The 55,547-nt window shown below is 67.5% G+C and carries 50 protein-coding genes and 7 pseudogenes; 26 read left to right on the top strand and 31 right to left on the bottom strand.

Annotation, left to right across the window (positions count from 1 at the left end):
* Positions 1-80: 80 nt before the first annotated feature.
* Positions 81-1,377 (bottom strand): annotated as a pseudogene (locus CG747_RS43915) (IS256 family transposase).
* Between the two features lie 92 nt (positions 1,378-1,469).
* Between CG747_RS43915 and CG747_RS43910 the strand changes: the two are divergent.
* Both CG747_RS43910 and CG747_RS43905 read left to right on the top strand, forming a co-directional pair.
* Positions 1,470-2,319: pseudogene (locus tag CG747_RS43910) on the top strand (transposase family protein).
* A gap of 84 nt (positions 2,320-2,403) precedes the next feature.
* The gene (locus tag CG747_RS43905) at positions 2,404-5,151 is read left to right on the top strand and encodes a DUF4157 domain-containing protein (protein WP_308303856.1); all 2,748 of its coding nucleotides are present in this window, start codon (positions 2,404-2,406) and stop codon (positions 5,149-5,151) included.
* A gap of 290 nt (positions 5,152-5,441) precedes the next feature.
* Here the strand turns inward: CG747_RS43905 and CG747_RS50470 are convergent, their stop codons facing one another.
* Both CG747_RS50470 and CG747_RS51230 read right to left on the bottom strand, forming a co-directional pair.
* Entirely contained in the window at positions 5,442-5,564 is a 123-nt protein-coding gene (locus tag CG747_RS50470; RefSeq protein ID WP_257981162.1) for a hypothetical protein, read from the bottom strand.
* Positions 5,565-5,735: 171 nt separating this feature from the next.
* Positions 5,736-5,813 (bottom strand): annotated as a pseudogene (locus tag CG747_RS51230) (winged helix-turn-helix domain-containing protein); the annotation flags it as partial.
* Positions 5,814-6,229: 416 nt separating this feature from the next.
* On the opposite strand from CG747_RS51230, the gene CG747_RS43895 reads away from it, so the two are divergent.
* Positions 6,230-6,604: a hypothetical protein gene (locus CG747_RS43895; RefSeq protein ID WP_100607478.1), complete on the top strand. Its 375-nt coding sequence runs from the start codon at positions 6,230-6,232 to the stop codon at positions 6,602-6,604.
* Between the two features lie 309 nt (positions 6,605-6,913).
* Positions 6,914-7,072 (top strand): annotated as a pseudogene (locus CG747_RS43890) (transposase family protein); the annotation flags it as partial.
* Here the strand turns inward: CG747_RS43890 and CG747_RS43885 are convergent.
* The 13 genes and pseudogenes from CG747_RS43885 to CG747_RS43835 all read right to left on the bottom strand — a co-directional run.
* A complete protein-coding gene (locus tag CG747_RS43885) occupies positions 7,060-7,467 on the bottom strand; it encodes a hypothetical protein (protein ID WP_257981161.1) in 408 nt (135 codons plus the stop codon). The pseudogene CG747_RS43890 and the gene CG747_RS43885 sit on opposite strands and share 13 nt — an antisense overlap.
* Positions 7,451-8,203, bottom strand: coding sequence for a transposase (locus CG747_RS43880; protein ID WP_257981160.1), 753 nt, complete (start codon positions 8,201-8,203; stop codon positions 7,451-7,453). Before CG747_RS43880 ends, CG747_RS43885 begins: the two co-directional genes overlap by 17 nt.
* 342 nt (positions 8,204-8,545) lie before the next feature.
* Positions 8,546-10,198, bottom strand: coding sequence for a B12-binding domain-containing radical SAM protein (locus tag CG747_RS43875; RefSeq protein WP_100607476.1), 1,653 nt, complete (start codon positions 10,196-10,198; stop codon positions 8,546-8,548).
* A gap of 51 nt (positions 10,199-10,249) precedes the next feature.
* Positions 10,250-11,344, bottom strand: a complete 1,095-nt coding sequence (locus tag CG747_RS43870; protein ID WP_100607475.1) for a TIGR03857 family LLM class F420-dependent oxidoreductase — start codon at positions 11,342-11,344, stop codon at positions 10,250-10,252.
* Positions 11,341-12,366, bottom strand: coding sequence for a hypothetical protein (locus CG747_RS43865; RefSeq protein ID WP_100607474.1), 1,026 nt, complete (start codon positions 12,364-12,366; stop codon positions 11,341-11,343). The genes CG747_RS43870 and CG747_RS43865 overlap by 4 nt, the downstream gene beginning before the upstream one ends.
* Positions 12,363-13,703 carry a cytochrome P450 gene (locus tag CG747_RS43860; RefSeq protein ID WP_180985994.1) on the bottom strand — a complete coding sequence of 447 codons (1,341 nt, stop codon included), beginning with the start codon at positions 13,701-13,703 and terminating at the stop codon, positions 12,363-12,365. Before CG747_RS43860 ends, CG747_RS43865 begins: the two co-directional genes overlap by 4 nt.
* 68 nt (positions 13,704-13,771) lie before the next feature.
* Complete coding sequence (locus CG747_RS51225; protein WP_107490352.1) at positions 13,772-14,110, bottom strand: hypothetical protein; 339 nt, start codon at positions 14,108-14,110, stop codon at positions 13,772-13,774.
* The gene (locus CG747_RS43855; RefSeq protein WP_100607472.1) at positions 14,107-15,192 is read right to left on the bottom strand and encodes a polyprenyl synthetase family protein; all 1,086 of its coding nucleotides are present in this window, start codon (positions 15,190-15,192) and stop codon (positions 14,107-14,109) included. The genes CG747_RS51225 and CG747_RS43855 overlap by 4 nt, the downstream gene beginning before the upstream one ends.
* Positions 15,189-16,325, bottom strand: a complete 1,137-nt coding sequence (ispG, locus tag CG747_RS43850) for a flavodoxin-dependent (E)-4-hydroxy-3-methylbut-2-enyl-diphosphate synthase (RefSeq protein WP_100607471.1) — start codon at positions 16,323-16,325, stop codon at positions 15,189-15,191. Before ispG (CG747_RS43850) ends, CG747_RS43855 begins: the two co-directional genes overlap by 4 nt.
* A 231-nt stretch (positions 16,326-16,556) precedes the next feature.
* A pseudogene (locus CG747_RS43845) lies at positions 16,557-17,963 on the bottom strand (1-deoxy-D-xylulose-5-phosphate synthase N-terminal domain-containing protein); the annotation flags it as partial.
* Positions 17,948-18,229, bottom strand: coding sequence for a 1-deoxy-D-xylulose-5-phosphate synthase N-terminal domain-containing protein (locus CG747_RS50465; RefSeq protein WP_257981159.1), 282 nt, complete (start codon positions 18,227-18,229; stop codon positions 17,948-17,950). The gene CG747_RS50465 and the pseudogene CG747_RS43845, both read right to left, overlap by 16 nt.
* A gap of 585 nt (positions 18,230-18,814) precedes the next feature.
* Entirely contained in the window at positions 18,815-18,997 is a 183-nt protein-coding gene (locus CG747_RS43840) for a hypothetical protein (RefSeq protein ID WP_180985998.1), read from the bottom strand.
* Positions 18,991-19,289: pseudogene (locus CG747_RS43835) on the bottom strand (transposase); the annotation flags it as partial. The gene CG747_RS43840 and the pseudogene CG747_RS43835, both read right to left, overlap by 7 nt.
* Positions 19,290-19,756: 467 nt before the next feature.
* Between CG747_RS43835 and CG747_RS50460 the strand changes: the two are divergent.
* Positions 19,757-20,146, top strand: coding sequence for a hypothetical protein (locus tag CG747_RS50460; protein ID WP_257981158.1), 390 nt, complete (start codon positions 19,757-19,759; stop codon positions 20,144-20,146).
* 98 nt (positions 20,147-20,244) lie between these two features.
* Here CG747_RS50460 and CG747_RS43825 read toward each other — a convergent pair whose 3' ends face one another.
* The 3 genes from CG747_RS43825 to CG747_RS43810 all read right to left on the bottom strand — a co-directional run bounded on the left by CG747_RS43825 (position 20,245) and on the right by CG747_RS43810 (position 24,682).
* Positions 20,245-20,952 (bottom strand): ABC transporter, encoded by a 708-nt coding sequence (locus tag CG747_RS43825; protein ID WP_100607470.1) that lies wholly within the window; start codon positions 20,950-20,952, stop codon positions 20,245-20,247.
* A 43-nt stretch (positions 20,953-20,995) separates the two neighbouring features.
* Positions 20,996-24,058: a Tn3 family transposase gene (locus CG747_RS43820; protein WP_100607469.1), complete on the bottom strand. Its 3,063-nt coding sequence runs from the start codon at positions 24,056-24,058 to the stop codon at positions 20,996-20,998.
* A 378-nt stretch (positions 24,059-24,436) separates the two neighbouring features.
* Positions 24,437-24,682, bottom strand: coding sequence for a hypothetical protein (locus CG747_RS43810; protein WP_146022275.1), 246 nt, complete (start codon positions 24,680-24,682; stop codon positions 24,437-24,439).
* 104 nt (positions 24,683-24,786) lie between these two features.
* On the opposite strand from CG747_RS43810, the pseudogene CG747_RS51220 reads away from it, so the two are divergent.
* Positions 24,787-25,755, top strand: a pseudogene (locus CG747_RS51220) (Tn3 family transposase); the annotation flags it as partial.
* A gap of 75 nt (positions 25,756-25,830) precedes the next feature.
* On the opposite strand, the gene CG747_RS51215 reads toward CG747_RS51220, so the two are convergent.
* The 8 genes from CG747_RS51215 to CG747_RS48650 all read right to left on the bottom strand — a co-directional run bounded on the left by CG747_RS51215 (position 25,831) and on the right by CG747_RS48650 (position 34,071).
* Positions 25,831-26,616: a terpene synthase family protein gene (locus CG747_RS51215; RefSeq protein ID WP_374701898.1), complete on the bottom strand. Its 786-nt coding sequence runs from the start codon at positions 26,614-26,616 to the stop codon at positions 25,831-25,833.
* Between the two features lie 182 nt (positions 26,617-26,798).
* Positions 26,799-27,524, bottom strand: a complete 726-nt coding sequence (locus CG747_RS43795; protein ID WP_146022274.1) for a hypothetical protein — start codon at positions 27,522-27,524, stop codon at positions 26,799-26,801.
* A gap of 58 nt (positions 27,525-27,582) precedes the next feature.
* On the bottom strand, positions 27,583-28,641 hold the full coding sequence (locus tag CG747_RS43790) for a polyprenyl synthetase family protein (protein WP_100607463.1): 1,059 nt from the start codon (positions 28,639-28,641) through the stop codon (positions 27,583-27,585).
* Entirely contained in the window at positions 28,638-29,390 is a 753-nt protein-coding gene (locus CG747_RS43785; RefSeq protein WP_100607462.1) for a squalene/phytoene synthase family protein, read from the bottom strand. Before CG747_RS43785 ends, CG747_RS43790 begins: the two co-directional genes overlap by 4 nt.
* 4 nt (positions 29,391-29,394) lie before the next feature.
* Positions 29,395-30,417 carry a 4-hydroxy-3-methylbut-2-enyl diphosphate reductase gene (locus CG747_RS43780; protein ID WP_100607461.1) on the bottom strand — a complete coding sequence of 341 codons (1,023 nt, stop codon included), beginning with the start codon at positions 30,415-30,417 and terminating at the stop codon, positions 29,395-29,397.
* On the bottom strand, positions 30,414-31,535 hold the full coding sequence (ispG, locus tag CG747_RS43775; RefSeq protein WP_257981163.1) for a flavodoxin-dependent (E)-4-hydroxy-3-methylbut-2-enyl-diphosphate synthase: 1,122 nt from the start codon (positions 31,533-31,535) through the stop codon (positions 30,414-30,416). The genes CG747_RS43780 and ispG (CG747_RS43775) overlap by 4 nt, the downstream gene beginning before the upstream one ends.
* 107 nt (positions 31,536-31,642) lie before the next feature.
* Complete coding sequence (locus CG747_RS43770) at positions 31,643-33,496, bottom strand: 1-deoxy-D-xylulose-5-phosphate synthase (RefSeq protein ID WP_100607483.1); 1,854 nt, start codon at positions 33,494-33,496, stop codon at positions 31,643-31,645.
* Positions 33,497-33,555: 59 nt separating this feature from the next.
* Positions 33,556-34,071, bottom strand: a complete 516-nt coding sequence (locus CG747_RS48650) for a hypothetical protein (RefSeq protein WP_180985993.1) — start codon at positions 34,069-34,071, stop codon at positions 33,556-33,558.
* 909 nt (positions 34,072-34,980) lie between these two features.
* Here CG747_RS48650 and CG747_RS43760 point away from each other — a divergent pair.
* From CG747_RS43760 to CG747_RS43750, 3 genes are all read left to right on the top strand, one after another.
* Positions 34,981-35,235 (top strand): hypothetical protein, encoded by a 255-nt coding sequence (locus tag CG747_RS43760; protein ID WP_146022273.1) that lies wholly within the window; start codon positions 34,981-34,983, stop codon positions 35,233-35,235.
* Positions 35,232-36,764 (top strand): AarF/ABC1/UbiB kinase family protein, encoded by a 1,533-nt coding sequence (locus CG747_RS43755; protein WP_100607458.1) that lies wholly within the window; start codon positions 35,232-35,234, stop codon positions 36,762-36,764. Before CG747_RS43760 ends, CG747_RS43755 begins: the two co-directional genes overlap by 4 nt.
* 126 nt (positions 36,765-36,890) lie before the next feature.
* Positions 36,891-37,907, top strand: a complete 1,017-nt coding sequence (locus CG747_RS43750; protein WP_100607457.1) for an NAD-dependent epimerase/dehydratase family protein — start codon at positions 36,891-36,893, stop codon at positions 37,905-37,907.
* Between the two features lies 1 nt (position 37,908).
* On the opposite strand, the gene CG747_RS43745 is transcribed toward CG747_RS43750, so the two are convergent.
* A complete protein-coding gene (locus CG747_RS43745; RefSeq protein WP_257981156.1) occupies positions 37,909-39,234 on the bottom strand; it encodes a DNA-binding protein in 1,326 nt (441 codons plus the stop codon).
* A 264-nt stretch (positions 39,235-39,498) separates the two neighbouring features.
* Between CG747_RS43745 and CG747_RS43740 the strand changes: the two genes are divergently transcribed.
* Positions 39,499-39,678, top strand: a complete 180-nt coding sequence (locus tag CG747_RS43740; protein ID WP_100607456.1) for a hypothetical protein — start codon at positions 39,499-39,501, stop codon at positions 39,676-39,678.
* A gap of 50 nt (positions 39,679-39,728) precedes the next feature.
* Positions 39,729-40,292 (top strand): hypothetical protein, encoded by a 564-nt coding sequence (locus CG747_RS43735; RefSeq protein WP_100607455.1) that lies wholly within the window; start codon positions 39,729-39,731, stop codon positions 40,290-40,292.
* Positions 40,293-40,338: 46 nt separating this feature from the next.
* On the opposite strand, the gene CG747_RS48645 is transcribed toward CG747_RS43735, so the two are convergent.
* Together CG747_RS48645 and CG747_RS43725 are read right to left on the bottom strand one after the other, a co-directional pair.
* Positions 40,339-41,505 carry a helix-turn-helix domain-containing protein gene (locus CG747_RS48645; RefSeq protein WP_180985992.1) on the bottom strand — a complete coding sequence of 389 codons (1,167 nt, stop codon included), beginning with the start codon at positions 41,503-41,505 and terminating at the stop codon, positions 40,339-40,341.
* A gap of 6 nt (positions 41,506-41,511) precedes the next feature.
* Positions 41,512-41,946: an NUDIX domain-containing protein gene (locus CG747_RS43725; protein WP_100607454.1), complete on the bottom strand. Its 435-nt coding sequence runs from the start codon at positions 41,944-41,946 to the stop codon at positions 41,512-41,514.
* An 81-nt stretch (positions 41,947-42,027) separates the two neighbouring features.
* Here CG747_RS43725 and CG747_RS43720 point away from each other — a divergent pair, with 81 nt between their 5' ends.
* The 15 genes from CG747_RS43720 (at position 42,028) to CG747_RS43660 (ending at position 54,553) form a co-directional block, all read left to right on the top strand.
* Positions 42,028-42,903: a TauD/TfdA family dioxygenase gene (locus CG747_RS43720; protein ID WP_100607453.1), complete on the top strand. Its 876-nt coding sequence runs from the start codon at positions 42,028-42,030 to the stop codon at positions 42,901-42,903.
* On the top strand, positions 42,903-43,028 hold the full coding sequence (locus CG747_RS50450) for a hypothetical protein (RefSeq protein ID WP_257981155.1): 126 nt from the start codon (positions 42,903-42,905) through the stop codon (positions 43,026-43,028). Before CG747_RS43720 ends, CG747_RS50450 begins: the two co-directional genes overlap by 1 nt.
* A gap of 2 nt (positions 43,029-43,030) precedes the next feature.
* Complete coding sequence (locus CG747_RS48640) at positions 43,031-43,495, top strand: ATP-binding protein (protein ID WP_100607452.1); 465 nt, start codon at positions 43,031-43,033, stop codon at positions 43,493-43,495.
* A gap of 8 nt (positions 43,496-43,503) precedes the next feature.
* Positions 43,504-43,854, top strand: a complete 351-nt coding sequence (locus CG747_RS43710) for a hypothetical protein (RefSeq protein ID WP_257981154.1) — start codon at positions 43,504-43,506, stop codon at positions 43,852-43,854.
* Positions 43,842-44,258: a DUF6415 family natural product biosynthesis protein gene (locus CG747_RS43705; RefSeq protein ID WP_100607450.1), complete on the top strand. Its 417-nt coding sequence runs from the start codon at positions 43,842-43,844 to the stop codon at positions 44,256-44,258. Before CG747_RS43710 ends, CG747_RS43705 begins: the two co-directional genes overlap by 13 nt.
* A gap of 233 nt (positions 44,259-44,491) precedes the next feature.
* Positions 44,492-45,175 (top strand): hypothetical protein, encoded by a 684-nt coding sequence (locus CG747_RS47675; protein WP_180985991.1) that lies wholly within the window; start codon positions 44,492-44,494, stop codon positions 45,173-45,175.
* Between the two features lie 57 nt (positions 45,176-45,232).
* The gene (locus tag CG747_RS43695; RefSeq protein ID WP_100607448.1) at positions 45,233-46,129 is read left to right on the top strand and encodes a serine/threonine-protein kinase; all 897 of its coding nucleotides are present in this window, start codon (positions 45,233-45,235) and stop codon (positions 46,127-46,129) included.
* Positions 46,130-46,300: 171 nt separating this feature from the next.
* The gene (locus CG747_RS43690; protein WP_100607447.1) at positions 46,301-46,744 is read left to right on the top strand and encodes a DUF6082 family protein; all 444 of its coding nucleotides are present in this window, start codon (positions 46,301-46,303) and stop codon (positions 46,742-46,744) included.
* 80 nt (positions 46,745-46,824) lie between these two features.
* Complete coding sequence (locus tag CG747_RS48635; RefSeq protein ID WP_180985990.1) at positions 46,825-46,995, top strand: hypothetical protein; 171 nt, start codon at positions 46,825-46,827, stop codon at positions 46,993-46,995.
* Positions 46,996-47,294: 299 nt separating this feature from the next.
* Positions 47,295-48,509, top strand: a complete 1,215-nt coding sequence (fxlM, locus tag CG747_RS43685) for a methyltransferase, FxLD system (protein ID WP_100607446.1) — start codon at positions 47,295-47,297, stop codon at positions 48,507-48,509.
* Between the two features lie 50 nt (positions 48,510-48,559).
* The gene (locus CG747_RS43680) at positions 48,560-48,748 is read left to right on the top strand and encodes an FxLD family lanthipeptide (RefSeq protein ID WP_100607445.1); all 189 of its coding nucleotides are present in this window, start codon (positions 48,560-48,562) and stop codon (positions 48,746-48,748) included.
* Positions 48,749-48,832: 84 nt separating this feature from the next.
* Positions 48,833-51,895, top strand: coding sequence for a lantibiotic dehydratase (locus tag CG747_RS43675; RefSeq protein ID WP_257981153.1), 3,063 nt, complete (start codon positions 48,833-48,835; stop codon positions 51,893-51,895).
* Complete coding sequence (locus tag CG747_RS43670) at positions 51,892-53,121, top strand: lanthionine synthetase C family protein (protein WP_100607444.1); 1,230 nt, start codon at positions 51,892-51,894, stop codon at positions 53,119-53,121. Before CG747_RS43675 ends, CG747_RS43670 begins: the two co-directional genes overlap by 4 nt.
* Positions 53,103-54,077, top strand: a complete 975-nt coding sequence (locus tag CG747_RS43665) for a thiopeptide-type bacteriocin biosynthesis protein (protein ID WP_100607443.1) — start codon at positions 53,103-53,105, stop codon at positions 54,075-54,077. The genes CG747_RS43670 and CG747_RS43665 overlap by 19 nt, the downstream gene beginning before the upstream one ends.
* Before the next feature lie 194 nt (positions 54,078-54,271).
* Positions 54,272-54,553, top strand: a complete 282-nt coding sequence (locus tag CG747_RS43660) for a hypothetical protein (RefSeq protein WP_100607442.1) — start codon at positions 54,272-54,274, stop codon at positions 54,551-54,553.
* A 576-nt stretch (positions 54,554-55,129) separates the two neighbouring features.
* On the opposite strand, the gene CG747_RS50445 is transcribed toward CG747_RS43660, so the two are convergent.
* Positions 55,130-55,411 (bottom strand): hypothetical protein, encoded by a 282-nt coding sequence (locus CG747_RS50445; protein WP_257981152.1) that lies wholly within the window; start codon positions 55,409-55,411, stop codon positions 55,130-55,132.
* Positions 55,412-55,547: the final 136 nt, after the last annotated feature.

The raw sequence follows: 55,547 nt of genomic DNA, 5'->3' as shown, positions 1-55,547 counted from the left end.
ACAGAATGACTCAAAGGCTCATGAACCGCCCACTAAGGGCGGGCCTGTCCAATCAACGGCTGATCTTGATTGTTGAGGGGTCAGTGGCTGGTGGTGGGGGTGAGGCGGCCTTCGAAGGCGATCCGGAAGGCGTTCAGCGGCGCCTTCCAGCACATCGTCCAGCGGCGTCGTCCCTTGCCGGCCGGATCCAGGCTCAATCAGCGCCATGTAGACGCACTTCAACACGGCGACCTCCGAAGGGAAGTGGCCGCGGGCCCTCACGGCCTTGCGGATGCGGGCGTTCACGCTCTCCATCGCGTCCGTCGACCAGATCACTTTGCGGATCTCGACGTCGAAGGAGAGGAAGGGCACCCTCTCGGCCCAGGCGTCGGACCACAGCTTGACCACGGCCGGATACTTGGTGCCCCACTTCTCGGAGAACTCCAGGAACCGCTCGGTCGCGGCGGCCTCGCTGGGGGCGGTGTGACGGGCCGGAGGTCCTTGGCGACCTTGTCCCAGTCCTGCCGGGCCACGCAGCGGATGCTGTTGCGGATCAAGTGAACGATGCACGTCTGAACGACAGTTCGAGGCCGGACTGCTTCCACCGCGTCCGGTAGGCCCTTCAATCCGTCGCAGAGGAGCATGAGGACATCCTCGACGCCGCGGTTGCGGAGCCCGGTGAAACCTGGAGCCAGTGCTTGGCACCCTCGCCGCCGTCACCGGCCCTGATTCCGAGGTTGTCGCGGGTGCCTTCGACGGTCACCGCCATAGGGATGTAGACGGGGCGGTTGGCGACGTGGCCGTCGCGGATCTTCCGTTGACAGCGTCCACGAAGATGACCGGGTAGACGCGGTCAAGCGGACGCGACTGCCATTCGGCCATGCTCTCCATCACCTTGTCGGTGATCGCGGTGATGGTCTGCTTGGACAGGTTCGCGCCGTATACCTCGGCCAGAGGCGCGGATATCTCCCCGTGGGTCAGGCCCTTCGCGAAACAGCGAGAGGACCATCTCCTCGACGCCGGTCAGACGCCGCTGCCGCTTGCGGACGATCTGCGACTCGAAGGTGCCGGCGGTGTCGCGGGGCACCTTCACCTCGACCGGGCCGACGTCGGTCAGCACGGCCTTTGAACGGGTGCCGTTACGACTGTTGCCGCTGTTCCTGCCCGTCACATCGTGCTTGTCACAACCGACGTGATCGGTGATCTCGCCCTCCAGGGCCGACTCCAGCACCCGCTTCGTCAGCTGCTGCAACAGTCCACCCTCACCAGTCAACTGCAGCCCGTCGGAACGAGCACGGTCGACCAGCATCGCGATCAACGCTCGTCCGATACCGACCCCGCAGCCGATTCGACGGCCAGCTCCTCCACGGCGCCGTGCTCGGTGATGGCCTCACTCATCAGGCATCTCCTTGATCATCGGATCCGCCGTTGATTAGACACTCCCAAACTCGGGGCAGTTTCACGTGAGGGAAACAGCTGTGGTGCGGACTATAAGAGTTTATGTCACTCATCACGCGGCCGACCGAGGGGCTTCGTCGGTTCCGTATCTGCCGTGCTCGATGTCCTCTATGAGCTGGTCGAGCATGTCTCGTGACTGATCCACGCCCGTCGGCGTGAACTCGGCACCTGGTGGCGGCGGTTGGGCTGCTTCAAGCAGGCCCTGCTCGCTCCGGCCATCTGCGGAAGAACGAGACGTTCGCCTAGGTCGGGGCAGGTTTCGGAGTCTTTGTGGCGGCTGCTTGGCGGTACGTCGACGAGACGCTCGAGGGCCTCGCGGCCGGGGCCCCTGGCTTGCGGGAGCTCTGGTGGGCCTGGCTGAAGGGGACTTCGTCGTCGTTGACGGCGCTCTCGTCCCCACCGGCCGGATCGCAGCTGATGAGCCGTACTACTCGCAGAAGCACAAGCGGCACGGGATGAACGTGCGCGTCATCGGGCGTGCCGACGAGGTCCCGCTGTGGTTCTCCCGTGCGCTGTCGGGACGGACCCACGACCTGACTGCGGTCAGAGCCGACGGCATGGTGCAGTCCTGTCTCGTCCGGCAGAGCCTCGTCCTCGCCGACCGGGCCTGCCGGGGAGCCGGCTCAGTCTTCCGTATCCCGTACTACGGGCACCGTGAACTCCCGAGTATTGCAGGCGGTTCAGCCGCGTCCACGCCAGGCTGCGGGCTCCCGGGGGACGCGCCTTCGCCCGGTTGAAGATCTGGCGCATCTTCCGCCGGGCCCGATGCTCCACCAGCTGCGTCAGCGGCGTCGTCCAGGTCGTCCGCACCTCCTTACCTGCAGCTATTCAGGATGGAAGAGCTTCAATAACTCGGTCTTTTCTTCTCGCGATACCGGTTGAATATTTCCCTCTGCTCTCCGTGTTATCGCGACGAATCGTACTTCCTTTTCGGGTATCTGTATCTGATTTCTCGCTGATTGGTTGGTGATTCCTGTGCCAGTGGTTCGCGATTCAGTTGCGCGTCGTGTTCGAAGGGAGCTGAGTGGAGGTGTCGCGCTAGAACAGAAGGTTCGGTCGTGGCTTGAAGGTGCCTTCGGTGTGGATATGGGGCAGGTGCGTATCCACACGGGTGCCGAGGCCGACGGGCTCGCCCGGGCATTCGAGGCTGAGGCGTTTACGGTGGGCGCCGACATCTTCTTCCAGGATGGCTGTTTCAATCCGGGAAGCAGGGTGGGGCGATGGCTGCTGGCGCATGAGGTGGCGCACGCCGTGCGGCAGGGCGGTGGGGCTGGAGCGGCTGACGCGGAGTGCGTGCAGCCGTATGACGACCTCAGTGAGTACGCGGCGGACGAGGCTGCCACTTTTGTGGTGTCCGGCCGGAAGGTGCCGGGCCCGGCGGCGGCTCCGCAGCGGCTTACGGATGCCGCAACGATGCTGGTTCAGTGCCACTCCTCCTGGGAACACCGCATGCTCGGCGACTGCAATACCAACTCGCTGGACGTGGTTGCCCGATCTCTCAACAAAAGTCAGGGCGATTCCGGGGCGTTTCTGAGGAAGATGCGCCAGCTCTTGGAGCTGTGGCAGAGGAATCCCGAGAGCGTAACGGAAGCGCAGATGCGGGAACATTTCCCCGACATTCGTGCCATCAGGATGCAGGGCAGCGGTCTGCTCGTCACCTATGGAGAGTTGAACACTCTGGCCGATTACCTGCCCCAGCCGGCCGTCCTGGACGCCCAGCCCAAGAGCATCTTGTTGCCCATCCTGCAGACTGTGCGTCAGGAGACATACAACAAGATCGGGGCGAGCTGGCTCCTGAATGCGTCAAGCGCGAACTTTGTCAATAATCTGGTCAACTGGAATTGGGGGGGGTTTGTTGAGAAGATTCTCGAGACCAGGAGGATGGATGACCTGACAAGGTACGTTGGCACAGGGGGGGTCGGTCATTACTATGGGCTGCTTGCCCGTAACGCGTGCCATTTCGCACCGTATGCGTGGCATCGCTGGTATCAGTTCCACATGATCTCCCGGGACTACGCGATGAGGTCATGGCAAGCGGGCGAAGGGTCGAACGGCGAGAACCGATACAAGGCGTGGCTCTATCACGGTTATGCCGACCATTTCCTGCAGGACTCCTTTGCTGCAGGCCACCTCGTCAACAAGACCTTGATCATGCAGTGGTTCGTCGACTGGGTCGCGGACAAGTACATCCCCACTGGGGACTGGAATCGGATCAAGACGATGACGACAGCCTTGCAGCCAGGGTTGGCCCCGAACGACATGTACACCAGCTGGCCCTACACGGGTACCACCAAAGACCCCGAAACGGGCCAGGAGATGGCAACCTACGAAACACGTAGGGCCGCCTCCGGCGTGTCCAGCGTGTCCGGCTCTGACCTCGGCACTGCGTACAGCAATTACCTGACCTTCCTGACCAACAGCGTCACCCAGGCGTCCACGGCGGCCCTCCACGACTACTACAACGAACAGTCCCTGTGGGTCTCCTCCCCGGCACATACCACCCCATTCCAGATCTGGGGCGATGACACCCTGCTCAAGAGTGGCGACGGCGTACGTATCGCCTCCGAGACCGCAAAGTTGTCCCAACAGGCCCTCCTCAACATCCTCGACACCGGCACCGACGGTGACATCAGCCCAGGGCGCATCCGCGACCGGTTCCCCACCAAGGCCGGAACCAACTCATCCAGCGTCATTGACCTGCAGCACTGGCACGCCTCGGTGCATGACAAGGCGGTCAATGAGCTGTTCGGCTCGGTGGGCCAGCGCGGTAAGTATGCTGCCGTCTGGGCTTTCTCTCGCAGGCTTGGCAAAGTCTCGCTCGACGACGGCTTCACCGCCCCCCATCACCCTGTCCACCACTGGATCCGCAGGGGAAGCGATAACTGGTACGAAGCACGCAGCCCGGGGTGGAGTACCTCGACCGCGCCGGCTCTCTGTGAATTCAACAGCAAGCTGTACGCTGTCTTCGCCGCGGCTGATGGGACCTTGGTGTGGAATCGCTACAGTTCCGGGGACTGGGAATGGGCAATTCCCCCATCACTGGGCCCCGCAAGCCAGCCCTACGCGTCAAACTTTGCCCCGACGCTGACCGTCTGGAATAACCGGCTGTACTGCGCCTACATCGACATGGACGACCGCACCGTACGGTTGAGCACCTATAACGGCTCGGTCTGGAGCACCCCTGAGCGCGTCCCGGGCACCGGCAGTTCAATCGATGCAATGACGCCTGCGCTTGTCGGGAGCGGGAGCAGTCTATTTCTGGTGTTTCGGGGACCCGAAGGGGCCGGGAGCACTTATTTCACCGAATTCCATTCGGTTCTGGGGTGGCTTCCCGCGCAACCCGTCCCCGACTGGAATACTGACAGTCCCGTCGGGGCCTGCGGCGCTAACGGTTTTCTGCACATTGCTCGCAGGGGGACCCAATTCCATATTAATGTCGCCACTCGTCAAAGTGGCGTCTGGGTCAAGGCCCAATACGGTGAAATCAACGCCTGGCTTACCGAGGCTGGACCATCGATGGCCATCGACGGCTCACAGTTGTGGATGGCTTACTTCAGCCCGGATAGCCACGTGCACGTCGGGCGCGGCACCGCATCCCCTGATGGCAGTACCACCTGGAGCCATGATTTCAGGATCACTGAGGACTACAGCGAACCTGAGACACCAGGCCTCGCCCTTTTCGACGGCCAGGTTCATGTGATGTTCCGCTATTGAACCGAAATTGGTGGGTTTCCTGCAGGATCGTGTAGCGGACGTGGCGGGCTCTGAAGTAGCCGCAGACGATGAGGGGTTGTCGTTGTCTGCGGTGCAGGGAGCGCCGGGTCTTGTCGTCGACGAAAGGTGGCGCGGGCGGCGTGGACGTGGTGTTTCAGGTCGGCGTTCAGCAGCTCGCCGGGTTGAGTTCGAGGCTGTACCCGGGCATCAGGTGCAGCTCGACGCGCTCGGTGTTCTTCTCGGGCCAGGCCCGGACGGTCTTGCTGCGGTGACCGGGTGCCGGTCGGCGCTCATGTGGGCTTGTGGTTGTCCTGACGGGCGAGGCATTCGAGGAACGAGCACATCACCTCCGCGGTGAACTTGCCGGGGAAGACGGTGAACCACAGGGCGCCACGTGAGGCGACAGCAGGCATGACGTTGCCTTGGAAGCGGTGGCCGATGACCCGCACCAGCGGGTCTGCCCGGTCGGCGCCCAAGACCGGTCGGCGGGTCGGTCTTGGGCGCAGGCCGCACCGATCGGCCCGGACCAGCTCGGCCTGCTCCCGTTTCGCCCGCACGACGATCGCCGGATATTCCTCCTCCGACCACGCCCGCACTGCTTCCGGCTGCTGCCGGTACGAGCGACGGGCAGGCCGTTGCGGGGTGAGGCCGTGCCGGCGCAGCCATGTGCGGGGTGCCCACTCCCTGCTCGGTCTTGGGCACCCCGCATGCCAGCTCGATCAGGACCCTCATCGAGGCCTGTCCGTATGCCCCAACCCGCCCGGACTCCAGCGCCGCGGTCACCCGCAGCTGCAGACTGCGCGGCAGTGGTCAGCCGCTGTATATCCCCACCCTCGATCACACCCCGCCAACGAGCAGGAAACCCACCAGTTTCGTGGGTGGTCGTTGAGAGCGTCGGCGACCAGTTCGGTGCGCGGGTGGTCGGCGGTGGGCCGGCCGGTCACGCGGCGGATGGTGATGTCGATGACCGCGGCCAGGTACAGCCCGGGGCAGAGCCCCTGATCTTGGATGTCCGTCAAACCGAATCAAGCCCAATCCAACTGACCACGGTCAATACACGGGATAGGAGAACACTGTTATGTGGAAGATTCGAACCGTCACCAACAACTCATCCAACCCTCTGTGGCTTGCATACTACGTCGGCCCCAACACTCGCACCGACTCCTTGGACCTCTGCACCGCGCCTGACGGCGTCGACATCGGCAGCCATGATGGCGCCATCTACCTCCGCTCCACGAAAGCCTCCAGCGAAGGGGAGAGCCAGAGCGTCAATATCACCGGGTCCATTGGCGCAATGGTCTGGGGACACTCCGACCCCGGCATCCTGGACGTCACAGTCGCAGAGGACGACTCTGTCACGCTCACCGACGACAGTGGCGCCGTCATCGCTTCCGGAAATTTCCTGATGCCCACCCAACCCGGATATGCCTCCATGGACGCGCTTGGCAACTGAGGGCATCGCGTGTCCGAACAGGCGCCGCTGCCGCTCGTCCCGGTGTGGGAACAACACCTTGAGCAACCGCGGCGAGTCGCTCCTTGACCTCGCTTGGTATGCCCATACCAGATCCTTCAAGAATCGGGAGGTCTACTGAGCTTCTTCGCCCTGGCCACTGCTGGGGTGACGGCTGTCGGCCCGTAACGGGCGAGGCCCTCGGACTGTTGAGCGAGATGCCTGACGTCTCAACACCGCAGTCCGGAGGCCTCGTTGGCCGTCTATCCTGCCGCTCTTGAACTTCCGTATGCCCTCCTGGAATAGATCGCGATGCTCATCGTCACCCGCGAGGGTGACCGCAGGTGCAAGCTCCGTCCCTCCCCGCGCGCGGTGGTGGCCGTGGTGCACCTGCGGGAACACCTCACTTTCGTCAAGCTCGCCGCGGGATTCCAGATCAGCGAGGGCACTGTCCACGCCTACTGCCCTACAACCCCTTGAACAACTTCAAAGACGCCGTCCGGGTGGCTCCAGATAACTTTGCGGAAGGCGAACTCGTCGACGCCCAGGACCCGCGGCGAGCGTTCTTGCACCGCGGGTGCTTCGAGCAGGCCCAGCAGCTTGCTGCGGCCGGCGGACAGGCGGAGCTGCCGACAAAGACGTTCCCCTGCCCGGCCTCCAAGCTCGACGGCGACGGCATACAGCCACTGCTTCGTGCCGATGCTGAAGCGGCGACAGCGTTCGCTCAGGCCGCTGACCTGCTCGACGAAGGTCTTCCTCTTGCAGGAGGAACGGTCGCAGAAGAAGCGCCGCACCCGAAGCCTGACCTTCAACTGGCGCCCTATCAGCGGGCGTTCGGCCAGACCGCGCTCATACGAGGAGTGCACACGACGCGCTCTTGCCCGGCACCCCGGACAACGAGGCGCCGGACCGCATGCCACGGCCAACACCTCCAACGCGTCCGCAGTGAACGCGAGCCGATCCAACCGCACATCGATCCCGGGGAACAGCACATCCTCGATCGTCTTGACCACCACAGAGCACGAGACCGTGGTGAAACGGTTCTTCGTTCCCACCGCTGACCTGGGGATTCACTAAACTGCGGTCAGAGCCAAAATCGCGGATCCCCATCAGTGCGGAAGGCGGGGTCACTGCGTCCGCGCGGGAAGTGGTGGGCGGGGGTGTACGGCTGTGCGTGCAGCGGGTAGTACACCCGCCGGCGGTCCACACCGTGGTCACCGTGACCACGCAGTTGTCGGTCTTGCCCCACCGTCCCAGCCACTGGCGGCCCACGTGGGCGGTCACGGTGCCGTCCTTGCGGTCGCCGGAGTCGTCGATGTCGATGACCCCACTGTCGTGTGGGGTGGTCTCCGGCTGCTCGCGCAGCAGCTCGAGACGCCGGTCGCTGACTTTCCCGGCGTCCCAGGCAGTCTCCGAGAGGAAGAACTGCAGCCGCTGCACCGTCGGCAAACCCGCCCCGGTCACCGGTTCCGCTCCGGCCAGGCAGGTGATCGTCTTGTTCCGGTCCCGCGGCGCCAGCAGCCCGGTCAGGTACTCCCGGAACCCGCGCCGCTGGGCGAGGCTGACAAACAGATCACCGAAACGAGCCGCGTACTCTTCCAACGGTCCCGGCGCAGGCGGACACGGACGTCGCGCGGTCATCCTCGCCCCCAAGCTCGACAGCCCCCCGCACCACCGCTTTACGGCCGACATGACCAGCCGTCAACCCCTGCATACCGACGAGTTCAACGAACTACCGGTACCCGACCTTGACCGTCTCGTTGACGGTCTCGGCGACCGCGTTGTCCAAGGCGGAGCCCACGCTTCCTATGGACTGCACCACGTCCAGTCGGTCACAGGTACCACCGAAGACCTTGGAGTTGTACTCGCTGCCGGGTGAAACACCACGTCAGCGATGTGGTCTCTGCGTGTGGTGGCAACGTCGCTGGGCCTCCCTGTTCCCGTTCAGTCGTTGCTGACCGGGGGGAGGGGAGCGGGGTCGGGCATGGTGTCGGCGTAGAACGTCTTCTCGGTGCGGTCTTCGAGGGCTTCGTTGGTGAAGGTGGTCAGGTGGTGGCCGGCGACGGCTGCCCACAGCATTCCTTCGGGGTTCCGGTGGCGCAGTAGCGCGGTTGTGGCCATGCGCCAGAACGCGGTGCGGTAAGGGGCGCGGATACCGCAGTGCCAGAGTACGTTGGCGATGATGCGGGCGCCGCGGGGCAGGGCTGTGGGGCGGTAGCGGGGTGAGGACAGTGGTACTGGCAGCCGGTGCGGGTGGGTGTTGTGCATCTGGTACAGATAGCGGGCGAACATACGATCGGGCTGGTAGGCGTGAGCGATGACGTGCCGCCAGCCGTTGACAACGGTCTCGCGTGGCAGCAGAAATCGCACGTTGGAGTCGCCGGGCCCGGGGGTGGCAAGTACGCGGCCTTCGGCTTGCAGGCGCCGCCATAGTGGGGTGTGGGGCAGGGCCTGCAGCAGGTTGATGGTCAGGAAGGGGATGTGGCTGGCGTCGATGAAGCGGCAGAAGCGGTCGTAGGTGTCGGGGGTGTCGGTGTCCAGGCCGAGGATGACGCCGGAGGCGACTTCGATGCCGTAGGAGTTGATAGCGGCGATGGCCTCCAGGAACGGTGAGCGCAGGTTCTGGCGCTTGTCCATGGCGACCAATGCGTCTTCTTCGGGGGTTTCGATGCCGGCGTAGAGCTGGGTGAAGCGGGCCTGGCGCATCAGGGCCAGCAGGTCGGGGTGTTGGGTGATGTTTAGGGTGGCCTCGCAGGTGAAGTCGACGGGATAGCGGTGCTGCTGCTGCCAGGTCACCAGGTGTTCCACCAGGCGTTTGGCGGCGTGTGGGTTGGCGATGAAGTTGTCGTCGACGAAATAGACCGCGTCGCGGATCCCGTTGGCCAGCATCGCGTCCAGCTCGGTGGTGATCTGCTGGGGTGTCTTGAGCCGGGGCTTTCGGCCGTAGAGTTCGGGGATGTCGCAGAATTCGCACTTGAACGGGCAGCCGGAGGAGGACTGTACAGTGCCGACCAGGTAGCCCCCGGTGTCGGCCAGGTGGTAGGCGGGGGTGGGGAAGTCTTCCAGGGGGGTGCGGTCCTTGGTGCGGTAGATCTCTTGAGCAGCGGGGCGATTCAGGTCGTGCTCCAGGCGTTCACCCAAGGCTTCGGTGGCGTCGCCGAGTTCGCCGATGTGCAGCATGTCCACTTCGGGGTACCAGTTGGGAGCCGCCGAGACCGAGGGGCCGCCGAGCACGACCGCCAGGCGGTGGCGGTGGGCGCGGGAGGCGATGTCCAAGATCTTGTCTCGCTGTACGTGCATGCCGGACACCATGACCACCCGCGCCCAGGCCAGGTCCGCCTCGGTCAGGGCGCGCAGGTTCTCATCGACGATGCGGACGGTCCAGCCGCGGGCGGCGAAGAAGGCGGCGATGAGCAGGATGCCTTGAGGCGGGAAGAAGGCACGGGCGCCGACCAGCTTGAAAGAGTGATGGAAGGTGCCGAAGGAGGGGGCATAGCGGGGAAAGACGCACAGCATCCTGCGGTCGGTGCCGGGAGCCGGGGCCCCAAGGGGGAGGGCACAGTCATGCGCGGGCTCGGGGTGCGGTGAGAAAGCCATGGTTCCTCGCTCCTTGGATTGTCGTCGGGAGCCCTATCAACCCCCGACTGACTACCGCGGCGGGCGGGTGTGGACAGCTGGCAGCGGACTCCGGGCGGAGGTGTGGTGGTAGGCGGTGATGACGGGTTCGAGGTGGTCTGGTGGGGTGCCGTGCAGGATGAGTTCGTCGGCGCCGGCATCGAGGTATTCGGCCAGCTGTCTGGCGCAGGCGGTGGGAGAGCCCGTTGCGGTGGAGGCGGTGAGCCAGTTGTCCGGGAGGAGGCGGCCGGGCCCCGCGAGTTCGTGGGGGCGGTACGTCTCGTCGGCCAGCGTCTGGCCGAGGCCGGCCAGCAGGGGGTGGGCACGGATTCGTGCCAAAGGGGCGGTGTCCCAGCCGTTGAGGCGGGCGATGCGTTCGCCGTGCGGGGGCGGCTGCAGGTAGCTGACGGCGCGGCCAGCGATGACGTCGCGGTCGCGGGGTGTGGGGTCAGCGATGGTGATGACCGTGGCGTAGACGCGGACGGTCATGGGATCCCGGCCGGTTACTGAGGCGGCGTTGCGGACGGTGGCGATCGTCTGTGCCACGGCCTGAGGGGTGAGGAAGGCGGGCAGGATCACTCCGTCGAAGTGCTGCCCGGCGAGCGCGAGCGATCGTGGTCCGAGGGCTGCCATGAGCAAAGGGACGGGCGCGGTCTGTGGTGATCCGGCGAGATGGAGGCGGGGATAGTGTCCGGCGGGCCCGTGATAGGTCACGGTGTCGCCGGCCCACAGGCGACGCAGGATGGCCGCGATGTCGATGACCGCCTGGGCAGGGGTGGAGGGAGTGACACCGAGTCCGGCGAGCCACGGTCCCCCGCGCCCGAGCCCGAGAAGGAAGCGTCCCTTGGTCAGGGTTTGCATAGTGCCAGCCAGAGAGGCGAGGACGGTGGGGTGGCGGATGTGGAAGGGGGTGATCGCTGAGCCGATGTTCACGCTGGTGGTTGCCTGGCCGAGAGCGCCGGCCACCACGCCCAGGTCACGGCATCCGAGGCGTTCTGAGATCCACAGCGTGGTCAGGTTGATGCGTTCGGCGGCGTGGGCCTGCCCGATGGCGTGGCCCGGATCGGTGGTGCCGCCGGGCAGTACGTAGGATCCCAGCGGTAGTGATGCGCGGGGCTGGGGGGTCATGGCGCCGCCAGGAGTGCTTTGAGGCAGAAACCGGTGGTGACGGCGCGGCTTCCCCAGACGCGGGCGTGGTTGTCCAGCAACGGGATCGCCTCCCACGATCCGTCAGGGAACTGGCTGTCGGCAATTAGGCCGAGCTCCCGGTGGGTGGGGGGATGTCCGCAGTGTGTGAGCGCGAGTGTGGTCAGGGCCCGGTTGAGCGGATCGCTGGCCTGGGCCTGTGTGAGGAAGCGTGCGGCGCGGTCCGTGGCCTGGTCGTATCCGCCGAGCGCGTGCAGCAGCCGTACAGTGGTGTAGGTGCTGTAGTACACGCCCACGTACCAGGAGGCGCGCCAGAATCCCATCGGCTGCTGCTGCTGGGCCAGCCAAGTGGCCGCCGGGCCGATCAGGGGGCCCAGTGTGCAGGGGCCGACGTGCCGCTCGTACAGCAGGGCTCCGTACATGAGGTTGGCCACTACTTCCGCGTCGCGCCCGGTGTCGTCCCGGCCGCGTCCCCAGATCTTGTTCAGCGCGGTGCGCTGCTGCGGGTCCGGGTCCTCGCAGAAGAAGGTGCTCACCGCCCCGTCGTCCCAGGCGTTGGCGGCAGCCAGGGCGAAGGCGTCGTCGAAATCGTCGGGGACGGCGTGCCCGGCGCGGATGAGTGCCTGGGCACTCTGGCCGAGGCTGTCGCCGTCGTAGGGGAGCGGTTCGAAGCCGGGGAAGTACCGCCAGGACCGCCCGTCTTTGCTCTTGCGGAGGTATGCGGCGTTCTCCTCGATCAGGGGGCGGCACTCCCCGTGGCCGGCTTCGACGGCGTCCTGGAGCGCGTCGGTGATCAGGGCGATGTGGAAGGCTTTGCCCTCGCAGCGGAACCGGGAGAACTTCTGCACGTGCGCGGCGGGCAGGCCGAAGCGCGCGGCATATACGTCTACGAACTTCGCCGTCGAGTAGGCGCCCATGACGTGTGCCGCGTCCGGGTAGACCGCATCGTGCTGCCGGGCGAGGTAGTCGATGGCTCGGGAGACGGCGGCATCGACGGTGTTCACGGGGCCTCCTGGAAGCTGTGCCCGCGCGGGCGACGGTGGACGATCAGCGGCATGGCGCTCGGCATGGGAATGAGCCGGACGATCGGCTTGGCGGGCGGGCCGGATGCCGGGCTCAGGGTGTACTGGCGCAGCATGACGGCGAGGATGACGGCCATTTCCGCGCGGGCGAACTGTTCGCCCGCGCATCCGCGCACACCTGCTCCGAAGGGGATGTAGGCGTCCCGCTTGATCTGCGCGGCGCGGTCGGGTGCCCAGCGGTCCGGGTCGAACTCCTCCGGGTGCGGGTACAGCGCCGGGTCCCGTTGCAGGGCGTAGATCGAGAAGAGGACGGTCGAACCGGCGGGGAGGACGTGTCCTCCCAGTGCGACGACTGTGAGGGGGCTGCGCATGAGCATCCACGTCGATGGGTGCAGGCGGAGGGTTTCGGCCATCACCTGCTGCAGGAAGCGAAGCTTCCCCAGGTCCTCAAAGGTGATATCCCGATCCCCCAGTTGCTCGTCCAGTTCGTCCTGGAGGCGGCGTTGGATGTGCGGATGCCGGCTCAGCAGGTAGCAGGCCCAGCTCAGTGCCCCGGCGGTGGTCTCGGTTCCGGCGATGAGCGTGGTGACGACCTCGTCGTACACCTGCTCATCAGTCATACCTTCTCCGGTCTCCTCATCGCGTCCCGCCAGCAGTGCCGCCAGCAGGTCCGCGGTGTCGGCACCGCGGACCCGGTGTTCGGCGATGATCCCTTCGATCACGCTCTGCATCAGGGAAAGCGCCTTGCCGAAGCGGTAGTTCATGACGGTGGGCAGCTTGTCCAGCAGATCGATCGGCGCTACGGCTCGCCTGCCGAGCCCTTCCAGAAGGACGGGAAGGGAGCGGCACACCGCCTCGGAGCGGCCCTCGTCGAGACGGGTGGAGAACAGCACCCGGGTGACCGTAGTCAGGGCCAGATCGAACAGCTCCCGGTCCATGCGGACTTCCTGCCCGTCACGCCACGTGTCTACGTGGGCTTGCGCGATCTGGCGCATCGTGGCCGCGTACTGCTGGATGTGCGCCCGGCGGAACAGGGGCTGGATGATCCGGCGCTGCCGAAGATGGAAGTCGCCCTCCGAGGTGAACAGGCCGTTCCTGGCCACCAGCCGCCCCTTTTCGAACATCCTTCCTTTCATGAAGCTCTTCGCATCGGTTACCAGCATCTGCCGGATGAGGTCCGGGTGGTTGACGGCGTAGGCGTCCCTCGGCCCCAGCCGGAATACCACGATGTCGCCGCATGCCCTCAGCGACCGGACGAACTCCAGTGGCCGGAAGCGCAGTTGCAGCGCGTGCCCGAGGAACGGGTAGCCCCCCGGCATGCGCGGGATCCCGGCCCCCGGCACAGGCTCTGCCGTCTGCCGGGGCGATGGGCTGCGGGGCGGTTTCTTCAACATCGCCGCTCCTTCCGCATCGGATGTGGTATGACACCTTCTCGGTGGGTGTTCTGCGAGCATTCGGCGATTCTCGTAGTGGCTGCCGGAGGTTGTCCGGTTACGGGGGCTTCACAGCCGGGCATGGAGCCTTCGGGTACCTGATACGTCTCTTCGACGAAGGCCGCGCCCTTCTTCTCCGAGGGGTCGGTGGCGTACTGGTTGTGGACAAGCTCATGGCGCACCCACACCGGCGGCCCGCACAGCCTCGCGCCCTTCTCCACAATGGTGATGGCTCGCTCCAACCTGGCGCAGAAGCCGCGGGCGGCCGGCAGTACGCGCCGCTGCCCGGTCATAAGGTGCGTTCCACGGCCAGCGCCGCAATGCGGCGCAGGGCGACGGCCACCACGGGCGAAATCGGGGCGCTCTCCAGCGCGGTGAGGGCCTGTTCGTAGCGCGCAGTGATCATGTTCTCCACTGTGGCGCGGGCCCGGGTGGCCTCAAGGAGGGTGCGGATGCGGGCGGCGCCGTCCTCGTCCAGGTTCCGGTCGCCCACCAGGGAGTCCAGGACGGCTCGTTGGGGAGGGGTGGCGTGCTGGGCAGCCAGGGTGAGCAGGACCGTGCGCTTGCCCTCTCGCAGGTCGTCCAGGACGGGTTTGCCGGTCAGATTCGGGTTGCCGAAGACGCCCAGCAGGTCGTCGCGCAACTGGAATGCCTCTCCCAGCGGCAGCGCGAAGGAGCTCAGGGCCTCCAGCAGCGGCTCGTTGGCACCGGCGAGGACGGCTCCGGTCTGGAGAGGGCGTTCGCAGGTGTACTTCGCGGTCTTGTAGCGGACCACCCGCAGGGCTGTGTGCAGGTCGGTGACGGGGGCGAGGGGGGCCAGCAGGTCCAGGTACTGGCCGTACATGACCTCGCTGCGCATGCGGTCGATGACGGGCAGGACGGCGGTGAGCTGGCCGGGGGTGAGGCCGGCAGTGTGCAGGAGCTCGTCCGACCAGGCCTGTGTCAGGTCGCCGATCAGGATCGCGGCGTGGGTGCCGAGGTGGTCGGCGGCGGCACTGGGATGCCGGTTACAGATGCGGGTGGTGAAGGCTCGGTGGACGGTGGGATGTCCGCGGCGGGTGTCGGAGCCGTCCATAACGTCGTCGTGGATCAGGCAGAAGGCGTGGAAAAGTTCTAGTGAGGCCGCCATCCGCACGACGGGCCCGAGCTCGCCGTGGCCGTCGGCGGCGTGCCAGCCGAGCACGCATAGCAGCGGACGCAGCCGCTTGCCGCCCGCGTCCAGGAAGTCCCGCAGACAGTGGGGGATCTCCTCGGGCAGGCCGTGCGTGTCCGCGTAGGTGGTCTTGGCATCCAGGAAGTCCCACAGCGCCTCGTCGATGCGGGCGTGGAGAGCGGCCAGATCGATCGAGTGTGCCGGGAAGGTCAGGGCGGTCACCGGGCCTCGCCTCCCTGATGGGACCCTGCATCCTGAGCCAGGCGCAGGGCTTCGTCGACGAGGGCGTCGACAATCTGTGATTCGGGGACGGTACGCAGGACCTGTCCGTGGGCGAAGATCTGGCCTTTGCCGTTGCCGCAGGAGACGCCCAGGTCGGCTTCGCGGGCTTCGCCGGGGCCATTGACAACGCAGCCCATCACCGCGATGCGCAAGGGGCGGGGGAAGCCGTCGAATGCAGCCTCGACTTTGGCGACGAGGCGGTGGAGGTCGACCTGGAGCCGGCCGCAGCCCGGGCAGGAGACGATCTCCAGCCTGCGCGGCCGCAGCCCCAGCGAGGCTGGGATGTGGCAGCCGGCCTTGACCCGTTGCACGGGATGGTCCGACAGGGAGACGCGGATGGTGTCCCCGATCCCCTCGGCCAGGAGGATGCCGAAGGCGACGGCGGACTTGATGGCGCCCTGGAAGGAGGGGCCGGCTTCGGTGACTCCTAAGTGGAGTGGATAGTCGCAAGCGTCGGCGAGGAGCCGGTTTGCGGTGATCATCGTGGGCGGTTCGTGGTGTTTGACGGCGACCTTCAGGTCGGTGAAACCGTGCTCCTCGAACAGGGATGCCTCCCACAGCGCCGACTCCACCAGGGCCTGCGGTGTGGCTGAGCCGTGCTTGGCAAGCAGGCGCGGGTCCAGGGAGCCCGCGTTCACCCCGATCCGGATCGGCACCTTGGCCGCGGAGGCGGCTTTGGCGATCTGGCCCACCCGGTCGTCGAATTGCTTGATGTTGCCGGGGTTGACGCGGACAGCGGCGGAGCCGGCGTCGATCGCTGCGAAAACGTAGCGGGGCTGGAAGTGAATGTCCGCGATCACCGGGATCGCAGATTTCTGGGTGATCACTGATAGGGCGTCAGCGTCGTCGTGGGTGAGGACGGCGACACGGACGATGTCGCACCCGGCCGCGGTGATTTCCGTGATCTGCTCGAAGGTGGCATCAATGTCGGCGGTGGGGGTGGTGGTCATGGTCTGGACGATGACCGGTGCGCCGCCGCCGACAGGGACATCGCCGACACGGATCTGCCGGGAGGGACGGCGCACCGGGGCCTTGGGGGGTGGGGTGGGGAGGCCGAGGTCTGTCTTGGTCATCAGTGCCCCCGCGCGTCGCGGAATGGTCCAGCGGGGTTGGTGACGGTGCGGGGTGGGAGGTTTGCGCGGGGGCGGCGGATGGTTGCGGCGATGCCGGCGGCGTCGAGGCCCGCCCGGGTGAGCAGTCGGTTGCGGGAGCCGTGCGGGATGAAGGAGCGGGGCGGGCCGAGGGTGGATGGGGGCGCTGACGGCGGTGTCGGTGCAGGCCTGGGTGAGGAGGCTGCCGAAACCTCCGGTACGGATGCCGTCTTCCACGGTCACGACAAGCCGATGCCGGACCGCGAGATGCGTAACGGCGCGGTTGACGGGGGCCAGCCAGCGGGAGTCCACCACGGTGCAGCCCGTGTCGCCCTCGGCTTGGAGCAGGTGGGCGGCTTCCAGTACGGCGGCCGCGGTGGTACCCGTCGCGACCAGGAGAACGTCGAGGGGGCGGCCAGCGGAGCGGTGGAGGATGTCGATGCTGTCCATACGGGCCAGTGGTTCGATGTCCGCACCCGCGGTGGCTTTGGGGATGCGCAGTGCTGTTGGTCCGTCACCTGTGGCCACCGCTTCGCGCAACAGTTCCTTCAGGCGTTGGGGGTCCCTGGGCGCAGCCACCCGCATTCCCGGCACCATGGACAGCAGACTCAGATCCCACATCCCTTGATGCGAAGGCCCGTCCGGTCCGGTGATGCCGGCCCGGTCCAGCACGAACGTCACCGGCAGCCGGTGCAGCGCCACATCCATCAGGACCTGGTCGAAGGCCCGGTTGAGGAAGGTGGCATAGATCGCCACCACGGGGTGCAGACCGCCCATGGCCAGCCCTGCCGCGCTGGTGACAGCATGCTGCTCGGCAATCCCCACATCGAAGACCCTGCCGGGAAACTCAGCGGCCATGGGGTGCAGGCCCGTCGGGCGCAGCATCGAGGCAGTAACGGCCACCACATCCTCGCGTTCTCGGGCGAAAGCCAGCAGCTCGCTGCCGAAGACGCTGGTCCAGCTGCACGCTGCCGCCGCGTCGCGATGCGGGGCAGGGCCTCCGCTGTTGAGCGGGCGTCCGGTGGCCGGGTCTATGACGCCCACCGCGTGGAAACAGTCGGCGTCATCATCCTCGGCCGGCGGATACCCCTTGCCCTTGACCGTCACCACGTGCACCACCACGGGTCGACGCAACGTGCGCGCCCGGTGCAGAGCCACTTCCAGGGCAGGAATGTTGTGCCCATCGACCGGTCCGACATAAGCCAGCCCGTGCTCCGTAAACACATTCGCACCCGGTCTCTGGCTGTGCTGCGCACCTGTGGTGCGCAGCACAGCCAGAGACCGGGCGAGGGCGCCGGTGGTGGCCCGTAGCAGCGGCCGTTGTCGTTGAGCACGACGATCACGGGCCCGGCCGGGTGCGGAGGCGATGTTGTCCAGCGCCTCCCGCGCCATCCCCCCAGCCAGTGCACCGTCGCCGATGACCGCCACCACCGACCGGTCCTGCTCGCCCGCGAGCTGACGGGCTTTGGCCAGGCCGTCGGCATAGGACAGAGCAGTGGAGGCATGCGAGTTCTCCACCCAGTCGTGGTCCAATTCGGCCCGGCAGCAATAGCCCGACAAGCCACTCGCCTGCCGCAGAGTGTCGAACTCCTCGCGACGGCCAGTCAGCAGCTTGTGCACGTAAGCCTGGTGGCCGATGTCGAACAGCAGACAGACGCGGGGGGGGAATCGAAGACACGGTGCAGGGCGACGGTCGACTCCACCACACCCAGGTTCGGACCCAGATGCCCACCCGTCGCGCACACCTTCTCCACCAGCTGGCTGCGCAGCTGCGCAGCCAGCTCCGGCAGACGCTCCGGGGGCAACGCACGCAGGTCTTCGGGACCGGTAACCGATGCAAGAAGCGAGGGGATCGACGCAGAAGACAGGTGGAGTGAAGTGACCATTTTCTGTCCGTCCAGCCCGAATGCGGCAGCGTACGCCGGAACATGCGCACACAGAGAAGAAGAGGAGGAACACGGAGTCGTACCAGCAGGGGAATGAGGCTGCCCTCGCGGACGACGGGTCCTCGAACAGCGCAGACAACCGGATCAGATATGAGTGCCCGGGTAACTGGCCCCGGTATGTGGGCGGGTCACCGTGGCTCCCGCTGCCGACAAGCAGCTATCACACCATCCATCGGTCGGCTTGTCTTCGGTAGAGCGTGTAACAGGATCGGGGAAGCACCGGTGCACAATCTGGCCCAGGACCTGTTCCCGTCGTGCACGCCCCGGCGTGTGTCCTCTCCGCCGCGACGCCCGCCTGGGCACGCTCCTGCAGAATGCCCGAAACGATTCTGTGCGCTTCCGGAACGTGCTCTGCACGCCTGGGCACATGCCAGATTGCTCTGCCATCGCCAGCCACCGGGGAATAACGTGCTCGCGGCTGACACCAGAGTTGCCGCAGAAGACGCATTGACGCACCAGACCACGGTAGCCGCACGGCGGTAGCCAGTGGGGCGTGTCCGAGTACAACGTACTCGCGTCGATGGTTTATCGGTGGTCTCCGAGGCTGTACACGACGGGGTAGTGCAGGAGTGGGCGGGCGAGCTGTGCGTACTTCGTGGCGGTAGCCGGGGAGAGGTCAAAGAGCACGGTCAGGTGGAGGGGGTCCGCCCTGGTGGCGATGGCCTCGCCCAGGACCCGGTCCGCGTGGATTCGGTCGAGGCTACCCATCTGGACTTGCCTAGACCGGATCCGTGGGCGGTGCCCTTGCGGGCGATCTTCGGCGTGATGCCAAGAGTGCGGAGGCGCCGACGGTACTTGTCGTAGTCGTAGCCGCGGTCGGCGAACAGCCGCCGTGGTCGGTGGCGGGCCCGGCCTACCAGGCCTCGGATGAGGGGTATCGCGTCCAGCAGGGTATGAGCTGGGTGACATCGTGGCGGTTTCCGCTGGTCAGCGAAACTGCAAGGGGTGTCCCGTGCCGGTCGGTGATCAGGTGGTGCTTGCTGCCCTGGCGGCCCCAGTCGTGAGTCGACAATGTCCGCTGCCACGTCGCGGACGGCACCGGCGGTTTCGCCGCACGGGCCCCGTATCACCGGACGGTGGCCTGGTGCACCCCGCCGCTGCTGCCGAAGGCATGGGTGGACCAGATGGTCGACGGGGGGCTGATCGTCGCCCCGCTCCCGATCGCCACGGTGCCCAACATCACCGTAGTCGCCAAGGTCCGTGTCACCGGCGGCCAGCCGGCCGTGGAGACGGTGTTCACCGGCGGATACATCGAGGCCACCGCCTCACCGAAGACCGACCTCGACCAGCCCGGCCGCTGGGTGGACTGGGAGAACCGCGTCCCCGCCCCCTCCTGGATCTCCATCGCCTGGCGCGAGAGAGAAGAAGGTCACCGAGCACTTCGTCGCCGAGTTCACCCGCGTCCGCGGCAAGTCCGGCTTGCTGGGAAAGACTGCCGCCGCTTCGCTCGGTCGCCCCGAGGGTGCCGTGCGCGATGTGGCCTACCCGGCCGCCGGCGAGGAGAAGACGCTGCGGGACCTGGTCGCCGAGCTGAAGGCCACCAACGCCGAGTTCGCCCGCTCCAAGCGGGAGGTGTTCAAGTCCTCCTACAGGAACCACTACCGGCGCGGTCTGATGGACCTGCTCGGCGTCCTGGCGTTCCGCTCCTCCAACGACCGCCACAAGCCCGTCATCGACGCCCTGAAGCTGATCGAGCGGCACAAGGACTCCTCCACCACCTACCTGCCGCTCGGCGAGACCATCCCCCTGGAAGGCAGTTGGAGGAGATACCCGCGAAGCGGCCCCCGCGGGGGCCGCTTCGCGGGTATCTCCTCCAACTGCCCACAGGCCTGTTCTGCGGGGCTTCGACTGGGATGAAGCGTCACTGCCATCACGGAGAGTGATGATGTTGTCGTGGTTCCTGGGTTCCAGACCCGAGCAACGGATCGAGCCCTTCCGTGTCCTCGGAGGTCCGTTCAGTCGAGGACATGTCGCAGGTAGGACTGTGGGTCGGCGAGATAGCGGCGCCAGTGGTCGACCAGGGCGAGCTCACGCCAGGCCACTCGACGCATGCCGTGCTCGCCGACCTCAATAATGTCTGCACCAGGCAAAGCGGCCAGGAGCGGAGAATGGGTGGCACAGATGACCTGGCCGCCGCCTTTCACCAGTTGGGCCACATGGCCGAGTAGTTCCAGACAGGAAGCGAACGACAGCGCCGCTTCCGGCTCGTCCATCACATACAGCCCTGGCTGGAGGAACTTGCCCCGGAACGCAGCAAGAAAGCCCTCGCCGTGGCTGACCGAGTGCGGCGCGAACCCTTCCCGCTCCAGGGCGTTCAGCGCCGTCTCCGCGCGTAGGAAGAACCCCTTGCGTGACGACCAGCTGCCCAGCATGCGTCGCCCGTACACAGTCGCGTCAAAGCGGATCTGCTCGCCCAGCACCGACTTGGGGCGATGGCTGGCGTAACGCCAGTCGTGCGAGCCACCCCAGGGGTCCAGACCGAATCCTTCGGCGATGGCCTCGACCAGTGTGGACTTGCCCGAGCCGTTCTCACCGACGAGGAAGGTCACCGGCGCGGTGATCCGCAGTCCGTCCTCCAGCAGCAGGCGCACACAAGGCACAGACCAGGGCCACTCCGCCTGGTCATACGAGGCCACGTGTGCGTATATGCGTTCGATAATCATGTGTTGAATCTCCTAAGAAGCCCAGTACATGCTTGTCCGCTGTTCAAGACTGGTGAGGGGTGAAGGCCGCGTCGTACGTTCCCGGTGGGATGTGGAGGGTGGTGGTGTCGTAGTCGCCGAAGCGCAGCACGTTGTCCCTGCGGTGCGGGCTGAGCGCGGCGATGTCGTCGGGGTTCACCTCCCGGCCCTGGGCGGCCATCTGGCGCAGGGTGTCGGTCATGTCGACGGTGGTGGAGAAGATGATGCTGTTGGCCATCAGGTCGAGGAACTTGACGGCTTTCTCCTGGAGTTCGGGATCGCGGGAGCGCAGGTAGCCGTCTCCGCCGAAGTGCAGCCATTTCGTGTATCCGTTGTATGCCTCGGCCTTGTTCGTCGCCCTGGTGATCTGCTCCCGCAGCTGTGGGTCCGACAGGTAGCGGAGCAGGACGATCGTCCGGACGGCGCGGCCGACCTCGAGGAAGACCCGGTAGATCTGGTTCTTGTGGGAGTGGTTGTTCAGGCGCCGCAGGAGGGTGACGGAGGACACGGTGCCCTCCTGTACCGACAGGCCGACCTGCATGAGGTCGTTCCAGCCGCTCTCGATGAGCTGCCAGTCGATGCAGGTGCGCGGATCGGTGGAGAACAGTGCGTCGATGTGCTGGTAGCGCGCCTGCGGGTCGGGGCGGTGGAAGGTGAGGTCCTGGAAGTTGCGGATCCGCGGCAGCAGGTCGATGCCGAGCAGATGGGCGAGTCCGAAGACCGGGAAGGACTGCCCCTGGGTGTCGGCGTGCACGGTGTCCGGCCTGACCTCCGACTCGTTCGCAAGGAGCGCGTCGATGAGGTAGACAGCTTCCCAGACCCCGCACGGGATGAACCGGGAGAAGAGCGCGACGTAGGTGTCGGAGACCAGGTGGTGCGCGATTCCGCCGTAGCCGCCGTAGCGGATCGAGGTCTCGGCGAGGAGGTTGTCGATGACGGTGTCCATCATGGTGCCGTCCACCGCCGCCACCGATCCGTCACCCCACGCCGCGGTCAGGTCCAGGCCGGCGTGGGCGTTGACGACGTCGGCTCCGCACCGGTTGAGGACCGGGATGGTGAAGTGGCGCTTGGCGATCGCGCCGAGTTCGTGCGCGGCCACGCTGCCCCGCATGCGGCGCACCGCCTGGGCAGGGCCGAGCCCGGAGCCGTAGACGAACGCGGTGGTCACATAGCGCGGCAGAGGTTCCTTCAGCTTCGGCTCGCTGCCCGAGCGTGGGCCGGGCCGTTTCCACCAGTCCGTCCAGTGCGCCGCCCGCGCCAGATGTTCCAGCACGCTGCGGGCGGGAAGTCGCTCGGAGAGAGCTTGTTCGAGCTTCTCTGCGGAGGCGGTGCGCTCGCCTGCTCTGCGTACAGCGAGGGAGGGGACGCCGGTGATCGGGTCGATGGTGAGGTCCTTGTTGTCCGGATACCCGGCGTCCACGGTCTCGGCGATCGTGGTGAGCCGCTCGCGCAACCGAACGGTGAACTCGCTCGCGGTGCCGGGGAGGCCGGCCTGCTCGCAGAAGCCGGCGAGCTTAGGCTCGCATTGCTCCCAGGGCAGGAGCATGCGCGTCCAGTCACCGTAGTCGTCGGCGCCGATCACGGCGACATCACCACAGCGCAGCTCTTCCACGAGACAGGCGAACACCATTGCCTCCAAATGGCGGCGGACCAGCATCCCCGGCTGTTCACGGGAGTAGACGGTCTTCAGCCACATCTTCGGGGCGAACGACAGGTCCAGCCGTACCTGCTTCCCGTTCTCGTCCTTGCGGGTGGGATGGGTGTCCGCCACGAGGGGACGGGTGAGGTGCTGGTGAGCGAGGACGTGGTCCAGCGCGTCCAGTACGCTGCGGTCGGTCGAGGTCGCGGTGAACGACAGACGGCGGGCGGTCTTGAACATGGTCGGCCGGTCCGGCTTGAAGAAGCGCTCTACCAGTGCCGTGTAGTTGCTGCCCCGGTAAGCGTCCAGGGCCTCAAGCTCCGCCAGCTGAGCCTCGAATCCGCCCGCCGTCTCGATCGCAGCCCTGGCGTTCTTCAGCGCCAGCAGGTCATCCAGCGACGCCTCCCCCTCCCACCCTCCGGGAGCGGCCTCGCCGCTGCCGCGCAGAGCGGTCAGCACGTCCCGGAAGGTGGCCAAGAGCTGCTCGGTAGTCTCCTTCTGCCGCTTCTCGATCTCCAGCAGCTCCTCCTGGGCCCGCTTGAGGTGCCGGGACATGCGCTTGGAGAGCATCACCACGGTCTCGTCCCGCACCGTCGCCTGCACCTGCGCGAGCAGGCACACGGTCAGCGCGGTGCGCCGGGGCTCGGCGATGTCCTTCATCTCGCCCACCGACAGCACCCTCGCCTGCTCAGCCAGCGCGGCCACCTTCGCCGGCGGTGTCTTCCCCACCCAGAAGACGGCATCCCCCAGCCCCTCCACCCTCTCCATCCGCTCCGCATGGGCCCTGAACCGCGACCAGGTCGCCCGCCGGGCGGGCTGCTTGATCCACGCGAACAGGCTCTGGTACTCGCCCTCGGCGACTTCCAGCATGCCCGCGACCCGCTCCAGCGCCGCGTCACTCATGCGTGAGACGATCGCCTCGCACTGCGCGGCCTCCACCTCGGAGCGGATACGGGAAGCCATCCGGTCCAGGGTGGAAAACGCCGGCAGCTCCAGCCGCTCCTTCTGCCGGACCAGCTCCTCCAGCGCCACATTCACCAGGTCCGCGGTATGCGCCTTCACCGGCGCCGCCGCCCGCATCGCCGCCTCCGCGACCGCGCGGGCCTCGCCCGGCTTGTGCCTCAGCTCCAGGCGTTCACGTACGGCGGACCGGTAGCGCTCCTCGCTCCGTTCGGAGTCCGCCTCTGGCACCGTCTCCGCGGCGAGCCCCGCCTGATCGCGCACGTGAGCCACGACCACCTCGGGTATCTCCCAGAGCTTGGGGACGCGGCCCAGCCGTGCCGCGGACTTCAGCATCACCAGCAGCGCCAAGACCCGGTCCGGGCGGTCATGCGTATGCTCACGTGCCCACGCCACCTCCTCCGCCGACGGCGTGAAGAACTCCCGCAACTCCCGTTCCGAGATCAGCCTCTTGAACTTCGGATACGCCGTCCGCTCCAGCGACGCCACACCAACCGCCCCACGCCCGACCGACTGACAGCGGCCACCATAAACAGCGACGCTCCCGATAGCGGGGCCAGGGCCAGATCACGGAACGTACACACGCTCACCACATTCAAACGTCACACTCTGTTACGAAGTGGCGGCTATTACACGTATCTCCTCCGCCCACCTGGAAGGCGTCGTACGCAAGGACTGGATGGAGTTCGCCCTCCACACCCCCGACAAGGGCCCGCGGCGGGTGATCCGCACCGTGTACGAGGCGTGCGTCTTCCAGGCCCTGCGCGACCGGCTGCGCTGCAAGGAGATCTGGGTGGTCGGCGCCAACCGCTGGCGCAACCCCGACGAGGACCTGCCCGACGACTTCGAGACCCGCCGCGCCGAGTACTACGAGAAACTGAACAAGCCGCGCGACGCGAAGGTCTTCACCGCCCAGCTCCAGGCCGAGATGCGCAAGGCCCTCGGCGCCCTGGACACCGCCATGCCCAAGCTGCCATGGGTGACCATCGGCGCGCGCCAGCGCGGCGGCGCCATCAAGTTCACCGAGCCCGAACCGCAGCCGGAGCCGAAGAACCTGCGCAGGCTGAAGAAGGCGATCCAGAAAAAGTGGGGAACGGTCCCGCTGATCGACATCCTCAAGGAAGCCGCCCTGCGCACCCCGATGCTCAAGGCGCTCGCCCCGGTCGGCACCCGCGAGGCCGGCGACGAGGCAAAGCTCCTGGAACGCCTACGGCACCAACTCGGGGATCCGGGCGGTCGCCGCCGGCGGCCACGGCCACACCGAAGAAGAGCTGCGCTACACCGCCCGCCGCTACCTGACCGCCCCCGGCCTCAAGGGCGCCCAAGTCTCCATCGCCAACGCCATCTTCGCCTCCCGCTCAGAAGCCATCTGGGGCCAGGGCACCACCACCGTCGCCTCGGACTCCACCCATTTCAAAGCCTGGGACCGCAACATCTTTACCCAGTGGCACTGCCGCTACGGAGGCCGCGGCATCCTCGTGTACTGGCACGTGGAGAAGGGTTCTATGGCCATTCACAGCCAGCATCTGACCTGTACCGCCTCGGAGGTCGCCGCGGCGATCGAGGGGATGATGCGGCACGCCACCGCCATGAAGGCCGAAGGCAACTACGTCGACTCCCACGGCCAGTCGGAAATCGGCTTCGGGCTGACCCGGCTGCTGGGCTACGACCTGCTGCCGCGCATCAAGTAGATCAACACCGTCAAGCTCTACCGGCCCGGCCGCGAGGACGAGGACACCTACGACCGCCTCGCCGACGCCATGACCCGGCCGATCCGCTGGGACGTCATCGAGAACAACTACGACCAGCTCATCAAGTACGCCACCGCGATCCGGGTCGGCACCGCCTCCACCGAGGCCATCCTCCTCCGCTTCACCCGGACCGCCTCCCACCCCGTCTACCAGGCCATGCTGGAAGTCGGCCGCGCGCAGAAGACCATCTTCGTCGCCCGCTACCTGCGCGACCGCGACCTTCAGCGCGAGATCCAGGAGGACCTCAACGTCGTCGAGGGCTGGAACGGCGCCAACGACATGCTGTTCTTCGGCAAGAGCGGCGAACTCGCCTCAAATCGCCGTGACCAGCAAGAACTGTCCATCCTCGCCCTGCACCTGTTTCAAGCCGCCCTGGTGTACGTAAACACGCTGATGATCCAGGACATGCTCGCCGATCCTCAGTGGGCCGGCCGCCTCACCGACGAGGTTGCGCGGTGCCGGCGCCGTGGGCGAGGGCGACCTGGCCGCCGTGACGTGCCTGGTTCGGAGTCAGGCCTGGTAGCGGCTTGTCATCTGGTTTTCCCAGAAGAAGAAGCCGCTGATGCATTCCGCGACCCGGGAGATGTGAACCGCCAGTTCGCTGTGCTCCTCCCGCAGCCTGTCGGCGATGCGCGTGAACTCCTCAACCGTGGCCCGGTACATTTCAGCGGCCGTATCGACGCCTCGCTGAAGTGGCCAGCCGTGATGGTGGGCGAGCACACTGGGGAGGTTCATGGCAATCGGCAGCCGGATGTCGTGCTCGCACGTCACGATGTCGTGATTCAACCCGGTGATGTCGTTCGCCAGAGTGGCCAACTGCCTGAGTTCGGGAAGCGCCACCAGGGGCGCCGGGAGTTCGTAGCCACCAACAAGTTCGATGAAGACGAAGAACCACACCCGGAAGGCGACAGTCCTGCGCCTGATGGCCTGATAGGCGACTGGATCGGGAAGCTTCCTCTGCGCCCTGTAGGGGATCTCGCAGGCCGCACCGGCGGCGTACTCGGTCCAGCCGGCGTGCATGCGTGCAAGCTGCTGATCGGAGGCGATGCGGCGCAGTCGTAGCCACAGGTCGCGCAGCGCCAGGTGGAACGGGGAGCCGAGTCCGGCGGGAAGCAGGTCCGGCGAGTCGACGATGTGGTGACTGTGGAGCAGGTTCTGGGCGGCGATGCTGGGCTGCCCCTGGGACGCGGGGTCTTCCACGCGTTTTTCGTCGAACTCGCTGATCCACGCCAGGAAATCGCCTGCCAGCTCAAGGGCCTCGGTGTTGTCGCCGTACGGATAGCACGCAGCTGCCATGGCGGCGTACCTGTTACGGGTCGCGACGCCCGCGCCCTGGCCGTCCAGTCCGTAGCGTGCCGTCCACTGGGCGGTGTGCTGCTCGGCTTGCATGACATGAGGATGGACGGCGTGGGGGTAGGGCCAGTCCAGGTCCGGGATGGCCAGGCGGATGGGTCCGGGGACGGGTGTGCGGTGTCGGCTCACGTCGTGTTCTCCGTCCGGAGGGAGCTGCCGTGCCGGTGTGCCAGCTCATGGCGGACGCGCAAGAGGTGCCAGCCGACTGCTCCCACCCACAAGGTGGCCGCGATGTAGGGAATCGACATCAGCAGTGACAGTGGCACCAGCGGTCCGGCCGCGATCAGCATGTCGAAGGTGATGAGGATGTTGAGGGCGCCGATGGCGGTCGCGGACCACGCCGTCCAAAGGGGAAACAGGCGCGTGGGGCGGATGGCCAGCCCGGTGGCGATCAGCAGCATGCCGGCGGCGGGTTCGGCTGCCAGCACGGCGACGTACGACGATTCCAGGGCGGAGCGCACCAGTTCCGGAGTGCTGGGGTGGCTCGGGGTGCCGGCCAGCGTGCCGATGGTCATGAAGATGTCGGCGACCATGTAGTCGGCCGCGAGGACGGCTGCAGCGGGCAGGATCAGCCGGGCGGCCATGCTGGTGCGGCGGGTGGTGTCGACGACGACGGTGGCCAGTCCCGCGAAGAACACGAGCTCCAGGAGAAGCGATGCGTTCGCCGTGTAGAGCTGTACGAGGCTGAGGGTCCTGTTGCGGGAGTACCAGGCGAGGATGTCCCCGGTCGAGTCGCTCCAGTAGGGGTAGTACTTCGGGAAGTTCCTGAGGGTGAAGGCGATGGGCAGCATCCCCAGTACCGGCACCGCGATTCCGGCCCATCCCGTTGCTTTCGTTCCGATTCCGGTCATGGGTCCCTCCTGTTCTTCGCGAATGGTGGGATTGACGGGCGCACCCGCCCGGAGGGCGTCAGCCTGTTGGGGTACTGAGCGTCAGCGTGGTCTCGTTGCCGCGGGTGCCGATCAGGGAGGCCAGCTCGATCAGGTCGGCGACGGCGCCGCGGTCGAAGTAGTCGGGCCGGGTGAGCTCTTGGAGCGCGGCGCCGTGGAGGGTGCTGACACGGGCTTCGCAGGCAGCCTTACCTCCGCACGCTTCGAGTAGTCGGGCCGCTGCCGCCGTCCCGAGCGCGGTGTCCGGGCGCGTCGCCAGGAGGTCGGCCAGGGCACCGGCGTCTGGGGAGGCCGAGGCTGCGGCGATGACGACGGGGTAGGACTTCTTGCCGCGGGCCAGGTCGTTGGAGACCGGGCGAGGCCCTTCGGCGCTCCAGATGTCGGTGAGGTCGTCGAAGATCTGCCATGCCTTGCCGAGGTAGATGCCCGCGCGGGTGAGCGTGTCCAGCACCGTGGGCTCTGTGCCGGTCAGGACCGCGCCGAGGGTGAGGGCGGCGACCACCATCCCCGCGCCCTTGGCTTCGATCGTCTGCTCGTACTCGGCGAGGGTGACTTGTTCTTCGCCCAGCCACGGCCGTGTCTCGGCCGCCCGGTCGGCGGCCTGTCCTCGTGCCACCATGTCGGTGTAGACCTGCAGATGGCGAGCCGCACGCAGCGGCTGCGGCCCGCATACGGTCAGCAAGTCGAACGCCAGGGCTCGGGTGAGGTCGATCGCCAGTATGGTGCGCGGGGTGCCGAAAGCCTGCCACGCTGCGGGCCGGCCCCGGCGCATCAGGTCTTCGTCGAGGATGTCGTCCTCAAGCTGGATGTGGTCCTTGGTCAGCTCGACGGCCAGCGCGCAGGCGGCGGCTTGCTCTGCGGTGGCGTGCACGGCGCGCGCGCCGAGCCCGGCCAGGCACAGGGTGGAGGCCAGGCCGTTGTCTCCTGCCTCGGGGGTGCCGTCGGCATCGTTGAGTCCGAGGTGGTAGCCGAGGATGAGTGCGGCGTCGTGGTCCTGCCCGTGCAGGGTGCGGACCGCTTCGGTGAGAGCGGGCCAGTAGGTGTCGCGGATGCGGCGAGCGCCAGCGGGTGCGTTCATGCGCGTTGTCCTTGTACTTCGGCCCAGGCCACGGCGAGTGGCCGGGTGCACCAAGTGCGGGCGGGTCCGGGATCAGGGAGGGAGAGCGTCATGCGGTCGGCGGCGGTGAGTTCGGTGGTGACGTAGTCGACCAGTTCGGCGGCACCCCAGCCGGCCGGCAGGAAGTCAACTCCGCGTTCCCGGTCCGTGTTCAGATCGGCGAGGATGTTGGCGCCCTGGATGCCACGCGCGTAGCCCAGCATCAGGCTGCGGTCCACCCGGGTGCCGTCGTACCAGGCCCACAGGTCGCACAGGAGCATGCCCAGCACCCCTGCGACGGAGAAGACGTAGTGGTCGAAGTCGTCGACGTCGCGAATGCGCCAGCCGCGACGCGCCCATACGGCCATCCGGTCGGCCATCGCGGTGAAGGCATCCAGCACCCTCGGGGCGATCTCAGGCGGTGCCAGGGCGCACCAGTCGGCCAGGCGCAGGGTGACGGCGGGGAGCGCGTCGCGGTGGTCGGCGAACACAGCCTGAAGGCGCCCTGGGATGTTGCGGGTCTGAAGGGCGCAGGACACACCGGTCAGCAGTTGGTCTTTGACGTCGGGCGGCAGGTCTGGATGGTCCTCGATCTCGTCGATGCCCCGCATGATCAGATACGTGGCGGCCATGGTCTCGTGCAGGCGGGGCGGCATCGCCATGACGGGTTCGACGTAGGTGGCACTGTGCCGGCGGAGCACCGTCAGGGCTTCGGTCAGTGGGTCCGGCATGGCCTTACTCCTTCGCGGTGGGATCAGGCGACGGCAACGGCCGGCGCAGACCGGCGGGTGCCGGGGGTCGGGTCGTGGGGCTGTCGGAGAGTTCCCGTGGCAGGGCGAAGCGCTGGTTCTCCTCGCCGGCGCTGACGGTCTCGACCTCGGTGAAACCGCGTTCGGCGAGCCAGTCCAGCACCTCCTCCACCAGGAGGTCGGGGGCGGACGCTCCGGAGGTCACCCCGAGCGTGGTGGCGCCGTCCAGCCAGGCGGCCTCGATCTGGTCGGCCCCGTCGACCAGGTGCGCGGTGCCGGCGCCGTGGGCGAGGGCGACCTCGACCAGGCGCTGGGAGTTGGAGGAGTTCGCCGATCCGACGACGATGACCAGGTCGCTGCGCGGGGCCAGGAGCCTGACCGCCTCCTGGCGGTTCTGGGTGGCGTAGCAGATGTCGTCGCCCGGCGGCGAGACCAGCTGCGGGAACCGCTGTCGGAGGGCGGCAGCCGTCTGCGCTGTCTCGTCGACGGACAGGGTGGTCTGCGCCAGCCAGGCGACCTTGTCCGGGTCCCTCACCGCGACGCGGGCGGCATCCTGAGGGCCGTCGACGAGCCGGATGTACTCGGGGGCCTCGCCGCGGGTGCCGATGACCTCCTCGTGCCCGTCGTGGCCGATCAGCAGGATGTCGTAGCCCTTTTCTGCGAAGCGGACCGCTTCCCGGTGGACCTTGGTGACCAGCGGACAGGTCGCATCGATCACGGTGAGGTGCCGGCGGGCGGCCTCGGCATGCACGGCCGGGGCGACGCCGTGCGCGGAGAAGACGACCACAGCGCCCTCGGGCACCTGAGCCGTCTCCTCGACGAAGACCGCGCCCTGCTGCTCCAGCATCCTCACCACGTAGGTGTTGTGGACGATCTGCTTGCGTACATACACCGGCGCCCCGTACCGCTCAAGGGCCGTCTCGACGGTGGCAATGGCGCGCTCCACCCCGGCGCAGTAGCTGCGCGGGGCGGCGAGCAGGACCGTGCGTGGCGTGGGCGAGCAGGTCATGTGGCCCCCCTGCCCGGGGTGTCGGTGGGCTCGGTGAGACGGAGGGCCTGGTCGAGGAGCGTCTCAACGATCTTGGATTCGGGGACCGTGCAGATGACCTGGCCGTGGTGGAAGATCTGGCCTTTGCCATTGCCGCAGGACACTCCCAGGTCGGCTTCGCGGGATTCGCCGGGGCCGTTGACGACGCAGCCCATGACGGCGATGCGCAGGGGGTGGGGGAAGCCGTCGAAGGCGGCCTCGACTTTGGTGGCGAGGGTGTGGAGGTCGACTTGGAGGCGGCCGCAGCCGGGGCAGGAGACGATCTCCAGCTTGCACGGGCGCAGGCCCAGGGACTGGAGGATGTGGTGGCCGGCCTTGACCTGTTCGACCGGGGTGTCGGAGATCGAGACGCGGATGGTGTCCCCGATGCCGTTGGCCAGGAGGATGCCGAAGGCGACGGCGGATTTCATTGCCCCCTGGAACGCCGGGCCGGCTTCGGTGACCCCGAGGTGGAGGGGGTAGTCGCAGGCGTCGGCGAGCAGCCGGTTTGCAGCGACCATGATCATGGGGTTGTGGTGCTTGACCGCGATCTTCAGATCGGTGAAACCGTGCTCCTCGAACAGGGAGGCTTCCCACAGCGCGGATTCCACCAGCGCCTCGGGGGTAGCCGATCCGTGTTTGGCCAGCAGGCGGGGGTCGAGAGAGCCGGCGTTGACTCCGATCCGGATCGACACCCGCGCGGCGGAGGCGGCCTGGGCGATCTCGCCCACGCGGTCGTCGAACTTCTTGATGTTGCCGGGGTTGACTCGGACGGCGGCGCAGCCGGCGTCGATCGCGGCGAAGACGTAGCGGGGCTGGAAGTGAATGTCCGCGATCACCGGGATGGGCGACTTCTTCGCGATCGTGGGAAGGGCCGCCGCGTCGTCGGCCGTGGGGACGGCGACACGTACGATGTCACATCCTGCGGCGGTAACGGCGGCGATCTGCCGCAGTGTGGCATCCACGTCGGCGGTCGTGGTGGTGGTCATGGTCTGCACGCTGATGGGTGCACCGCCCCCCACGGGGACCGTCCCCACGCGGATCTGGCGGGTCGGGCGGCGACGCACTGGAACCTCCCTCGGCCCCGCCGGAGCCCCCAGTGGCTCCGCCGCGGTCTTGGCCGGTGAGGGGGCAGCCAGGGCAGTCTGGAGGGGTACGGCAGGCGCAGCGGTCGGGGCGGGTGTGGGGTTGCCGGGGTTGGCGGTAGTCATGGTGTCCTCCCGGCGGTGTGTGGGGCGTCGCCAGCATGCAGGGTGTGGGTGGGAAGGTGGGGGACTTGGCTGCGGGCCAGCAGGACGGTGTTGGCGATGGCTTCCGCGCTCAGGCCGCAGCGGGTGAGCAGTCTGTTCCGGGGGGCGTGGGGGAGGAAAGCACACGGTAGGCCGAGGGGGAGGATGGGCGTGCTGAGGGCGTGTTCCTGGCAGGTCTGGGCGAGGGCGGTGCCGAAGCCACCTTGGCGCAGGCCGTCTTCGAGGGTGATCACGAGGCGGTGGCGGGAAGCGAAGGCGGGGAGGGCGGGGTTGACGGGCAGGAGCCAGCGGGGGTCGGCGACGGTGACGCCGGTGCCGAGTTCCTCCAGTTCCGCGGCGGCCTCCAGGGCAATCGGAGCGAGGGGGCCGGTGGGCAGGATCAGGACGTCCAGGCTCCGGGCCCGGCTGCGGTGCAGGATGTCGATCCCGTCCATGCGGGCCAGGGCCGCGATATCTGGCCCCGCAGTGGCTTTGGGCAGGCGCAGCACGGTCGGGCCGCCGGTGTGGCCTGTGGCTTCGCGCAGCAGTTCGCCCAGCCTGGCCGGATCGCGCGGGGCGGCTAGACGCAGCCCCGGCACGGCCGAGAGGAGGGCCAGGTCCCACATGCCGTGATGAGAGGGTCCGTCAGGGCCGGTGATCCCGGCCCGGTCCAGGACGAACGTCACCGGCAGCTTGTGGAGGGCCACGTCCATCAGGACCTGGTCCAGGGCTCGGCTGCGGAAGGTCGCGTAGAGGGCGACGACGGGGTGCAGCCCTCCCAGGGCCAGGCTGGCCGCTGAGGTGACGGCGTGCTGCTCGGCGATGCCGACGTCAAAGACCCGGTCGGGAAACGCCTGGGCCATCGCCGCAAGACCTGTGGGGCGCAGCATGGACGCGGTGAGAGCGACGATGTCGCCCCGCTCCGTGGCCAGTTGGTGCAGCTCTCGGCCGAACACCGTAGTCCAGGACGGTTTCGGTGCGCGGGCTGTCTTGCCGGTGGCCGGATCGACGGTACCCACCGCGTGCAGGCAGTCCGCCGCATCAGCCTCGGCCGGACCGTAGCCCTTGCCCTTGACGGTCATCACATGCACCACCACCGGACGGCCCAGCGTCCGGGCCCGGCGCAGCGCCTGCTCCAGTTCTGCCGTGTTGTGACCGTCGAGGGGCCCGAGATAGGCAAAGCCCAGTTCGGTGAACACGTTCTGGCACGCTTGGGCGCCCCCGCCGGTCTTGAGGACGGTCAGATGCGCGGCCATAGCGCCGGTGGTGGGGGCATAAGAGCGGCCGTTGTCGTTGAGGACGTCGATGACGGGCCGGCCGGGGGCGGCGCCGAGATTGTTGAGTGCCTCCCAGCACATGCCCCCGGTCATCGCCCCGTCCCCGACGACGGCAACCACAGCGCGGTCAGTCTCGCCCGTAAGGCGGCGGGCTGTGGCCAGGCCGTCGGCGTAGGACAGGGCCGTGGAGGCATGGGAGTTCTCGATCACATCATGTGCGGACTCTGCCCGTGAGGGGTAGCCGGACAGCCCGCCCTCTTGGCGCAGGCCGGTGAAGGCCTGGGCGCGGCCGGTGAGCAGTTTGTGCACATACGCCTGGTGGCCGGTGTCGAACAGGAGGGTGTCGCGGGGCAAGGCAAAGACCCGGTGCAGGGCCAGGGTCAGCTCCACCATCCCCAGGTTCGGGCCCAGATGCCCGCCTGTCGCGCACACCGCCTCGATGAGGAACGCGCGGATCTCACCGGCCAGAGCCGGAAGATCCTGCCCGGGAAGGGCCCGCAGCGCCTCCGGACTGATGGTGCGGGCCAGCAGAGGGAACCGCTCCTTGACGCCCATCTTGCCGGCGGGAGCCGCGGCGCCGGAAGCAGAACGCGGGACGGGGCTGGTTGAGGTGGTCATGAGGTCCTCGCAGCGGCGGGCGGAGTGAAGGTGAGGGTCTCGGTGGTGGTGTGCTCGGCGACGGCGACCGGCGCCAGGCCCCTCAAGACGGCGATCACCTCATCGACGAGGGCGGGCGGGGCCGACGCCCCGGCCAGCAGACCGACCGTGATCTCGGCGGTCTCGTCCACCGCCAGGGTCGTCTGCGTCAGATACACCACCCTGCAGGGATCCGGCACCTGAAGGGCGGCCACATCCGCGATCGGCGTGAGGAGCGGGGTGGTGACGCCCGCGAAGACGCATACCTGGCCGAGGACGGGTCCCATGCCGCCGGTGCACAGGCCGTCCTCGGCGGTGACGGCCAGGCGGTGGCGAGCGGCCAGGGCGGGTGAGTTGGTGGGCAGGACCCAGCGCAGGCCCACCACCGTCTCCGCCGGTCCACCGCCGAGCACGACCACAGTCCTGCCGTGATACGCCCTGCCCGGCAGCGAGGGCTGGCCGGGCGGCTTCTCTGCGCATGGGGTGGGAGGCATGAGTGGTCTCCGATCAGCCGACCGGCTCTGACTGCACTACGGGTTTAGGCGCAGCCGGAGGGAAAACGGAACAGGCAACGTGACGGCCCACGGCGGGCCGTCGGCAGGAAGCTGCAGGCCAGAGTGTCTGCGTTTCCACGGAACTCCCCAGAGCCGCCTTCGGCCAGCCCTCTCGGGAGGAGCGCGTGAAGCGCGCGGTTGCGTGAAATGCGGCATGGGCAGGAAAAGACGCTGCCTGCAAGATGTGCGCCCGTACATGGCGCGGTGCGCCGCTTCCGCGCACCGTCCGCCCCCGCCCACACCATGGCCAGGGGGCTACAGGCGCCGTACGTTCCCCAGTGATGCGAACCCGCATGCGAGAACAGACGGCACACGGACCGTGGCACATGTCAGCAGTGTCACACCACCGCAGGCCGCCGCGTTCGCCTCCAAGAATCCCACGGCACAGGGAAGGAAGACCATGGCACGCTACCGCAGGGGACTGGGCGGACTGCTGTCGGACCTGACCGATGACGTCAGCAGCATGGTCGACGACGTCTTCGGAGCCCGCCGCCGGTGGCCCGGCGGCGACTGGGGAGGATGGGGAGGCTGCAACGGCGGCTGGGACAGCGACTGCCCGCCATGGGGCAACAACTGCCCTCCGTGGTGGGGCAACGGATGCCCGCCATGGGGCAACAACTGCCCTCCGTGGTGGGGCAACGGATGCCCGCCTCCGTGGTGGCCGGGTAATGGTTCGCCCTGGTGTGAGCCCGCCACGGCATCCGCTTCGGGGCCTTCCTCTCAGCGTGAGCAGATCGCAGTGCTGCAGGAGGAGCTGAAGGTCCTGGCCCGGGCGGTGAGTGCCCTCGCCCGCGGTGAGGACGATGACCGCCCGGCACCACGTGTCGGACGCTGAAACCAACTCCGGGGATGAGCCGACGGCTGCGTGTGCTGTGCTGCTTCGAGGACGGCACTATCCGTGACCCCGCAACGCATCTGCCCGTCCCCCCCGGCGCGCTGGCCGGGGACCTGTGTGGGGGGCGCCGGTTCACCGCGTACGAGCGCGCCACGGGCGCCGACTGCACCTACCGGGTCCTCGCCCAGGTCCTGGCCGCCTGGGCCGGCCTCGGCATGTGCCCGGCACAGCATGTGCTGACCGGCCGCAGCGGCTGGAGCAGGCAGTGAGAGGCCGGGGCCGGTACGTCGTCGGCCGGATGGGGCGCCTGGCGTTCCGTGAAGTCCGGCGTGAACTCGCCCTGCGCCGCGGCCGGACCACACACGCCATGGCCGGCTATGAACGGGCCCAGGCCGTCCGCCAAGTGCTGGAGGACCTGGGCCCGTTCTGGATCAAGATCGGGCAGATCCTCTCCACCCGCCCCGATATCGTCCCCCAAGCGGTCATCGACGAACTCGAACAGCTCCACGACCGCATCACGCCCGAACCCTTCGCCCCGTTCGAAACCGTCATCGAGGGCGACCTCGGGCCCGACTGGCGCGACCGCTTCGCGGACATCGACACCAGCCGGCCTCTGGGAGCCGCCTCCCTCGCCCAGACCTACCGCGCCACCATGGCGGACGAAACCCCGGCCGTGGTGAAGATCCAACGTCCCATGACCCGTGAAGTGGTCACCGCGGACATGGGGCTGCTGCGCAGGCTCGCGCGCACGGTCACCCGGCATGCGCCCCGGTTCAGCGCGGTCGTCGACATCGAAGCCATGCTGGGGGTCATCTTCGATGCGATGGAACCCGAACTGGACTTCACCCTCGAAGCCGCCAACATGGAACGCGCCCGCACCTGCGCCGCCGAGTTCGAGCACCTGTCCATCCCCGACGTCATCCTGGCCACCGAGCACGTCCTGATCCAGAGCCTCGCCCCCGGCCGCTCCATCCGCGACATCAAACCGGACGAATGCACCGACGAGGAACGCACCGCCATCGGCGAAGACCTCCTCGCGTTCATGTACAAGGGGTTCTTCACCGACCGGTTCTTCCACGCCGACCCCCACCCCGGGAACATCTTCGTCGAACCCGGCCAAGGCGCCACCATCATCGACTGGGGCATGACCGGCCGCCTCGACCGCTCCCTCAGCTCCACCCTCCTGCTGCTGTTCTTCCAGCTGGCCAACAACGACGGCACAGCCGTAGCCCGCACCTGGACCTCCCTCGGCCACCCCACCCCATGGGCCCAGCCGACAGCATTCGCCGACGACATGGCCAACTTCGTACCGAAGATCGCCACCGCATCCCTGGACGAACTAAACTTCGGCGTCTCCCTGACAGCCATCCTGCAGCACTCCACGAAACGCGGCATCCGCGTGAACCCGGCCATCGCCATCCTCGGCAAGGCATTCGCGAACATCGAGGGCTCCCTCAGGTGCCTGTGCCCGGAACTCGTCATCACCCAGATCCTCCAGGACGAAATTCAGGAGATCATCTTCACCCTCGCACACGAGCTGATGTCCGAGAAACAGGCCGCCTGCACCGCCCTGGAAATCATGCACGCAGCACCCACAGGCATACGCAAACTGCAGGGACTCCTGGACAGCCTCACCAGCAACGAGTTCACCCTGCGGATCACCGAGAACAAAGACCCCCAAACCCTCCTCGCCGAACAGGCAGCGGCCCGCTCCCGCAACCGGCGCCGCGCACTCCTGGCAGCCGCCGCATACACCCTGTGGAAACTCACCGACAATCATCGCCGTCGCCGCTGCTGACCGGCCTGATGCACAACACCCCCTGCGCCTGCGGGGCGACCCCCTGCCCTAGATGTGTTGTCCCGGCACGTTGGTGATGGCGTAGGCGCTTCCCTGAGTCTCCGGACACACGGCAGGATCACCCCCATGAGAATTCTGGTCATCGGCGGTACGTGGTTTCTGGGAACGTGCGTCGCGGAGAGGGCACTGGCACGAGGGTGGTCCGTGACGACCTTCAATCGCGGGCTGTCCGGGCGCGAGGTCGAAGGTGTCAACGCGATCCACGGAGACCGTACGGTGCTGGGGGATCTGGAACGCCTTGCACAACATGGGCCTTGGGACGCCGTGGTCGATACGTCGAGTTCGGACTTCGCGCCCCGGGAAGTGCTGCTGGCCACAACTGCCCTCCGCAAAGCGGCCCGACGCTGGGTGCACATCTCCACCGTGTCGGTCTACCAAGGGTGGCCGCACGAACCTTTGACGGATCAGTCTCCGCTGTTGGACTGTCCCGCTGACGCTGATGGGACGGTCGGCTACACCGGACCGGACGGCAGTCCGACCCTGTACGGCTTTCAGAAAGCAGGTGGTGAACGCGCCGTCTGCGAGGTCTTCGGCGACGGAGCTGTCTTCCTGCGGCCCGGGGTGATCCTGGGGCCTGGCGAGTACGTGGGCCGATTGCCCTGGTGGCTGAGTCGGGCCAAGCGTGGGGGCAGCATCCTTGCCCCGGCACCGAGCGAGCAGCGCATCCAGCCGGTCGACGTCCGCGATGTCGCCGAGTTCGCCCTGGACCAGGCATCCAGTGAGACGAGCGGTGGCTACAACGTCGCCCACCCGCAAGGTATGACCTTTGCGGACCTTCTCGCGGAGTGCCTGACCGTTACGGGCGGCGCCGGGAAGCCCGTATGGGTGGAACCGACTGTCCTGGCCGAGCGCGGCGTCAAGCAGTGGACGGAGCTGCCGCTGTGGCGTACGCACGCGGGTGTGTGGTCGGTCGACTCCAGTCGAGCCGTTGCCGCTGGGCTGCGTTGCCGGCCGCTCGCGAAAACCATCAGGGACACGTGGGCTTGGCTGGTAGCTGACGGACGTCCCGTGGACCACCCGCGGTGGGCAGAACACGGGATCGCCGCCGAGAAGGAGGCGAAGATCCTGGCCTCCTTCTCGTAGGTCACGCTTCCAGTTGGAGCAACGCGGAGCCGGCGAGCTGACGTGTGGTTGCGGTCCGGGTGAAGTTCTCTACGCGATCACGCAGTTCCCCTGGGAGCGCTGCTCCCCTGAAGGACGGTCGCGTGAGGAAGCGCTGAATCTGGCCGGTCCGCACCAGAACACCAGTCGCTCGCTGGTCGGCGGGGATGCCCCAAAGGGACCCTAGCGCCTCGGCTGCGCCATCCACGTCGTTGTCGAGCAGACGTGCCATGGCGAGGTCGGCGGCAGCGCTGCCAAGCACGTGCGCGGAGCGTGCGTCCGACGGTCGCTGTTCGATCAGGTCGAGAGCCCTGCGGGCCGACTGCTCAGCCTGAGCCGAGTCATGAACCAACAGCGCTGTCGAGCTGTTGGACATGGCGAGACGTTCCGGTGCGAATCCGAATTCGCCCCCCACGTCGTCGTGTAGACCGTCGCGGGCGCCGTTCTCGATTTCCTCCGATAGCCGGAGTGCATGCTGGGCGGACTCGACATCGCCGAGGAACCCGTGCGCGCGGGCCTCGACGGCGAGGAGCCGCCTGCGCGCCACGTCGCCGAGGCCACCGTACGTCTGTGCTCGACGTGCCTTCATCACCGCATCGCGCGGCATCCCCGTGAAGTAGGCGACGTAGGCCAGGATGCCGTCGCAGTACGCCCGCAGGACGTCGACCCGGGCAGTCTCTCCGTAGAGGTCGGCCGCGCGAGCCAGCCGGCGTGCGCTATCGAAGGCGCCGAGGTTGAAGGCCGAGGTGGCGAGCAAGGCCATGGTCTGCCCGCTGAGTTCGAGCAATCGCTGTTGCTGGGCCGGGACCTGCGTTCGGTCACGCTGGTCCTGGAGCTTGGTTTGGAGGGTCTGGCCGCGGCGGAAGACGTCCATCGGTGCGACGAAGGCGTACTCCCGCGCGAGGGTCATCACGTCATCGGCGAGTTGGTCGAGGCTGGTGTCGGAGACAGAAGCAGCGGCTGTTGCGCTGGCGTCGTCGTGTGCGTCGCGTGCGGTCATATCGATTACTCGCTCCAGGTTGAACACGGGTGCGTCGGGATCGGACCGTAGCGGCGGGGCAAGCAGATCCGTGATCGATCGGCCGAACATCGCCTCCAGGACACGGCAGGTATCCGACGACAGCGACTGAGGGTTGACGCCTCCAGCTCTCCACCGCTTCGCAGTCCGCTCGCTACAGGTCGGGTTGTCAGCGCCCTTGCCGATGACTTCGTCAGCCGTCTTCTCAAAACGCCTAACGAACTCCGGAATCTCCACCCTTTGCTCAAAACACAGTTGCTTCAGCAGCGTCTGCGGAGGTGCTTCACTCACGTCGCCCCCAAGGAGTTGAGGTGGGACCAGCAACGGGTCGTCTGCGGATCGAACCCTTCTCACGAAGGGAATACCGCGGTTCTGCTCCAGTTCAACACATCTATGCCATGCGGCCCTTGATTGGCCTTCGGGTGGCCCGTGGCACGCGCAAGGGCCACGTAGATAGCACTCCGCTGACATGGCGGTGGCACCCCAGGTAGGTCCACGCTGATCAACACCCTCGCTGAGAGTGCATGTTCAGGCACGATCCGACTGGGAGTCCACGTGAATCCGCCACTTCAGCAGCACACGACCGAGCAGAGCGCAACGGCCTCACCCTCGGAGGCGAAGCCGACGGAGCCGGCGTCGATCACCAACTGCCACCAGCTCCGCACGTACCACGGTGACCCCTTCGATTGGGGCCCCGAGCTTTACGACCTGTACCTGGGGCTGGGGGACGGGTGATGGTCGGATCCCTTCGGAAGGTCGTCCGCAACACGGCCAGAGCGGGCGGAATGAACCTCGCAACGAACCGGAGCCGGCAGCTCTTCGCCACGAGCGAGAAGCAGAGGCTCCAGGACCTGCGCGCTTCCCACAACCAGTGCATCAACGAGCTCTTCCCCACGCCCCGCGGCGTGGTCGCCTATGCGGTAACCGCGGATGGCAACGACGGTTCCAAGGAGTTCTCGCAGCTCCGTCAACAGGCGCAGGCGCACGGCCACTTCGACAGCCATGACGCACAAGACATCCGGGGATGCCCGCCGAACGAGCGCTCCGGCTGGGAGACGGTGCGGGCGACGGTCTATGAAGGCTTTTCCAACGGGGTCATCGTCTTGGAACAAGAGACCATCAGCTCGGATTTGGAATCCTACGAGCAAGAGCTGCGTTGGTTCGGCGAGCGCAATGCTCTCCTTCTTCTCGTCCGCGCGGAGACGAAGAGTAAGAGATCGCCGAGGTCACCGCTGCGCTGGCTCGACAGTCGGGGGATCGGCTGGCGACAGATCGCCGCTCAGGTCCTGCTGATCACGGCGGTCACCGCCCTCATGGTGACGCTGCTCGTGAACGACCCCTCCCTTTGAATGGCCCCCAACGATGAGTCAGAGCACTATTGCCCGATCCGGATGGTCAAGCGGCCATCTCCTGCCGCATCCTGTCGAGCGCCTGCTGAGCGGTGTCCCGGAGTTGGGGCAGGTTGTCTCCGGCGGTGCCCACTACGCGTTGGAGCTGGTGCGGAAGGCGTTGCCTGACGGCTTCTTGGATTGCGGCGTTCAGCGATTCGGCGGCCCCGCCATGGTCCTGGGCGTGCAGTCGTACGTGGGCGACGGTCACCTGCTCGATGACGCGCCACTGTGGTGCGACCGCTGTGGTCGGTGCTGGAGTGTTCTCCGCGCGTTGTACAGCGAGGTGGACTCGTCCCGTGGCGATCAAGCCGCGCAGCCGGATCTCGTGCAGCGCGAACGGGTTGAACGGACTGCTGTGCTCCACCCGTTCGAGCAGGTGCTCCGTCTCGCTGATGGCCCTGTCGAACAGGAGACCATTGCCGAGCGAGCCGGCGGCGCGCGCGAGGAGCGGCAGGGCCGCAGCGCGTGCATCGTGATCCGGGGCCAGTGCGACGGCGCGGGACAGGCGGTCGACTGCAGCTCCGTGAAGACGTGCTTTGCGCAGTTCGTTGCCGTGCATGCGCAGGACGTAGGAGGTGAAGCCGGGTTCCGCGAATACCTCGGCGATCTCCAAGCTCTTGGCGGTCCAGCGTGCTGCGGTGCTCAGCCGCTCTTCCGGGAGGACGTTGCCAAGGGCGACTCCGAGGCTGACGCGGGCGCGGGCGAGCAGGCCCAGTACTTCGCGCTCGGCGTTGCCGTCCTCTGCGCGGGCTTCCAGGCGGGCAACCAGTGGCCACAGTTCTTCTACCGCTTCGCAGGCGTGGCCGGACTGGCGAGCGATCTCAGCGAGGCGAACCGTGGAATAGCCGAACTGCACCATCGCGTGGTGGTCTGCGTCCGCGGCGTCAGTGATGCCGAGAATGTGCGGTGGCAGGTGAAGCGTTTCGCACAGGCGGCGCCGGGATCCGATGTCCTCAACAGTGCGTTTGCGCAGTTCCAGGGCGGAGATGTAGGTCTTGTCGTAGCCGAGCAGGGCGCCGAGTTGGGTCTGGTTCAGGCCGTGGACCGTTCGGTAGAAGCGCAGGATCGCGCCAAGGTCACGGGTTGCAAGGATCGTCTGTGCCTGAGGGGTCGCCCAGCGCCAGGCGACGTGACTGTTCGCCGGGTGGGACGTGAGGTGGCCGATGCCCATGGTCGGCTACTTGCTCTTGTACCAGGCCACGATCGAGCGCTTGTAGCCGTCGGGCATGACGAGGCCCGGCACCTCTCGTGCGGTGAAGAGTCCGATCTTCTTGTGCTCCTGGCTGAGCACCGGCTCCTGCTCGGGGTTCAGCACCGTGCAACCGTAGGTGACGATCAAGACCCGCCGGTCGGGGATCGGCTCGTAGATCCAGACGCCCCCGTCGATGAGGGGGCCGACTTTCACATTCCAGCCGGTTTCCTCCAGCAACTCGCGCTCGACGGCACTCTCCGCGCTCTCGTCAGCCGGCTGGCCGGATTGCGCGACGATCTCCAGCCGTCCACCCGGCAGCTCCCACTCCCCGCGCTCGTTCTCCAGCAACAGGACGCGGTCCTGGGCATCGCAGGCGATGCCCTTGATGGAGACGGGCCACAGCGGGGGTGTGTACGACATGGCGGTCCTCTTGCAGCGATCGACGACCGGGGCCCTCGGAACGTAGCACGCAGCGACCGACCATCAGCCGTGGTAGGCGAAATGCCCGAGTCGACAATCCGTCGCTTTACGCGGCCACCGGCGACTTTCGACAGTGAGATCACAGACCGTTCGCACCAAGGGAGTTCGGTTCTGCGCCGTGCCACTGCTCGTGATCTCTTCAGCGCTTCCTACGTCAACCTGCATGGCCGCGGTGCTCCGCGTGCCGTCGAGAAGCAGCTCAGTGAAGTCGGTCTTGTCACCTTCGACGGTATCCACTCTCGCGCGGCGGTACTGGATCTGGCCTCTCGGTACCTGCACGTCAGCGCGCATCGCGACAGCGCCCCGGACGGGCTGACCGTCATCCACGACACCGGCCGCCACGCGCAGCGAGCTGGTTTCGATGGGCTCGGTCGCGGTGAACTGGCACCGCACACCGACCGCTCCAGTCTGCCTGTTCCCCCGCACTTGATGCTTTTCGTGTGTGCCCGGCCTGCTGAAAGCGGTGGCATCTGCCTGCTGACCGATGGCCGGGAACTGTACTCAGACTTGCAAGCGAACCAGCCCGATGCCCTGGCCGCGTTCGCCGATCAGCGTGCCGCCTTCTTCGGGCGCAGTGACGGCGTCTTCGCACCGGTTTTCGATCTCCTCCCGGGCGGGCGGTGTTCGATACGACTGCGGCAAGACGGCCTGGTGCGCTGGCACCCGTTCACCCGCGCCTACGTGCCCGAGCTCCGTGCCGCTCCCACCAGGCACCAGCAACCGCTGGAGCTTCGTGCCGGCGAGGGCTACCTGCTGGACAACCACCGATGGCTCCATGCACGTACCGCCTTCCTTGGAGTACGTCGCTGCTCCCGGGCCCTGGGCAACCCCCGCTTCCGCCTCCCGCGCGGATTCACTCCCCACGATGCACACGCAGTCCCCCTGGAGACGCGCTGATGACAACACACAACCAGGAGCACCACGGCACCAGCACGACCATGCTGCCGTTCACCACCAGGCCGATAGACGCGTCAGCCCGTGGCCAGCGCAAGGCGTACGTAGGACTGAGAGGAATGCAGTGACCATGGCCACCCCCATCGCGTCGCCCCTACACCCACTCACCCGCTCGATCCCGGGCTACACGCAGACCCTGCCCCTGATCGCACAGGCGGTGGGCCAGGCTCGGGGTTCCGTACGCACCACGCTCGCGTGCTGGTGTCTGGACTCGCTGATCGATGTCGCGGAGCTGGTCGTCTCGGAACTGGTCACCAACGCCCTGCGCCACGCCACGCCGATCCGGCTGCCGGGGGACGAGCCAGTCTGCTGCCGCTTGACCGTGGAACGGTCGGAGCACAGCGCGGTGCGGATCACAGTGGCAGATCCGTCGCCCTGCGGCCTGGTGCAGCGCCGCCCCGATGCGGAGTCCGAGTCGGGGCGGGGCCTGATGGTGCTGTCCGAGATCTCCGCTGAGTGGGGCGTCAACAGGACGTCCGCCGGCAAAAGCGTCTGGGCACTCCTGCGAGTAGGCCGACAAGGAGTCGAACAATGACCACGACCGTGACAAAGAACCTTCTCTCTCCTAGAGAGAGCCAGGTCGCCCACGCCCTCAGCAACAAGGAGACCGCAGTCGCCGTCGACTACGCCACCAAGGCCATCAGCCGACCCAAGCTGTTGGCTCCCGACGCCCTCTGTCTCCTCCGCGGGGAGCGGGAGTTGGTGCCGCTCCCCGCCCGCGGGCTGGGCCCCGAGAAGATGGCCGGCAAGTTGCAGCGGCCCCTCAACATCGTCCGCCGTGACGGTCGGCGCCTCTTCGTGAGCCTGGGGGCCAGAAACCGCCCCCACGCCATGAAGCGCGCGTGTCAGTTCGAGATCCTCAGGGAGGAGCAGGTGGTCGCATGGCTGCGCTGACTCCCCCCACCTCCACCAGGGTCGAGTTCCTCTCGCTCGTCGAGGCGGTGCTTGCCTGGGAACCGCAGGGACCTGGCGTCCCGGACCGGGACACAGTCCGGGATGCGGTTGACCAGTTCACTGCGCACGGACGCGACCTCGCGGCCCAGTTGCGGGCCCTGCTCGGTAGCTGCCCCACCAGTTCGCCCCAGGTCGCCTGCGCACGGGCCACGCTCCGCGAAGCCGACTGGCGACTGCCGCTTCCACCACCTCTCGCCCTCCCGCAGGCAGTGCTGCGGGCGCAGAACCTTGGCCGCCTCATCGAGGCCCTGCACCGTGCCGCCGACCTGATCCAGGCAGAGCAAACCGGTGCTACGGGCCGACAGGCTCATCCCCGCGCGTGCCTGCCGGAGGACTTCACGTGAGTGCCCGCATCGCGTCCCCCGCCCTGAAGTCCCCCTCGGTCCGCTGCCCGTTCGACGCCACTGATCTCGCGAACCGACTCGCAGGCTCCCCCGCCGTCTGGCGGTTGGTCCGCAACCGCCCGGACCTTCACCTGTGGCACGTCGGCGGTCCCACAGCGTCTGTGGTGGTGAAGGTCGCCGGCGGCGAGTGCGGGGCCTTGGCCCTGGCGCGGGAATCCGCGAATCTCCGTGCCATGCCTGCCGGGAACACTCGCCCCCTCGGAGCCGGCTCCGACCTTCGCCCGGCAGCTCCGATCGCCTGGCAGATAACCCCCTGGGCTCTCGGCCCGACAACCTGGGAGGCGTTCCGCCTTTTACGCGAAGGCGACCAGCAAGGACGCGGGCAGGCACGGACGGCCGCCATCGAGACCTGCCAGGCCGTCGGCCGCCTCCACACGGCCGGCTGGATGCACGGCACTCTCGACCCCCACCACGTCGTTCACACCACTGATCCAGGGCGCGTCCGGCTGCTGTCCTGTACCTGGGCGACCCGCGCCGGGAAACGCACCAGCGCCGGTTACGACGGTGGCCTGGTGCACCTGCTCTCGCCGGAACTGGCCTGCGCGATCGAGCGGTCCAGAGGCAACGGAGTGCTCTTCAACCGCGGCCACGAGGTCTACACCCTGGCCGCCGGTCTGTGGTGGGCCGCCACCAGCACCTGGCCACTGGTCTACCAAGACGTCGGATTCGATCCGAGTGCGAAGAGCCGCTCCCACGCCCGGCGCATCATCGCCGGTGGGAAAGTCCCTCGCGCCGATCCCACCGCGCACAGCTGGCCAGAGTTCCTGGCACCGCTGGCCGCCGCGATGACCCTCGCGCCCAGCCGCCGGCCCACAGCCCATCAACTCGCCGACTGGCTCAACTCAATTCCCCTCTGACCAGCCAGCCGACCTCAGCCTTCTCGACCTTCTCGACATGTTTCATTACGGAGCCCCATGACCACCTCAACCACACCGTCCCTTCATTGCCCTGACACCGCCAGCGACTACGCGAACCAATGCGCCGGCTCCCCCGCGACCTGGGCCCTGATCCGCGACCGCCACGATCACCAGCTCTGGCAGGTCCACGGCCCACACATGACCGTCGCCGTGAAGGTAGCCAGCGGCGAAAGCGCCGCCCGCGCCCTGGTGCGCGAAGCCGCCGCCCTCCGGACCATGCCGCCGGGAGGCATCCGCGTCCTGCACACCGCTGACGACGTCTACTGCCCCGAGCCCCGGGCCTGGCTCATCACCCCCTGGGCTGACGGCCCCACCACGTGGGACGCGTGCAAGAAGCTGCGCGACAACTCGGATAGCGGTCGAGACGAAGCCCGGCGCGCCGCAGTCGAGTTGTGCATGGCTGTGGGGCGTCTCCACACTGCCGGCTGGGTCCACTGCGACCTTCGCCCCCACCACGCGGTCCACACCACCGCAGGCGTCCGGCTGCTGTCTTGCACCGGCGCCTCGCGGATCGGCAACGCCGTCTCCGCCGCCTACCTCGGCGGCCTGGTGCACCTGCTCTCCCCGCGACTCACCGCCGCGCTGGAGTCCACGGCGGCCGGCTTGGTGCTCGACCCCGACGACGAGATCTACACACTGGCCGCCGGACTGTGGTGGGCCGCTACGACCACCTGGCCCCTCGCCTACGCCGACGCCGGCTTCGACTCCAGCACCATGACCGCGGTCGCCCTGCGCCGGGCCATCGCCACAGCCGAGATTCCTCTCGCGCAAGCCGCTGAACATCCCTGGTCGGAGTTCCTCGCACCGCTCAGCGCCGCGATGGCGCAGCCGCCCGGCAGTCGGCCCAGTGCGTTTCAGCTCGCGGATCAGCTCAAAGCCGTCCCGCTCACCTGACGGAGGATGGAAGTAGTCGGTCACCACCGTGACGCTTGATCTTCTCCCTCCAACCCGTCGCTGCGATTTGGCCGGACCGCGGGCTCCGCCTCGCTTTCAGCCCTTGGGCGGCCTGCCTCGTGGCGGTCGTCCTGCCTCACACGGGACCACACCGTGATGGAAGGAATCTTTATGAAAACCTCGCATGCTGTCCTTGTTCTCGCTGCCGTCGGGGCCGTTCAGGTCGCCCAGCGGGAACGGCACCAGAACCAGTGCAACCGGGTGGCTGTGACTCAGCTCCACCACAGCCGCATCGCCCAGCTGGTCGCCAACCCGGACCTCGCCCAGGACTGGGCGCCCAAGGGGATGGACGGTGGGGAGTTCGCGCAGTTGTTGAGCGAGAACCAACAGATGGTCGTGCTCTCGCTCTGGCACCGACTTCGCCTGCTCCGCGGCAGCCGACTGCGCTTCGTGGCGGACACGCTCATGGAGCGGGAGGGCGCTCGGCGCTACTGGGAGCACTTCGGCGCGTCCCGCGCACGAGAGGCGGAAGGCAACCGGTGCGCCCAGCGCTTCACCGAAGCGATGCAGAGCGCTTACCTCGCCCACTGTGCGGCGAAGCCCGCTGGCGTCTGATCCCCACCGAGGTACTCCAGCAATTCGCAGGCTGCGTGCGGCCTTCACCGCACTGCGGAACTACCACTCGAAAGGACACCGTGGGCAAGGGCAAGGACACCATCAAGGCGGCGAAGACCGCTGGTGACAGGCGCAACAACGGTCGAGGCAATGCCCAACGGCAAGAAGTGATCGGCCTTCGGCACGACGAGCGGACCCACGTCTGTCAGGACTATTGCGACAAGCCGTGCCCGCTGAACCCGAACAGCTAGCGGTCTAGCTCCACTGGACCTGCCCTACCCCGCACTCCCGCCGGGGTTCGGGTGCACTGCCCGCCGCTGGTCCTGGCACAAGGCTCGGCGCCGGAAGGTGGGGAGCGGTTCGGCCTCTCCCCACATCACCCACATGCGCCAACGTGAAGGAGATCTGCTTCTGCTCGATGGCCGCATCTCAGCCACTGTCGGTGAGCACCGCACAACGCGGTGTCCGAATCAATAGCGTCGTCCGCAGCCGGCTTCTGCACTGTTCCGGTGCCTGCCGGCTTTCCAGAAACGCACTACGAAGGATCGTCATGACCGTCGATACCGAGCAGGCCACGACACTGCGCAACACCGTAATGGACCAGCTACGAGCGGACGGCGTGCTCGTCACGCCGGAGGTCGAGGTAGCGATGCGCAAGGTCCCGCGTCACGCCTTCGCTCCTGAGGCACCCTTCGAAAAGGTCTACGAGCCCTACGCGGCAGTTGTCACGAAGACCGACGAGTACGGCGTGCAGATCAGCAGCGTCTCCGCTCCGCAGATCCAGGCCATGATGCTGGAACAAGCCAAACTGCAGCCTGGCATGCGGGTGTTGGAGGTCGGCTCTGGTGGCCTGAACGCCGCCTACATGGCCGAGTTGGTGGGTGATGGAGGCGAGGTCACGACGGTTGACATCGACCCCGAGGTCACCGAGCGGGGCCGGCGCCTGCTGGACGAGCAGGGGTACAAGAGCGTCCGCGTCGTCACCGCCGATGCCGCCGAGCCGATCCCCGGTCTGGGAGAGGTCGACGTCATCATGGTCACCGCTGGGGCCTGGGACGTCCCTGCGGCCTGGCTCGATCAGCTCGCTCCCGAAGGCCGGCTGGTTGTTCCCCTGCGGATGCGGGGACTGACCCGTTCCGTCGCCTTCGTCCGCCGCGGTGGGCACCTGGAGAGCGAGTCGGCGAAGATCTGCGGCTTCGTGCCGATGCAGGGCGCCACCGCCCACGAGGTGAAGCTGCTCCTGGTTGCTGGCAGCCCCGAGATCGGTCTGCGGTTCGACGACGGCATCCCGATCGAGCCCAGCCAGCTCGACAACGCGGTCACCACGCCGCGGGTCGAGCTGTGGACCGGCGTCACCATCGGGCGCGGGGAACTGCTGGACACACTTCAGATGCACCTGGCCATCGGGCTGCCGGGCTTCTGCACCATGGTGCTGGACAAGGAACTCGACTCCGGCATCGTCGCCCCGACCAACCCCGGCTTCTCCCTGGCTGCCGTGGAGAACGACAGCTTCGGCTACGTCGTCTACCGCCGCACCGCGGACGGCGAGAACTCCGAGTTCGGCGTCCACGCCCTGGGGGCCCACGCACAGCAACTCGCCGAAGACATGGCGCAGCAGCTGCGTGCCTGGGAAGCCAGCCGCCGCGGCGGCCCCAGCCCGGTCATCCGGGTCTATCCGGCCAACACCAGCGATGACCAGGTCCACGGTGACCGGGTCATCGACAAGGTGCACTGCCGGATCTCGCTCTCCTGGCCCACTCACTAACCGCAGGGCCAGGTCGTCATGCACCACTCCATCAACGAAGGGGAGGAATCATGATTCACACCGCGCTGCTCGATCCGACGGAGGTCGACGGTGAGGAGGACTTCGCGCCGCTGGACGTGAAGGTCATCGTCGCCGCCCACCCGCACGGCAAGCTGCTCTGCGCCACCAACGACGGGTGCGGAAACACCTGCGCCAACGGGGCTTCGGCCTGCACGTCGTTCACGGAGGACCCGGCCTGATCGGCTCCTCGCTGGTGTGCCGGGCTCATCAGCCCGGCACACCAGCACTTCCGGCCCTGCTTGCCCACCGTCGAAGGAGCCAGCGTGCCCGCTTTCCCTCCGGTGACCTACAAGTACGACGGCGGCGCCATGCTGCGCGCCACCACACGCCCCGGCGTCATCGGCCTCCCGCGCGGCCTGGGGGACTCAGCCGTCGCCCGTGCGTGGCTCTGCAGCGTCTGGCAGGACGCCGACGTGCGGGGTGCCGTGCAGGTGGCCACCCCGGTGTTGTGCCAGGCAGTCGAGAACATCGTGGGTGGGGTGCAGAAGCGACCACGGCAGATCCAACGGACCGTGCTGTCGGTTGCTTCCTACCTGCTGCGGTGGCAGCACCGCGCCACCCCGTTCGGCCTGTTCGCCGGCATAGCCCCCCTCACAGTAGGCCCGACTGCGCAGGTGCGGTGGCACGGGCCGCCGCGCGCCACGGCCCGCGCCGATGCCGCCTGGCTCGCCGAGGTGATCCGCCAACTGCACAGTCACATAGCCGTGGTGGAGCGGCTGTCGTTCGTGGCGAACGACACCGCAGTCGTACGCGGGGATCGGGTCGTGGCCGCGGGCCCGCCCGCGGACGGGCGCGCGGTGCTGATGGCGCCCGTGGAGGTGTCCGTTCCCGCGCGGCGCACCGTCCTAGCTGCCTTGACCGCTGCCGCCGTGCCTGTGTCCTATCGGGAGCTGCGGGACCAGATGCGCGCCCAGTTCCCCACTGCCTCCGCCGGGCAGGTCGATGGACTTCTCGGTGATCTCATCGCGCAGCACCTGCTGGTCTCCAGCCTGTGGGCCCCGATGACCACCGTTGATGCCCTGGCCCATGCCTGTGCCGAGCTGAAGCGGGTCGATGCGCACGCCCTCCCCGGCGTGGGCCCTCTGGTGCGCGAGTTGGACGGTATCCAGGCCGCCGTCAACATCGAAGCGCCCTCCAGCGGCGTGCTGGTCGACACGGCCGAGCGGATGCACGCCATCTGCGCCCCGGTCATCGCTCCGGCGCCCCTCCTCGTCGACACGACGGTGGACGGCCACGTGCAGATCCCCCACTCCGTCGTATCCGAAGTTCAGAGCGCGGTGGCCGCGCTGTACCAGGCCACCCCGCACCCCTACGGGCACACGGCATGGCGCGACTACCACAGGCGTTTCCGCGCTCGCTACGGTGTCGGCGCATCCGTGCCGGTCCTGAACCTGGTCGGCGATCACGGGCTGGGCCTACCGGCCACCTACGTCGGAGCGGAGCGTGAGAAGTCGATCCAGCCGTGGACGAACCGCGACGAGAAACTACTGACACGCCTTCAGCAGGGCCTCATGGACGGGCATGAGGAGCTGGTGCTCACGGACGCGGACATCGACGAGCTGGCCCACGCCACCGGCTCCGAGGAGCCGGAGTTCGCTCCCCGGCTGGAAGTGGCCTTCGAAGTCCACGCGACCAGCGCCCGGGAACTGGACCGCGGCAGGTTCGAGGTGTGGGTCACCAGCGTGCCACGGCTCACCAACAGCATGGCGGGCCGATTCGCCTACCTCTTGCCCCATGAGGACCGTGACGCCCTGGCGCGCACCTACCGCCCCACCTCGCAGGACACGGTGTCCGCGCAACTCAGCTTCGCCCCGCGCCGGCACCGCAACGCCAACATCTCCCGCACCGTGCAGTTACTGCCCGTCGTCCCGCTGGCCGAGCACCGCCCGGGCGACAACAAGGAGGTGATCGCCCTCGCGGACCTGGCTGTCACTGCCGATGCCCGCCACCTGCACCTGGTGCAGCGCTCCACCGGCCGGCGGGTCGAACTGCACATCCCCCACGTGCTGGAAGCCAGCATCCAAACGCCCCCGCTGGCGCGGTTCCTCGCCGAAGTGTCCACCACCCGCTTCGCCGTGTACTGCCCGTTCTCCTTCGGCGCGGCCAGCCGACTTCCCTACCTGCCACGGGTGCGATATCGCCGAACCATCCTGGCGCCGGCCCGATGGCTCCTGACCGCGACCGAACTTCCCGCCCGCACGGCCAAGATGCCGCAATGGGAGGAAGCGTTGGCCGACTGGCGTCGCCGCATGCGCGTGCCTGCTCGGGTTGCGCTCGTCGAGCTGGAGCAGCGTCTTCCTCTGGACCTGGCGCATCCCGTCCATCGCCACCTGCTGCGCTCCCGCCTCCACGAAGCCAAGCGTCTCGAACTGCGCGAGACCCCTGAACCGGACCGACACGGGTGGATCGGCCGCGCCCACGAAATTCTGCTCCCCCTACGGCGCGCCCAGCCGCAGCAGAGCCTCCCGCTGCCCTCACCGCAGCATCCGATCGACGTGTCCGACTCCCGGCTGCCCGGGGCCGGAGTGGATCTCCGCGTGCACCTTCACAGCCATCCGCAGCGGCACGACGAGATCCTCGATCGCCACCTGCCCGCTCTCCTGGCGCGCTTCGATCAACCGCCGCCGTGGTGGTTCCTACGACACCGTGAAGCCTCCCGCCCCGAAGCAGGCCGACACCTCGTCCTCGTCCTGCACCTGCCCGAGGGAACCTACGGCTCGGCGGCCAACGCCGTGCACGCCTGGGCAACTGCCCTGCACCGTGCCGGCTTGATCGCCGATCTCACCTTGTCCAGCTACACCCCGCAGACGGGCCGTTTCGGGCACGGCCCAGCCCTGGAAGCCGCCCACGACGTCTTCGCCGCCGACTCCACCGCCGCCCTGGCCCAGATCCGCTACGCAGCCCACGACGACGCGCTCGCGCCGGAAGCGCTCACGGCCGCCAGCCTGCTCAACCTCGCCACCCATCTCGCCCCCACCACCGACACCGGCCTGCACTGGCTCATCGACCATCTCCCGCAAGAACACGGCCCGTTGAACCGCACCCTGCGCGAACAGACCCTGACCGCCACCCAACCCGGCGCAACCGGCCCGTTCACGACGACGACACATGGCACGTCGATGAACGCAGTGTGGGAAGCCCGCGCCGCAGCCCTGGCTGCCTACCGCCGAGCCCTGGCCGGACAACGCCACCCGCTCACCGTGCTGCGCTCCCTGCTCCACGCCCACCACATCCGCGCCCTCGGCCCCGACCCGAGGGCCGAAGCCCTCACCCTCCGGCTGGCGCGCACCGCAGCCCTCAGCCACACCGCCCGGAGAACCACATGACCACCAAAGCCCAAGCCGCACACATAGCCAGCAGATACGCCACCGTTCTGTCCGCCCCACCCCCAGGTCAGAATCTCGAAGGACAGTCACTGGCCGACGGAGCAGCCGGCATCGCGCTGCTGCACATCGAACGCGCCCAGGCCCGGACCGGGCCCTGGAAACTGGCGCACCGCTGGATCAACCACGCCGCCGCCGGCGAACTCGACGCCACCGACACCGCGGGCCTGTTCCGCGGTGCCCCCGCCCTCGCCTTCGTCCTGCTCAACACCGTGCCCCACGGGCGCTTCCAAGACCTCTACTGCACCGCGTGGGAAAAACTCCACCACCACGTCACCACCCTGGCCCACCAACGCACCGAAAGAGCGCTCGCCCGGATACATCGCGGCCAGCTGACCACCTTCGCCGAGTACGACCTCTTCTGCGGCCTGACCGGCATCGGCGCCTACCTCCTCCGTGCAGACCCCACCAGCAGCGCACTGGAACAGGTCCTGCACTACCTCGTCGCCCTCACCCACCCCGTGGCCATCAACGGCCACCGGCTGCCCGGCTGGTGGGTCGCACACGACCCCAACCGCGGCACCAGCACGGAATTCGCCCAAGGCCACGGGAATCTCGGGGTGGCACACGGCATCAGCGGCCCCCTGCTGCTCCTCGCCCAAGCCCTGCGTCGCGGCGTCAGCGTCGACGGGCAGCACGAGGCCATTGACACCATCTGCTCCCACCTCGATGCCTGGCGACAGGACGGGGAACGCGGCCCCTGGTGGCCACTGCACCTCACCCTGGAAGAGTTCTCGTCCGGTCGGACACATCAACGTGGAGCCGGCCGCCCGAGCTGGTGCTACGGCACCCCCGGCATCGCCCGCGCCGGCCAACTCGCCGGCATCGCCCTGGGCGACCGCGGGCTCCAGCACATGTACGAGGCCGCGCTCTACCTGGCCATGACCGACCCGGAGCAACTCGCCCTCATCCGCGACACCTCGCTCTGCCACGGCTGGGCCGGCGTCTACCAGACCACGGCCCGCGCCGCCCATGACAGCCCCTACCCCCACCTGCGTCAGCTGCTGCCCCGCTTGGGCGAAACCCTCACCACCCTCATCCGCACAACGCCCAACCAGAATGTGGGACTGCTGACGGGCAACGGCGGCTGCGCACTCGCCCTGTCCTCGTTGACCGCGGGCGCACTGATCACTCAGACGGGATGGGATGCATGCCTGTTGATCGACTGACCGCCATCGACCGCGCCGTCCTCGACGTCTTGGCCGGTCACTCCCTGGACGAGATTGCCCAAAGGGCCCACATGCATCCGGCACACTTGGCGGATGCAGTCGAGCTATTCCAGCAGGCCGGACACGATGCTCTCGCGCACCAGACCAGCCAGCTCGGTTGGCAGCAGATCTTCGTCGAATTCCCGGACTGGTCCGCCGCCGAATCCACCGCAGCCACCTACCTGGAACCCGTGCTGAGCCAGGCCCCAAAGGCCGGCTCCCTCACCGGCTGGTGGTTCATCCGCAAGCACCCCTGCTGGCGCCTGCGCCTCCACCCGCGGCCCGGCTCCACCGCCGTAGCCGACGTCAGCGCGGCACTCGACCGGCTACGGGAGCACCATCACGTGAAGCGATGGTGGCCTGGCATCTACGAACCGGAGACCGCGGCCTTCGGCGGCACCCTCGGCATCGGCACCGCCCACGAACTGTTCATCGCCGACAGCCGCGAAATTCTCCGCTTGGCCGCTCGCCCCGACATCGTCCTTGGCCGCCGCGAGCTCTCCGTTCTCCTGTGCTCGGCCATGATGCGGGGCGCTGGCCTGGAATGGTACGAAGCTGGTGACGTCTGGGATCGTGTCATCAGCGACGAGGGCCGTTCCGCAGCCGAGGAAATCCCCGAAGAACGCCGCCTGCAACTGGTTCAACAGCTCCGTACCCTGCTCCAGGCCAGCACCGCTCCTGAGGGACCCAACCTGGCCGTCGACGGTCCTCTCCACCCAGTCGCCACCTGGGTATCGGCCTTCCGCGACACAGGCGCAGCGCTCGGCGCCGCAGCCCATGCTGGACAGCTCGATCGCGGACTGCGGCAAATCCTCGCCCTCCATGTCATCTTCCATTGGAACCGACTCGGCCTATCCCACCGAACCCAGAGCGCCTTGGCATGGTCCGCCCGACAGACCGTATTCGGCCTGCTCTAACAAACTCGCCGCGACCGGCCTCGGCTACAGCAACGATTCAGCTGAGGGAGCTTCTGGTACCTCGTGATGCTGCTGAATTTCCATGGCAGCGTGGTTGGCGTAACGAGACGCAGAACGCGGTTCCGGGCACTCCTCACGGTCGGTCGGCGCCTCCGCGCGCCGGGACAGTTCGTCGTGCAGCCCGGATTCTCTGTGTGCTGCCCCCGGGCAGTGTTGCGGGCCTTCGTCGCCTCAACACGGGCGCGCTTGGCGGTCTGGATGTCCATGTCCTGGGCACGACCTACGAGCGCTGGTCTGTCGCGCTTCAGTCTCTCTGCTTCTGCGAACACGACGTCGTGCTCCTCGCCGGGTCCGGCAACGGCAGAAAGCTCATGGAGGCGGCCATGCAGTGTCTCCAGTTCACGCGCGGCTTCGATGCGCTGCTGCTGGAGCGTTCCGCGTTCGGCCTCGGCGTGAACGCGGTCCTCACCACGTAGTGCGAGACGGCCGAACCGGCCGGTGGCAGTCAACTGCTGGTCAAGCTGGTGCAGTCGTTCTTCCACTTCCCGCTGTGCGTGGGTGTGCTGGGCGACCACGTCCGTGAGGGTACGGACTTCGCGGATCACCTCGGCGCGGGCGGTGAGGTCCTGGTGCCTCCGATTGAGGGCGAGCTCGTTCGGACCTGTTCCCGCTGCGGCTTGTTGGCCGGCGCGGTCGGCTGATGCCTCCGCCTATTCGGCTGCCGTCCGGGTAGCGCGGGCTGCCGTGGCAGTCTTGCGAATCGCTTCGTGCAGAGCCGCATTGCTGAGGTGTGCGTACGGGCGGTCAGCCGTAGGTGCGGTTTCCGTGGCTGAGGCCGACGGCTGACCGCAACGAGGCTGTGCCCTGCCATCCGGACCTCGACCGCCTGGGCTGGGCCGGCCGTAGAACGTCAGGTGCGTGAGGCGGAGATTGTGAGTGCCGGCAGCGGCAGCCGGATCCTGACCGGGCGCACAACGAGCACCGCAGCTTCCCAAGTCCGCCGAGACGGTCGGCGCGGCCTCGGGGGCGGCAAGAACGCCGAGATCAAGAGGTCATGGAGGTCGAACGGCCCTTCTCATCGGCCCGGCCCGGGCCCGCGCAACCGCCCGCGGCGCAGCAACAATCTGGGCGGGCGCGGCGTCCCGTCCGGCTACACCAGCCCGTCGCTGCGCTGGTGGCCCTGCGGCGGTGGGTTCAAGGTCTTCGTCAGAGCCCGGTTGATCGTGGGGTCGTCGGCCAAGTACGTAGGGCTCGACTGGGGTGTATCCACAGCGGGTGTAGAGAGCAAGCGCTGCGTAGTTGTGGACGCCCGTCTCCAAAATGGCCTTGGTCATTCCCTGCTGGCGCGCGTCGCGCTCCAGGGTTTCAAGGACCCATCGGCCGACCTCCGTGGCCGCGGGCTGCGGGGTTCACGTACATGCGTTTGATCTCGGCGGTGGCGGGTTCGGAAACGTGGGTGGAGTCCGTGCG

This window comes from Streptomyces sp. CB02959 (genome assembly GCF_002803155.1).
Classification (GTDB): Bacteria; Actinomycetota; Actinomycetes; order Streptomycetales; family Streptomycetaceae; genus Streptomyces.
The sequence above is the reverse complement of the archived record's forward strand: the minus strand, read 5'-3'. Positions and strand labels throughout refer to the sequence as shown.

Excerpts from the sequence above, each read along its gene's own strand:
- CG747_RS50470 (WP_257981162.1), bottom strand. The coding sequence starts at position 5,564 with ATGCCTGCTGTCGCCTCACGTGGCGCCCTGTGGTTCACCGTCTTCCCC.
- CG747_RS43895 (WP_100607478.1), top strand. The coding sequence starts at position 6,230 with ATGTGGAAGATTCGAACCGTCACCAACAACTCATCCAACCCTCTGTGG.
- CG747_RS43875 (WP_100607476.1), bottom strand. The coding sequence starts at position 10,198 with ATGGCTTTCTCACCGCACCCCGAGCCCGCGCATGACTGTGCCCTCCCC.
- CG747_RS43870 (WP_100607475.1), bottom strand. The coding sequence starts at position 11,344 with ATGACCCCCCAGCCCCGCGCATCACTACCGCTGGGATCCTACGTACTG.
- CG747_RS43860 (WP_180985994.1), bottom strand. The coding sequence starts at position 13,703 with ATGCCGGGGGGCTACCCGTTCCTCGGGCACGCGCTGCAACTGCGCTTC.
- CG747_RS51225 (WP_107490352.1), bottom strand. The coding sequence starts at position 14,110 with ATGACCGGGCAGCGGCGCGTACTGCCGGCCGCCCGCGGCTTCTGCGCC.
- ispG (WP_100607471.1), bottom strand. The coding sequence starts at position 16,325 with ATGACCAAGACAGACCTCGGCCTCCCCACCCCACCCCCCAAGGCCCCG.
- CG747_RS50465 (WP_257981159.1), bottom strand. The coding sequence starts at position 18,229 with ATGGTCACTTCACTCCACCTGTCTTCTGCGTCGATCCCCTCGCTTCTT.
- CG747_RS43840 (WP_180985998.1), bottom strand. The coding sequence starts at position 18,997 with ATGGGTAGCCTCGACCGAATCCACGCGGACCGGGTCCTGGGCGAGGCC.
- CG747_RS43825 (WP_100607470.1), bottom strand. The coding sequence starts at position 20,952 with ATGATTATCGAACGCATATACGCACACGTGGCCTCGTATGACCAGGCG.
- CG747_RS43810 (WP_146022275.1), bottom strand. The coding sequence starts at position 24,682 with ATGTCGATCAGCGGGACCGTTCCCCACTTTTTCTGGATCGCCTTCTTC.
- CG747_RS51215 (WP_374701898.1), bottom strand. The coding sequence starts at position 26,616 with ATGGCAGCTGCGTGCTATCCGTACGGCGACAACACCGAGGCCCTTGAG.
- CG747_RS43795 (WP_146022274.1), bottom strand. The coding sequence starts at position 27,524 with ATGACCGGAATCGGAACGAAAGCAACGGGATGGGCCGGAATCGCGGTG.
- CG747_RS43790 (WP_100607463.1), bottom strand. The coding sequence starts at position 28,641 with ATGAACGCACCCGCTGGCGCTCGCCGCATCCGCGACACCTACTGGCCC.
- CG747_RS43785 (WP_100607462.1), bottom strand. The coding sequence starts at position 29,390 with ATGCCGGACCCACTGACCGAAGCCCTGACGGTGCTCCGCCGGCACAGT.
- CG747_RS43780 (WP_100607461.1), bottom strand. The coding sequence starts at position 30,417 with ATGACCTGCTCGCCCACGCCACGCACGGTCCTGCTCGCCGCCCCGCGC.
- CG747_RS43770 (WP_100607483.1), bottom strand. The coding sequence starts at position 33,496 with ATGGGCGTCAAGGAGCGGTTCCCTCTGCTGGCCCGCACCATCAGTCCG.
- CG747_RS48650 (WP_180985993.1), bottom strand. The coding sequence starts at position 34,071 with ATGCCTCCCACCCCATGCGCAGAGAAGCCGCCCGGCCAGCCCTCGCTG.
- CG747_RS43760 (WP_146022273.1), top strand. The coding sequence starts at position 34,981 with ATGAGCCGACGGCTGCGTGTGCTGTGCTGCTTCGAGGACGGCACTATC.
- CG747_RS43750 (WP_100607457.1), top strand. The coding sequence starts at position 36,891 with ATGAGAATTCTGGTCATCGGCGGTACGTGGTTTCTGGGAACGTGCGTC.
- CG747_RS43735 (WP_100607455.1), top strand. The coding sequence starts at position 39,729 with ATGAACCTCGCAACGAACCGGAGCCGGCAGCTCTTCGCCACGAGCGAG.
- CG747_RS48645 (WP_180985992.1), bottom strand. The coding sequence starts at position 41,505 with ATGGGCATCGGCCACCTCACGTCCCACCCGGCGAACAGTCACGTCGCC.
- CG747_RS43725 (WP_100607454.1), bottom strand. The coding sequence starts at position 41,946 with ATGTCGTACACACCCCCGCTGTGGCCCGTCTCCATCAAGGGCATCGCC.
- CG747_RS43720 (WP_100607453.1), top strand. The coding sequence starts at position 42,028 with ATGCCCGAGTCGACAATCCGTCGCTTTACGCGGCCACCGGCGACTTTC.
- CG747_RS50450 (WP_257981155.1), top strand. The coding sequence starts at position 42,903 with ATGACAACACACAACCAGGAGCACCACGGCACCAGCACGACCATGCTG.
- CG747_RS48640 (WP_100607452.1), top strand. The coding sequence starts at position 43,031 with ATGGCCACCCCCATCGCGTCGCCCCTACACCCACTCACCCGCTCGATC.
- CG747_RS43705 (WP_100607450.1), top strand. The coding sequence starts at position 43,842 with ATGGCTGCGCTGACTCCCCCCACCTCCACCAGGGTCGAGTTCCTCTCG.
- CG747_RS47675 (WP_180985991.1), top strand. The coding sequence starts at position 44,492 with ATGCCTGCCGGGAACACTCGCCCCCTCGGAGCCGGCTCCGACCTTCGC.
- CG747_RS43695 (WP_100607448.1), top strand. The coding sequence starts at position 45,233 with ATGACCACCTCAACCACACCGTCCCTTCATTGCCCTGACACCGCCAGC.
- CG747_RS43690 (WP_100607447.1), top strand. The coding sequence starts at position 46,301 with ATGAAAACCTCGCATGCTGTCCTTGTTCTCGCTGCCGTCGGGGCCGTT.
- fxlM (WP_100607446.1), top strand. The coding sequence starts at position 47,295 with ATGACCGTCGATACCGAGCAGGCCACGACACTGCGCAACACCGTAATG.
- CG747_RS43680 (WP_100607445.1), top strand. The coding sequence starts at position 48,560 with ATGATTCACACCGCGCTGCTCGATCCGACGGAGGTCGACGGTGAGGAG.
- CG747_RS43670 (WP_100607444.1), top strand. The coding sequence starts at position 51,892 with ATGACCACCAAAGCCCAAGCCGCACACATAGCCAGCAGATACGCCACC.
- CG747_RS43665 (WP_100607443.1), top strand. The coding sequence starts at position 53,103 with ATGCCTGTTGATCGACTGACCGCCATCGACCGCGCCGTCCTCGACGTC.
- CG747_RS50445 (WP_257981152.1), bottom strand. The coding sequence starts at position 55,411 with ATGACCAAGGCCATTTTGGAGACGGGCGTCCACAACTACGCAGCGCTT.